The 54,461-nt window shown below is 44.1% G+C and carries 77 protein-coding genes (1 of these 77 running past the window's edge); 71 read left to right on the top strand and 6 right to left on the bottom strand.

Going from position 1 to position 54,461, the window contains the following annotated elements; translation table 11 throughout:
* The 47 genes from J2Z28_RS29105 to J2Z28_RS28875 all read left to right on the top strand — a co-directional run.
* On the top strand, positions 1-9 hold the final stretch of the coding sequence (locus J2Z28_RS29105; RefSeq protein WP_211085508.1) for a hypothetical protein. Its footprint begins 150 nt before the window's first position; 9 of the gene's 159 nt are visible here — the last part of the coding sequence; the start codon falls outside the window, past its left edge; its stop codon occupies positions 7-9.
* Positions 6-431: a RusA family crossover junction endodeoxyribonuclease gene (locus J2Z28_RS29100; RefSeq protein WP_211085507.1), complete on the top strand. Its 426-nt coding sequence runs from the start codon at positions 6-8 to the stop codon at positions 429-431. The genes J2Z28_RS29105 and J2Z28_RS29100 overlap by 4 nt, the downstream gene beginning before the upstream one ends.
* A gap of 20 nt (positions 432-451) precedes the next feature.
* Entirely contained in the window at positions 452-1,294 is an 843-nt protein-coding gene (locus J2Z28_RS29095) for a hypothetical protein (protein WP_211085506.1), read from the top strand.
* Positions 1,295-1,880: 586 nt separating this feature from the next.
* Positions 1,881-2,201 carry a hypothetical protein gene (locus J2Z28_RS29090; protein WP_211085505.1) on the top strand — a complete coding sequence of 107 codons (321 nt, stop codon included), beginning with the start codon at positions 1,881-1,883 and terminating at the stop codon, positions 2,199-2,201.
* Positions 2,143-2,517: a LexA family protein gene (locus tag J2Z28_RS29085; protein ID WP_211085504.1), complete on the top strand. Its 375-nt coding sequence runs from the start codon at positions 2,143-2,145 to the stop codon at positions 2,515-2,517. Before J2Z28_RS29090 ends, J2Z28_RS29085 begins: the two co-directional genes overlap by 59 nt.
* Positions 2,517-2,696 (top strand): hypothetical protein, encoded by a 180-nt coding sequence (locus tag J2Z28_RS29080; protein ID WP_211085503.1) that lies wholly within the window; start codon positions 2,517-2,519, stop codon positions 2,694-2,696. Before J2Z28_RS29085 ends, J2Z28_RS29080 begins: the two co-directional genes overlap by 1 nt.
* A gap of 214 nt (positions 2,697-2,910) precedes the next feature.
* Positions 2,911-3,387 carry an ArpU family phage packaging/lysis transcriptional regulator gene (locus J2Z28_RS29075; RefSeq protein WP_211085502.1) on the top strand — a complete coding sequence of 159 codons (477 nt, stop codon included), beginning with the start codon at positions 2,911-2,913 and terminating at the stop codon, positions 3,385-3,387.
* A gap of 65 nt (positions 3,388-3,452) precedes the next feature.
* Positions 3,453-4,889, top strand: a complete 1,437-nt coding sequence (locus J2Z28_RS29070) for a HEPN domain-containing protein (protein ID WP_211085501.1) — start codon at positions 3,453-3,455, stop codon at positions 4,887-4,889.
* Positions 4,890-5,615: 726 nt separating this feature from the next.
* On the top strand, positions 5,616-6,473 hold the full coding sequence (locus J2Z28_RS29065; protein WP_211085500.1) for a HEPN domain-containing protein: 858 nt from the start codon (positions 5,616-5,618) through the stop codon (positions 6,471-6,473).
* Between the two features lie 73 nt (positions 6,474-6,546).
* Positions 6,547-6,957 carry a hypothetical protein gene (locus tag J2Z28_RS29060; protein WP_211085499.1) on the top strand — a complete coding sequence of 137 codons (411 nt, stop codon included), beginning with the start codon at positions 6,547-6,549 and terminating at the stop codon, positions 6,955-6,957.
* A gap of 322 nt (positions 6,958-7,279) precedes the next feature.
* On the top strand, positions 7,280-7,747 hold the full coding sequence (locus J2Z28_RS29055; protein ID WP_211085498.1) for a hypothetical protein: 468 nt from the start codon (positions 7,280-7,282) through the stop codon (positions 7,745-7,747).
* A gap of 81 nt (positions 7,748-7,828) precedes the next feature.
* Positions 7,829-8,344 (top strand): ParB N-terminal domain-containing protein, encoded by a 516-nt coding sequence (locus J2Z28_RS29050; RefSeq protein WP_211085497.1) that lies wholly within the window; start codon positions 7,829-7,831, stop codon positions 8,342-8,344.
* Positions 8,337-8,945 carry a Mom family adenine methylcarbamoylation protein gene (locus tag J2Z28_RS29045; protein WP_211085496.1) on the top strand — a complete coding sequence of 203 codons (609 nt, stop codon included), beginning with the start codon at positions 8,337-8,339 and terminating at the stop codon, positions 8,943-8,945. The genes J2Z28_RS29050 and J2Z28_RS29045 overlap by 8 nt, the downstream gene beginning before the upstream one ends.
* Positions 8,946-9,077: 132 nt before the next feature.
* Positions 9,078-9,302 (top strand): hypothetical protein, encoded by a 225-nt coding sequence (locus J2Z28_RS29040; RefSeq protein WP_211085495.1) that lies wholly within the window; start codon positions 9,078-9,080, stop codon positions 9,300-9,302.
* A 238-nt stretch (positions 9,303-9,540) separates the two neighbouring features.
* Positions 9,541-10,434 carry a phage terminase small subunit gene (gene terS / locus J2Z28_RS29035; protein WP_211085494.1) on the top strand — a complete coding sequence of 298 codons (894 nt, stop codon included), beginning with the start codon at positions 9,541-9,543 and terminating at the stop codon, positions 10,432-10,434.
* Positions 10,428-12,119 carry a terminase large subunit gene (locus tag J2Z28_RS29030; protein WP_211085493.1) on the top strand — a complete coding sequence of 564 codons (1,692 nt, stop codon included), beginning with the start codon at positions 10,428-10,430 and terminating at the stop codon, positions 12,117-12,119. The genes terS and J2Z28_RS29030 overlap by 7 nt, the downstream gene beginning before the upstream one ends.
* Complete coding sequence (locus J2Z28_RS29025; RefSeq protein ID WP_211085492.1) at positions 12,120-13,601, top strand: phage portal protein; 1,482 nt, start codon at positions 12,120-12,122, stop codon at positions 13,599-13,601.
* Complete coding sequence (locus tag J2Z28_RS29020; RefSeq protein ID WP_211085491.1) at positions 13,594-14,424, top strand: phage minor head protein; 831 nt, start codon at positions 13,594-13,596, stop codon at positions 14,422-14,424. Before J2Z28_RS29025 ends, J2Z28_RS29020 begins: the two co-directional genes overlap by 8 nt.
* A 95-nt stretch (positions 14,425-14,519) precedes the next feature.
* Complete coding sequence (locus J2Z28_RS29015; protein WP_211085490.1) at positions 14,520-15,761, top strand: XkdF-like putative serine protease domain-containing protein; 1,242 nt, start codon at positions 14,520-14,522, stop codon at positions 15,759-15,761.
* 29 nt (positions 15,762-15,790) lie between these two features.
* Positions 15,791-16,723 (top strand): major capsid protein, encoded by a 933-nt coding sequence (locus J2Z28_RS29010; protein ID WP_211085489.1) that lies wholly within the window; start codon positions 15,791-15,793, stop codon positions 16,721-16,723.
* Complete coding sequence (locus tag J2Z28_RS29005; protein ID WP_211085488.1) at positions 16,723-17,052, top strand: Rho termination factor N-terminal domain-containing protein; 330 nt, start codon at positions 16,723-16,725, stop codon at positions 17,050-17,052. The genes J2Z28_RS29010 and J2Z28_RS29005 overlap by 1 nt, the downstream gene beginning before the upstream one ends.
* Entirely contained in the window at positions 17,030-17,416 is a 387-nt protein-coding gene (locus J2Z28_RS29000; RefSeq protein WP_127550619.1) for a head-tail connector protein, read from the top strand. Before J2Z28_RS29005 ends, J2Z28_RS29000 begins: the two co-directional genes overlap by 23 nt.
* Positions 17,413-17,736, top strand: a complete 324-nt coding sequence (locus J2Z28_RS28995; protein WP_211085487.1) for a hypothetical protein — start codon at positions 17,413-17,415, stop codon at positions 17,734-17,736. The genes J2Z28_RS29000 and J2Z28_RS28995 overlap by 4 nt, the downstream gene beginning before the upstream one ends.
* Positions 17,726-18,250, top strand: a complete 525-nt coding sequence (locus J2Z28_RS28990; RefSeq protein WP_145153117.1) for an HK97 gp10 family phage protein — start codon at positions 17,726-17,728, stop codon at positions 18,248-18,250. Before J2Z28_RS28995 ends, J2Z28_RS28990 begins: the two co-directional genes overlap by 11 nt.
* Entirely contained in the window at positions 18,250-18,720 is a 471-nt protein-coding gene (locus J2Z28_RS28985) for a hypothetical protein (protein ID WP_244988592.1), read from the top strand. Before J2Z28_RS28990 ends, J2Z28_RS28985 begins: the two co-directional genes overlap by 1 nt.
* Positions 18,717-18,968: a hypothetical protein gene (locus J2Z28_RS28980; protein WP_211085516.1), complete on the top strand. Its 252-nt coding sequence runs from the start codon at positions 18,717-18,719 to the stop codon at positions 18,966-18,968. Before J2Z28_RS28985 ends, J2Z28_RS28980 begins: the two co-directional genes overlap by 4 nt.
* Complete coding sequence (locus J2Z28_RS28975) at positions 18,949-20,301, top strand: phage tail sheath subtilisin-like domain-containing protein (RefSeq protein ID WP_211085486.1); 1,353 nt, start codon at positions 18,949-18,951, stop codon at positions 20,299-20,301. Before J2Z28_RS28980 ends, J2Z28_RS28975 begins: the two co-directional genes overlap by 20 nt.
* Positions 20,302-20,304: 3 nt before the next feature.
* Positions 20,305-20,748: a phage tail tube protein gene (locus J2Z28_RS28970; RefSeq protein ID WP_211085485.1), complete on the top strand. Its 444-nt coding sequence runs from the start codon at positions 20,305-20,307 to the stop codon at positions 20,746-20,748.
* Between the two features lie 101 nt (positions 20,749-20,849).
* The gene (locus J2Z28_RS28965; protein WP_211085484.1) at positions 20,850-21,089 is read left to right on the top strand and encodes a hypothetical protein; all 240 of its coding nucleotides are present in this window, start codon (positions 20,850-20,852) and stop codon (positions 21,087-21,089) included.
* A gap of 71 nt (positions 21,090-21,160) precedes the next feature.
* Positions 21,161-21,571, top strand: a complete 411-nt coding sequence (locus J2Z28_RS28960) for a hypothetical protein (RefSeq protein ID WP_211085483.1) — start codon at positions 21,161-21,163, stop codon at positions 21,569-21,571.
* Positions 21,572-21,717: 146 nt separating this feature from the next.
* Entirely contained in the window at positions 21,718-25,146 is a 3,429-nt protein-coding gene (locus J2Z28_RS28955) for a phage tail tape measure protein (RefSeq protein ID WP_342357562.1), read from the top strand.
* A gap of 3 nt (positions 25,147-25,149) precedes the next feature.
* On the top strand, positions 25,150-25,803 hold the full coding sequence (locus J2Z28_RS28950) for a hypothetical protein (RefSeq protein ID WP_211085482.1): 654 nt from the start codon (positions 25,150-25,152) through the stop codon (positions 25,801-25,803).
* 11 nt (positions 25,804-25,814) lie between these two features.
* Positions 25,815-26,795 carry an XkdQ/YqbQ family protein gene (locus J2Z28_RS28945; protein WP_211085481.1) on the top strand — a complete coding sequence of 327 codons (981 nt, stop codon included), beginning with the start codon at positions 25,815-25,817 and terminating at the stop codon, positions 26,793-26,795.
* Positions 26,795-27,118: a DUF2577 family protein gene (locus J2Z28_RS28940; protein WP_211085480.1), complete on the top strand. Its 324-nt coding sequence runs from the start codon at positions 26,795-26,797 to the stop codon at positions 27,116-27,118. Before J2Z28_RS28945 ends, J2Z28_RS28940 begins: the two co-directional genes overlap by 1 nt.
* 3 nt (positions 27,119-27,121) lie before the next feature.
* Positions 27,122-27,565 (top strand): DUF2634 domain-containing protein, encoded by a 444-nt coding sequence (locus J2Z28_RS28935; protein WP_211085479.1) that lies wholly within the window; start codon positions 27,122-27,124, stop codon positions 27,563-27,565.
* Positions 27,562-28,386 carry a baseplate J/gp47 family protein gene (locus tag J2Z28_RS28930; RefSeq protein WP_211085478.1) on the top strand — a complete coding sequence of 275 codons (825 nt, stop codon included), beginning with the start codon at positions 27,562-27,564 and terminating at the stop codon, positions 28,384-28,386. Before J2Z28_RS28935 ends, J2Z28_RS28930 begins: the two co-directional genes overlap by 4 nt.
* Positions 28,383-29,036 carry a hypothetical protein gene (locus J2Z28_RS28925; RefSeq protein ID WP_211085477.1) on the top strand — a complete coding sequence of 218 codons (654 nt, stop codon included), beginning with the start codon at positions 28,383-28,385 and terminating at the stop codon, positions 29,034-29,036. Before J2Z28_RS28930 ends, J2Z28_RS28925 begins: the two co-directional genes overlap by 4 nt.
* Entirely contained in the window at positions 29,036-29,356 is a 321-nt protein-coding gene (locus tag J2Z28_RS28920; protein WP_211085476.1) for a hypothetical protein, read from the top strand. The genes J2Z28_RS28925 and J2Z28_RS28920 overlap by 1 nt, the downstream gene beginning before the upstream one ends.
* Positions 29,349-32,216 (top strand): hypothetical protein, encoded by a 2,868-nt coding sequence (locus tag J2Z28_RS28915; RefSeq protein ID WP_211085475.1) that lies wholly within the window; start codon positions 29,349-29,351, stop codon positions 32,214-32,216. Before J2Z28_RS28920 ends, J2Z28_RS28915 begins: the two co-directional genes overlap by 8 nt.
* A complete protein-coding gene (locus tag J2Z28_RS28910) occupies positions 32,213-32,824 on the top strand; it encodes a hypothetical protein (protein ID WP_211085474.1) in 612 nt (203 codons plus the stop codon). Before J2Z28_RS28915 ends, J2Z28_RS28910 begins: the two co-directional genes overlap by 4 nt.
* Positions 32,825-33,274, top strand: coding sequence for a hypothetical protein (locus tag J2Z28_RS28905; protein WP_211085473.1), 450 nt, complete (start codon positions 32,825-32,827; stop codon positions 33,272-33,274).
* A 55-nt stretch (positions 33,275-33,329) separates the two neighbouring features.
* Positions 33,330-33,467, top strand: coding sequence for a hypothetical protein (locus tag J2Z28_RS28900; protein WP_211085472.1), 138 nt, complete (start codon positions 33,330-33,332; stop codon positions 33,465-33,467).
* A 63-nt stretch (positions 33,468-33,530) separates the two neighbouring features.
* Positions 33,531-34,076 carry a hypothetical protein gene (locus tag J2Z28_RS28895; protein WP_211085471.1) on the top strand — a complete coding sequence of 182 codons (546 nt, stop codon included), beginning with the start codon at positions 33,531-33,533 and terminating at the stop codon, positions 34,074-34,076.
* A gap of 192 nt (positions 34,077-34,268) precedes the next feature.
* Positions 34,269-34,745 (top strand): phage holin family protein, encoded by a 477-nt coding sequence (locus J2Z28_RS28890; protein ID WP_211085470.1) that lies wholly within the window; start codon positions 34,269-34,271, stop codon positions 34,743-34,745.
* 12 nt (positions 34,746-34,757) lie between these two features.
* Entirely contained in the window at positions 34,758-36,107 is a 1,350-nt protein-coding gene (locus J2Z28_RS28885; protein ID WP_211085469.1) for a GH25 family lysozyme, read from the top strand.
* Between the two features lie 563 nt (positions 36,108-36,670).
* Positions 36,671-36,844: a hypothetical protein gene (locus J2Z28_RS28880; RefSeq protein WP_211085468.1), complete on the top strand. Its 174-nt coding sequence runs from the start codon at positions 36,671-36,673 to the stop codon at positions 36,842-36,844.
* Complete coding sequence (locus J2Z28_RS28875; protein WP_211085467.1) at positions 36,841-37,452, top strand: GNAT family acetyltransferase; 612 nt, start codon at positions 36,841-36,843, stop codon at positions 37,450-37,452. The genes J2Z28_RS28880 and J2Z28_RS28875 overlap by 4 nt, the downstream gene beginning before the upstream one ends.
* 406 nt (positions 37,453-37,858) lie before the next feature.
* Here J2Z28_RS28875 and J2Z28_RS28870 read toward each other — a convergent pair whose 3' ends face one another.
* Positions 37,859-37,996 carry a hypothetical protein gene (locus tag J2Z28_RS28870; RefSeq protein ID WP_211085466.1) on the bottom strand — a complete coding sequence of 46 codons (138 nt, stop codon included), beginning with the start codon at positions 37,994-37,996 and terminating at the stop codon, positions 37,859-37,861.
* Positions 37,997-38,109: 113 nt separating this feature from the next.
* Between J2Z28_RS28870 and J2Z28_RS28865 the strand changes: the two genes are divergently transcribed.
* The 6 genes from J2Z28_RS28865 (at position 38,110) to J2Z28_RS28840 (ending at position 40,351) form a co-directional block, all read left to right on the top strand.
* Entirely contained in the window at positions 38,110-38,325 is a 216-nt protein-coding gene (locus J2Z28_RS28865) for a helix-turn-helix domain-containing protein (protein ID WP_211085465.1), read from the top strand.
* A 153-nt stretch (positions 38,326-38,478) separates the two neighbouring features.
* Positions 38,479-38,970 (top strand): hypothetical protein, encoded by a 492-nt coding sequence (locus J2Z28_RS28860; protein WP_211085464.1) that lies wholly within the window; start codon positions 38,479-38,481, stop codon positions 38,968-38,970.
* A 19-nt stretch (positions 38,971-38,989) separates the two neighbouring features.
* A complete protein-coding gene (locus J2Z28_RS28855; protein ID WP_211085463.1) occupies positions 38,990-39,343 on the top strand; it encodes a DUF1878 family protein in 354 nt (117 codons plus the stop codon).
* Between the two features lie 147 nt (positions 39,344-39,490).
* Positions 39,491-39,694: a hypothetical protein gene (locus J2Z28_RS28850; RefSeq protein WP_211085462.1), complete on the top strand. Its 204-nt coding sequence runs from the start codon at positions 39,491-39,493 to the stop codon at positions 39,692-39,694.
* 2 nt (positions 39,695-39,696) lie between these two features.
* Positions 39,697-40,002 (top strand): hypothetical protein, encoded by a 306-nt coding sequence (locus J2Z28_RS28845; RefSeq protein WP_211085461.1) that lies wholly within the window; start codon positions 39,697-39,699, stop codon positions 40,000-40,002.
* Between the two features lie 13 nt (positions 40,003-40,015).
* Positions 40,016-40,351 carry a YolD-like family protein gene (locus J2Z28_RS28840; RefSeq protein ID WP_211085460.1) on the top strand — a complete coding sequence of 112 codons (336 nt, stop codon included), beginning with the start codon at positions 40,016-40,018 and terminating at the stop codon, positions 40,349-40,351.
* Positions 40,352-40,394: 43 nt separating this feature from the next.
* Here J2Z28_RS28840 and J2Z28_RS28835 read toward each other — a convergent pair whose 3' ends face one another.
* From J2Z28_RS28835 to J2Z28_RS28825, 3 genes are all read right to left on the bottom strand, one after another.
* Positions 40,395-40,967 (bottom strand): hypothetical protein, encoded by a 573-nt coding sequence (locus J2Z28_RS28835; RefSeq protein ID WP_211085459.1) that lies wholly within the window; start codon positions 40,965-40,967, stop codon positions 40,395-40,397.
* 125 nt (positions 40,968-41,092) lie between these two features.
* A complete protein-coding gene (locus tag J2Z28_RS28830) occupies positions 41,093-42,709 on the bottom strand; it encodes a recombinase family protein (RefSeq protein WP_211085458.1) in 1,617 nt (538 codons plus the stop codon).
* A gap of 97 nt (positions 42,710-42,806) precedes the next feature.
* A complete protein-coding gene (locus tag J2Z28_RS28825; protein ID WP_211085457.1) occupies positions 42,807-43,589 on the bottom strand; it encodes a hypothetical protein in 783 nt (260 codons plus the stop codon).
* A gap of 83 nt (positions 43,590-43,672) precedes the next feature.
* Between J2Z28_RS28825 and J2Z28_RS28820 the strand changes: the two genes are divergently transcribed.
* Positions 43,673-43,921, top strand: coding sequence for a LytTR family transcriptional regulator DNA-binding domain-containing protein (locus J2Z28_RS28820; RefSeq protein WP_211085456.1), 249 nt, complete (start codon positions 43,673-43,675; stop codon positions 43,919-43,921).
* A gap of 266 nt (positions 43,922-44,187) precedes the next feature.
* Here J2Z28_RS28820 and J2Z28_RS28815 read toward each other — a convergent pair whose 3' ends face one another.
* Both J2Z28_RS28815 and J2Z28_RS28810 read right to left on the bottom strand, forming a co-directional pair.
* A complete protein-coding gene (locus J2Z28_RS28815) occupies positions 44,188-44,415 on the bottom strand; it encodes a helix-turn-helix domain-containing protein (protein WP_211085455.1) in 228 nt (75 codons plus the stop codon).
* A 245-nt stretch (positions 44,416-44,660) separates the two neighbouring features.
* A complete protein-coding gene (locus tag J2Z28_RS28810) occupies positions 44,661-45,020 on the bottom strand; it encodes a helix-turn-helix domain-containing protein (protein ID WP_211085454.1) in 360 nt (119 codons plus the stop codon).
* Positions 45,021-45,182: 162 nt separating this feature from the next.
* Between J2Z28_RS28810 and J2Z28_RS28805 the strand changes: the two genes are divergently transcribed.
* The 17 genes from J2Z28_RS28805 to dnaB all read left to right on the top strand — a co-directional run.
* Entirely contained in the window at positions 45,183-45,416 is a 234-nt protein-coding gene (locus J2Z28_RS28805; protein WP_211085453.1) for a helix-turn-helix transcriptional regulator, read from the top strand.
* A gap of 37 nt (positions 45,417-45,453) precedes the next feature.
* A complete protein-coding gene (locus J2Z28_RS28800) occupies positions 45,454-45,693 on the top strand; it encodes a hypothetical protein (protein ID WP_211085452.1) in 240 nt (79 codons plus the stop codon).
* Positions 45,694-45,715: 22 nt separating this feature from the next.
* Positions 45,716-45,958 carry a hypothetical protein gene (locus tag J2Z28_RS28795; RefSeq protein WP_211085451.1) on the top strand — a complete coding sequence of 81 codons (243 nt, stop codon included), beginning with the start codon at positions 45,716-45,718 and terminating at the stop codon, positions 45,956-45,958.
* A 105-nt stretch (positions 45,959-46,063) separates the two neighbouring features.
* Entirely contained in the window at positions 46,064-46,303 is a 240-nt protein-coding gene (locus J2Z28_RS28790) for a helix-turn-helix domain-containing protein (protein ID WP_211085512.1), read from the top strand.
* A 4-nt stretch (positions 46,304-46,307) separates the two neighbouring features.
* Positions 46,308-46,580: a hypothetical protein gene (locus tag J2Z28_RS28785; RefSeq protein WP_211085450.1), complete on the top strand. Its 273-nt coding sequence runs from the start codon at positions 46,308-46,310 to the stop codon at positions 46,578-46,580.
* Positions 46,577-46,813 carry a hypothetical protein gene (locus J2Z28_RS28780; protein ID WP_211085449.1) on the top strand — a complete coding sequence of 79 codons (237 nt, stop codon included), beginning with the start codon at positions 46,577-46,579 and terminating at the stop codon, positions 46,811-46,813. The genes J2Z28_RS28785 and J2Z28_RS28780 overlap by 4 nt, the downstream gene beginning before the upstream one ends.
* A 131-nt stretch (positions 46,814-46,944) precedes the next feature.
* Positions 46,945-47,193 (top strand): hypothetical protein, encoded by a 249-nt coding sequence (locus J2Z28_RS28775; RefSeq protein WP_211085448.1) that lies wholly within the window; start codon positions 46,945-46,947, stop codon positions 47,191-47,193.
* A gap of 93 nt (positions 47,194-47,286) precedes the next feature.
* Positions 47,287-47,490, top strand: coding sequence for a hypothetical protein (locus J2Z28_RS28770; protein WP_062319452.1), 204 nt, complete (start codon positions 47,287-47,289; stop codon positions 47,488-47,490).
* Complete coding sequence (locus J2Z28_RS28765; RefSeq protein ID WP_211085447.1) at positions 47,487-49,529, top strand: AAA family ATPase; 2,043 nt, start codon at positions 47,487-47,489, stop codon at positions 49,527-49,529. Before J2Z28_RS28770 ends, J2Z28_RS28765 begins: the two co-directional genes overlap by 4 nt.
* The gene (locus tag J2Z28_RS28760; protein ID WP_244988591.1) at positions 49,530-50,567 is read left to right on the top strand and encodes a recombinase RecT; all 1,038 of its coding nucleotides are present in this window, start codon (positions 49,530-49,532) and stop codon (positions 50,565-50,567) included.
* A complete protein-coding gene (locus J2Z28_RS28755; protein ID WP_211085446.1) occupies positions 50,567-51,274 on the top strand; it encodes an MBL fold metallo-hydrolase in 708 nt (235 codons plus the stop codon). Before J2Z28_RS28760 ends, J2Z28_RS28755 begins: the two co-directional genes overlap by 1 nt.
* Entirely contained in the window at positions 51,271-51,468 is a 198-nt protein-coding gene (locus tag J2Z28_RS28750) for a hypothetical protein (protein ID WP_211085515.1), read from the top strand. Before J2Z28_RS28755 ends, J2Z28_RS28750 begins: the two co-directional genes overlap by 4 nt.
* A gap of 3 nt (positions 51,469-51,471) precedes the next feature.
* Positions 51,472-51,672 (top strand): hypothetical protein, encoded by a 201-nt coding sequence (locus J2Z28_RS28745; RefSeq protein ID WP_211085445.1) that lies wholly within the window; start codon positions 51,472-51,474, stop codon positions 51,670-51,672.
* Entirely contained in the window at positions 51,662-51,946 is a 285-nt protein-coding gene (locus tag J2Z28_RS28740) for a hypothetical protein (protein ID WP_211085444.1), read from the top strand. Before J2Z28_RS28745 ends, J2Z28_RS28740 begins: the two co-directional genes overlap by 11 nt.
* A gap of 51 nt (positions 51,947-51,997) precedes the next feature.
* The gene (locus J2Z28_RS28735; RefSeq protein ID WP_211085443.1) at positions 51,998-52,936 is read left to right on the top strand and encodes a DnaD domain protein; all 939 of its coding nucleotides are present in this window, start codon (positions 51,998-52,000) and stop codon (positions 52,934-52,936) included.
* The gene (locus tag J2Z28_RS28730; protein WP_074092989.1) at positions 52,923-53,261 is read left to right on the top strand and encodes a replicative helicase loader/inhibitor; all 339 of its coding nucleotides are present in this window, start codon (positions 52,923-52,925) and stop codon (positions 53,259-53,261) included. Before J2Z28_RS28735 ends, J2Z28_RS28730 begins: the two co-directional genes overlap by 14 nt.
* On the top strand, positions 53,227-54,461 hold a 1,235-nt coding region (gene dnaB / locus J2Z28_RS28725; protein WP_244988590.1), incomplete at its 3' end, for a replicative DNA helicase. The genes J2Z28_RS28730 and dnaB, both read left to right, overlap by 35 nt.

Here is a 54,461-nt window from a genome sequence, read left to right as displayed (position 1 = left end):
CGCAGATGATCACTTTCACGGTATATGGTGAACCGGTGGCGCAGGGGCGTCCAAAAGCTTCGACCAAAACAGGTTTTGTGAAGATGTACGATCCGAAGAAATCCAAGGATTACAAAGATTACGTGAAGCTGGCAGCCAGTGAACACGCACCTGATGCTTTGTTACTCGGACCTATCGGCATGGTGTTGACGGTTTACCGATCTATACCAAAATCCATCAGCAAAAACCAAAAGAAGGCGGCGCTCGCTGAAGCTGGACAGATTGTACCGACGACCAAACCGGACGTGGACAATTACCTGAAGGGGGTCAAGGATGCCCTGAAAGGTGTTATTTGGAAGGATGATAGCCAAGTTGTTGAGGTGTTCGCCCGGAAGCGTTACAGTGCACGACCGCGCATTGAAGTGAAAATCAAGGAATATTCACAATTATAAAATTTGAGGAGATGACTGGAATGATTAAAAACTTTGCAAAATTCAGCGCAACTATGGGAAAAGGATTTAAAGTCGGCGAGTCTGATGTGGAGATTAAACTTACTTTGCCGTTGAAGGTTGTTCAGGATAATTTCATGTTCTTGTCCACTAACCAAGGTGAAAAAATCAATGTGTTCCTAGGAGATCCGCAAGCTGCATTTGAGTTTGAAGAGGATGAACGGGACGCTATGTACCGTACTTGGGACAGTGGTCGCCGTGTAACGACGGATGCGTCAGGTGTAGTAACACAGATCGAGAAGCCGGGTTCTGAACCAGAGCAGGACGAGAATCAAGCTCAGTTATTTGGACCAGCAGAGCCGCCAATTGATCAAGAGCAGCTAACGGGAGACGGTCAGGAAACGGGAGAAGGTGACGACCAGCCAACTGTTCCACCGACAGGCGCCGATGATCCTGGTACCGATCCAAATGATCCTTACGGTGATAATGACGACAATGATATTCCAGCCTGGATGAAGGATGGCGGCGATGATCAGTCCGGATCGAAGGAGATGGACTTCTCTTCCGAGGAATCGAAAGGTGAACAGCAGCCGCCAGCAGACGAGAATCAACCTACAGGTAATACAGAAGGAGGTTCTGGTGATGTTGATCCGGACGAACTGGAGCGCTACATCTTGGAGAACCGCCCGATTATTCCTGAAATCACATTAGACATCCCCGCTGCCATTGAACGTAAGCGCGGCAGTGATGTGACATGGCGTGAAATTGCAGCGGATTTGGGCATGTCTCAAGGAAAACTAAGTGGTATGCTTTCCCGCTACAAGAAGGCTGTTAAAGAACAAATGGTAGGTAGCGGGGTAGCTTAAGGCCCCCTCACATAGCAGCATCCCCGGTCGATTGTTGGCCGGGGTGATCAGCTGCATTCAATAAACAGAACATATGTACTGAATCTTTAATCTTCAGTGATCTTCAAGTCAATAGTATGTCTACAGTGGGGACATTTTTTTGTAGCAGTGTAAGTTTTCTTTTGATTGATTTCGAGAAGCGAGAGTAACTGAATTAACAAACTGGGTAGTGAGGCAAACGCAAGTAACAACGTAACGGTGCTCATAGCTGCCGTATCAATTAATGCTTTTTTGTCTTGGAGCATTCCAGTAATAAAGAAGCCTAGTACTATTACAAACACTACAACAAAAGCTATGTACGTTAGCCCCCAGGTAATCTTTAACCATTTCAATAGTTTATTTATTCTCATATTTTCACCTCATTATTTAATACGTATTTTTTTTATAAATAGATTCAATTCAAATATCGATTTCCTATTCGAGAGCTAGTTTGGTTTGCGCAATTTAAGGACGAGATTACAGCAATCATTCATTACGGTGGACCACCTGTACGGCTGGCAATAAGGGGACCGCCTTAAATTAATGACAGGATAAAGGAGCTGTTTACATGGTCATCTCACCAAAGGTAATTCAGTTAATCGATCATAAGCTTGCACCGTTGATTGAAGATGGCTGCCGCATCGATCAGATCAAAATGGTATGTGCTGCAGGTACGGAACTGGTACAGCAAGGATCAGTTGAAACGGGGTTTGGAAAGTTGCGGGTAGAGCCGAGTAATTTTGTGCCGCAGGGTAAGTCATATCTGATCGAAGATCGGTACCGAGGTTTCACATGGGTACGAAATTCAAAAGATAAGGAGAGGAAGCACAGTGACAACGGAAGCGACATTAGAGAAAACCCTCAGCCGACGACAGAAAGAAGTCTATGACTATATTCGACTATTCATTGAAGACAACGGTTATGCTCCTACGATCAGGGAGACTGCTGAAGCACTCATGTTGTCATCATCTTCTACTATTCATTCACACATTAACACACTCATTCGTAAGGGATACCTTACACAAACAGCAGGAGGAGTTCGTACCCTGGCATTGACAAAGAAGGGCAAACGGCCAAAGGTCGTAACTCAAGCGGGTATCATGAGATGGATTCAAGATCAAGGCATTGAGAAGACACATGATGCCAACGTCTATAACTTGCTTTCGGATCTACAGGAAGGCATTCAATCGGGGAGGATCTGCTGATGATCAATTATCGGGATTTTAAAAAAGAAACGTGGACCAAAGAAAGGATTGAACAGCATCTGAAGGCAATTGGGGCTGAGCATCCACCTAAACGGCCTGACAAGCTGCAAAAGGCTGTAACTGCCCCGCAACAGCATAATGGCAACAGTAAGTATTACAAACGTGGAGGTGAGTGGTAGGTTTGCGAAGAGATCATAGAGCATTGCTTTTAGAATACGGATATCCGGAAGACTTGGTAAGCGGCTGGAGCGCAGAGGATTGCGCAGCCGAATGGGATGAATTTTGCAGCAAAGTGATTCTTGAATAACAAATCTCCCCCGCGAGCTTGGCGGCCAGGCGGGGGACACATCAAATAAACCTCACCAAAAATTATAACACGGTGAGGGGATCAAAATGGGGAAACGCCGAAAAAACAACTTACAATTAACTTTTAACATACTGCCGATCGACGAGAAAGCTACCCGCCGCGCTGTGGAAGAATATTTAGAAACCGTTCGGCAGTACCGGCAGATCGGTTTCGTGAGACGCGAGGCAGCAGTCACGCAGGCTTATGTATATAGAGAACATCAATCTACTAATGCGATCAGCAAACAAACAGAGAGGATCGCTATATATAATGTGGACAAGGAAGCTGAGTTAAAGGAAAAGGATCGGTTGCTTAGTTTGGCCATGGAGGGGCTGTCTTCAGTGCAAAGCGAAGTCATTCAACGGAGCTATCTTGATAATGAAGGGGAATTTGATTACATTAGCTGTGGAGAAATGGGGCTTAGCGATAGCACATTTCGACGTATAAAAGTCGAAGCTTTAAATATCTTGGCTAACTCACTTAGATTAGAAATATTGATAAAAGCAGAATACTGTCTGAAATAACTGGATTCGTCCAGTTATTTTTGCTTTATAATGAAATTCATAATAATAGAGGTAGGAGTGAAAAGATGGTTGATAAGGATATGTTAAAATCTCACATTCAGAGGGTTGTTTTTTCTGGCATTTCAGCAGTGAAAGTTTTTCTGAAAGAAAATGAGGGGCGTTATATAACCCAACATTTTGATTTTCCTTATTTGAAAAAGAATGAAATTGGTTTTGATGAGATTTATAAGCACTACGTTATAGGAGGGCCTAAGAATTATTCAAGTTTGTTTGATGACAAAAAAATAGATATAAATTCAATCGATGGTTTTCAAGAATATTCAGAATTATTAGGTAGCGAAGATTATTTCAAAAAATTTTTCTCTTACAGAGGAGTTTTTAATAATGATATTTACCTGTTAGGTGTTCGCCTGTTGGTTACCAATTTGGTAGACGCGTATTTACATACTTATGATGTGGAATCTGAATGGAAAGTTGGGAATTTTATTGAATTGTATGAACCGATTGAAGAATTCATTTTTGCGGAAAAACTTTATTATGATATATATATTCCCATATTGTTCACTAAGTTTGAATTTGAAGATTGTGTTGGTAACGAAACTGGAGATATAGAGATTGTAAAGATTGATGATAATCTTCAACTTTCAAGATCATCAATACAACAACACGGATCTCCAATATCATCCTCTATTCTTAATGGAGCATCGCATGCTTTAAAAATTAAGGGTTTCTCAATTGCAGGAAAACTATCTTATTTCGATGTGAATCAACATTTTTCGGAAATTACCATGTATCCAATTGATAAAATCAATTCATTTTTTAATTCAATGAGGATTATTACCTTTAATAGTGACTTAGGTTATGCACAGGTACTTGCTGTTCCAGTGGGCTGGACAGAAAAGTATAATGCTTTTCTTAGTTCAATATATGGAACTACAATTAGATCATATCCTAAGGTGTTTGAAAATTACTATTGGTTAAAAACTGAATTTACAACGATTAATGAAGACTTAGCAAAAGATATACTAAATCTGTTTGAAAGGTTTGATTTAGTAAAACACCATAAATTGCAACTTGCTAATCGAAGACTAAATATGTGTGTTCTAAGGGAAGAAGAAGAAGATTCAATTTTGGATGCAACAATTGCTATGGAAGCATTACTCAGTGATGGAGGGACTGGAGAACTCACTCACAAACTTGCATTGAGGATGGCTACTATTTTCAAAATATCACCAATAACATCGTATACTCCAGATATGGTGTTTGACATTGTTAAAAAAATATATGCTTATCGTTCTTCGATTGTACACGGAGGAAAAGTGAAAAACCAGGAGATCACACTACAAGAGCTTGGGTTGACGTTACCAACTCCCCGGTTAGCTATTATTCTTCTGAAAATAGCTATGAAAGTTCTAATTGATAATCCTATTTACTTTAACCCAAAGCTTTTAGATCTTGAGTTGCTTAAAGTTACCGAAACATCTTCATTTAAACTTGACTGATATTTAAACCTTTTTTGGACGTATGATGGCAGTTCGTTAGACTTTTGAAGTGATATATTTGTATTGTGGAAATCGAGCGAGAATGAAACGCACAGCTGCAATAGCGGCATATGACTGGGGCGTTCCTCTTCTCGCTTTTTCTACTGCTTGGTTGTTAAATTATCGAAATTGATGCAATTTGGTTGTAATGATCATGTCGGGGTAATGTACGGTATGATCCAAATGCGAAATAGCAAGGATTAAGCAGGAAACGACGGGTTTGTTCCATATCATCGGGACTCACCCGTTTTCTGTTCCTTGACCCGCATTTGGTAGCTTCAGTAAAATGGTCTTGTTCTTCCTCTATAGTTACATAGTACGTATGCATTTAAAGCAAAGAGTGCAGCGTTTTTGCTGCGGACGGTACGGACGCCATTCTTTTAAAAGCGTCACACGAATCGCCAAAAGCGTCATTTTATAGCCAGAAAACGTAATTCGATTAGCCATTATTGTACATACAACAGCCAAAGTCGTTCCTTCACTGGATCGGCTTTTTTTATTGGAGGAATTGAAGTGATCAGCAGAAGACGGAAGAAGATACGCATTCGCCCCAACAAGCAGCCAGAGAAATGTAAAGGTTGTGTATGGGGAAGATGGGATGGAGTGAAACAGTTCTGTAGTAGACCTAGATGTGTTAAGGAAAGAAATATATTACAATAATCAATATAGTTAACAGGAGGTAGAAACATGGAGAACAATACCGAGCATGTTGTAATGGAAAACGTTAAACTCGATGAACCAGTAGTTAAACTGAATGAGTATTTTAATTTGATTAAAGATAGAGAAGAAACAATTATTGCTTGGAATCAGTCAGAACAAATATCATATGAAAGTAGTCCAACTATTTTTTATGATTGCTTAAGGTTGGCTTTACCTAAAGTAAATCTGAGATTAAGAAAAATATCCGGGTCTGAAGAGGGGCATTTCTATGCATTGAATAAAGGGAAAAACTCTCTGCTGATTAATTATTATGGTTCTAAAACCATCGACGTCTCAAGTGCACCAGAAGAAGATGCTTACCTTATAGGCGATCATGATGTAGAACACATAAAAAGAGTAATGGACATAATTTTTGAATACAGCCAGATTCAACATACAGCTATGTCTAATTCTGAATGGAAGACAACAGAATGGTCTTACGCCTACAATAATTATTTATCCTCTTGTTCCACTCCTTATTTAGAGCAAGCTATCCTCAGTGTTATCACTGCATTAGAAGCTCTTTTGGTTACCGGGAGTGATCAAGTCAGTTATCGTGTATCTTTAAATGCTAGTCTTTTGATTGAAGAGGATGAAACAAAAAGAAAACAAACATTTGACTTGATTAAAGATATGTATAATTTAAGAAGCAAAGTAGTTCACGGCGATATTTCGGGATTTTTAAAAAACATCGCTAGACCAGATATTTATGATAGATACTTCAAATTAAAAGAGGTACTATCAAAAATTTTGGTCAAAACATATAAGATTCCTATGAAAACTGTTCTCTCTCAGATAGAGAATACAATCTTCAAAGCGCCAGCAGTGACCTTTGAAGACAACTAGACAACTATCACAGTGCTTATTTTGAAGGAAAATACTCCCCGATGTCGAAAAATGATGTCGAGGAGGGATTAATATGGAAATGTACAAAGAGTTTAAAAGATACTTTGGAAACAGATCAATCTCTACGGATTTACTAATGCATATTCAAAAAAGTCAGCTAGAGGAAAGAGTAATGGCATTCTACCCGGAGGATTGGTTCGGTAAAGAAAAACCAGGGGTCACATTATTCACGCACAAAGATATTATTTCAATAAAGAAAGACACGAAAGTTTTGAGCGAAATCATTTATAAAAATTACAAGGTGACTAAACTAGACTATTTAGAACACCTTAATGATCGCTATGCCGGTTCGAAATTAACTATCACTCTGGATTCAGGAGAACAACTGATTTTTGATGCTTCCAAAGTTGATGACGAAGATTACATTCAAACATTTTCGAGTTATATCAAAATGGTATACGAATTTCTTAAGGAAGCATCCTAAATCGGGTGCTTTTTCTTTTGCTCTCATATGACGAGATGTGAGCCATTTAAAGCTTGAATAGGTGAGAATGTCCGTTTGCAGGGAACAGTCCGTTGAAGAGCGGAGAACAGCGTCTGAGTGAGCCTACGCATGCATATGATGATCAACCAAACGTTGAAACCAACTCAACACAAAAATATTAAGAAGTGCGATATCCTAATAAAGTAATAAATATTATGTTTATTGTATTAAATAGGTATTAAATGGGTGTATTTAAAAATCTAATTTGTGCACTATAAGGGACGGGGAAAACAAAATATAATTTTAAAGGAGAATGATTAGGATGACATTAACCACTGCCACAAAGGAAAGTTTGTATACCCGGGAAATGCTTGATATTGGCTTAAAACGTTTGCCAAATAACGCAAAGGTTTCGGCAGATTACGAATTAGGACCTCAGTTTTCAGCGCAAAAAGCCAAAGATAATCAAGTTGAAACTTACTGGACAAGCGGAACGCCTACTGCAACGGGAAATTTTAAAATTATATTTGAAAATGATCCCCAACAAATTTCACTACTAAGATTAAAAACGGGTTCTTTTTTTACTACAGAAGCTGTGTTTAATGTGACTGGCTATAGAAAATTAGGCGATCCACAATCAATAGATGCTGGTAGTACCAGCATTAGAATTAATTCGACTGTTACAACAAGACCACAGACAGTTGATATCTATATTAAAAGCGACAAATATGAAGTACTTGAAATACAATGTATAGGCGTACCAACAATTAATGATATTGAGTTTTTCTAAGATTGCTACTAAATAAGTGGGAGGACGAGTTGTACCAACTCGTCCTTTTTTTGATGCCATAATAATTTAGAGGTGATAGGTATGAACATCAGAATCGTGCCGATCTATCAGATTAATGCAGCAGCCTACAACCCCCGCGTTGATCTCCAGCCTGGCGATCTGGAATACGAGAAGCTTCGCCGCAGCATAGAGGAATTTGGTTATGTTGAGCCGATTGTCTGGAACGAACGCACCGGGAACATGGTGGGCGGTCATCAGCGATACAAGATTATGGTCGATGAGCTGGGCCACACTGAGCTGCAGGTATCCGTGGTGGATCTGGACGATCAGCAGGAACGGCTCCTGAATATTGCTTTGAACAAGGTATCAGGTGACTGGGATGAAGATGCCCTATCGCAGTTGCTTGTTGAGCTGCAACAGGAAGGTGTGGATATTGCTGTCTCCGGGTTCGACGATGTAGACCTGAAACAGATGCTTGGTGAGATTGAGATCCCGAACTTCGATGCGGGTACTTCCGAGGATCAAGGCGATTTGGGGGTATTGAGTTCAAAGCTGGTGACTTGTCCGCACTGCAAAGAGGAATTCGAACATGATTGATTTAAAAGTGGATTGGGCGACACATGAAGCAGCGAAGTTCTCCTGTGAGAATTTCCACTACAGCCGCAGCTTGCCCGCAGGAAAGTCGGTGAAGGTGGGAGCATGGGAAGATGGCCAGTTTATCGGTGTGGTTATATTCAGCCGTGGGGCGACTCAGAATATCGGTTCACCATATGGCCTGACTCAGCGTGAATGCTGTGAGTTGACACGGGTTGCTTTAACCAAGCATCAATCATTTGTATCGGAGATCCTTGCCAAAGCGATCCGATTCTTGAAGGAGCAATCCCCCAATGTGGAGTTGATCGTCAGTTATGCCGACGTTGAGCAAAAGCATCACGGTGGGATCTATCAGGCGACGAACTGGATCTATGAGGGAAAGACGGACGGGGAGCATTATTTCATCATTAAAGGGAAGAAGACACATCCCAAATCGATTCACAGCAAGTATGGTACCGGCAGTCAACGCATCGATTGGATCAGGAACAACTTGGATGCCAATGCCGAATTGTACCGGACAGAGGGCAAGCACAAGTACCTGATGCCGTTGAACAAGAAGATGCGGCGTAAGATTCTGCCTTTGCACAAACCGTATCCAAAATAAAAAGGAGGACGCGGTAACGTCCTCCCATTCCTCCAGGGTATCCCCCGGCTGAGATAGCGGCCCGCCACGCGTGGCATTTTGCAGACATCCGCTATCTCGCATTCCATCATAACGGAAAGCTGAGGGGTACGCATGAGAACACCAGATGAAGATTTATTGCAACATGAACTCGCTGTAATGGAAGGTATCCTTGAGAGTAAAGAGCAGTACCGTAAGATCGTTAAGGCATCAATTGCTCAGTGGGTGAAAGACCTACAGGCTGGAAATATAAAGATGCAGACCGTTCAGGATCTGGAACGTCTCATCGAATTGGATATCAAGCTTCAGAAGGATGAGACTTTTCTTCCAGATAACTGAATGCAAACATTCGTCGTCTGCATGTCTCGCATTCAAAGAGTATCAAAGGTTCATTTGGATCATCGATAGGATGATGAATCTGTCTGACAATCAAAGAGTTTTTAAGGCAGTAAGTACACTTACGTTTAGTCATTTTAACATCTCCTTTTGGTTGTATATATAATAATGTCCGATTTAAACCGACTTTCTCATATGGAAAACAAAATATTTTTTTTGTTGGGGGTGGTGATGAATGTAGATGGCCAGAGAGAGAAGTCCTGAACGGGACAAGGCTAAACTGATGTGGCTGGAGAGCGGCGGAACGATGAAGCTAAAAGACATCGCCGCCGCTCTTTCTGTTCCCGAGTCCAGGGTACGCAAATGGAAGTCCATGGATCGTTGGGAAGACGAATTGAATGGGAGCGTTTCGGGGGCTTCCAAAGGGAACGCTCCAAATGGAACGAATGGGAGCGTTCCGAAATCAAGGGGAGCGCCCAAAGGCAATAAGAATGCATCTGGCAATCGGGGCGGTGCTCCACCGGGTAACCAGAATGCTGTGGGTAACCGCGGTGGCGATGGTGGTCCATATCGCAACAAGCATGCGCTCAAGACAGGGATGTATGAAACGATCTTCCTTGATACATTGGAGCCTGACGAACAGGATATGATGGATCAGATCGATACTGACCCCCTTGCACAGCTCAATGAACAGTTGATCATGTTATCCCTGCAGGAGCGGCGACACATGAAACGGGTCAAGCTTCTTGAATCCGGTCTTACTGACGAAGAGCGTAAGACAAAGCAAGAGCTCATGCAGCGGCAGGACAAAGTTTCTATGTTGAGCCCTAAGACGGGAAAGGCAATCAAGGTACCACTTACCACCGAAGGGATGAAGGTCACCGAGATTACGACCGTAGTCACGTCTAAGTTGGACAAGATACTCAAACAAGAGGAAGCCTTGGTCAAAACACGGGATAAGAAGCTTCGGGTCATCAATTTGATCGCCAGCTTGCAGCAAGAAGAAGAGAAATTAAGAATCGCCCGTGAACGTCTTGAGCTGGATAAATACAAGGCGTTGGGCCATGGGGATGAAAGCGGGGGAGGGAATGATGTAGACGATGAAGATGACGATGGGGATGATTTAGATTGGTAATTGCATTGGCTAAGGAACACCGTCGTCGAATCAAGCGTAGGCTGCAACAACGACCGGACAAACTGGCCGAACTAAAAGCGATCTTGTTAGACTTCGAACAATTTTGTTACCGGATGCTCAAGATCAAGGACAAGTCCGGTGCTATGGTACGGTTGATCCTCAATGATGCCCAGCGGCGCTATGCTGCAAAGGTATTTGAAGATTTAGAAGCAGGGAAGCCCGTTCGGATTATCATTCTGAAAGCTCGGCAAATGGGCTTTTCAACGGTGACAGAGGCGTTAATCTATTATTTCACGTCATTGCAGGAAGCAAAGAATGCCTTTATCGTTGCTCAGTCTTCCGATGCTTCAAGTAACTTGTTCGATATGTTCCAGCTTTACTATGAACGAGTGCCATCGGTTATTCAGCCGATGACTCGCAAGAACAACGCCAAGAAGCTGACATTTGAGAATCCCGCGATCCGGACGGCAGACCGTCGAAGGAACCCGGGGCTGAAATCAAAGATCACCGTACAAACGGCAGAAAGCCGAGTGCTTGCCCGTTCGGATACGATTCATTATCTGCATGCTTCCGAAGTTGCGTTCTGGCCAGCCAAGAAGAAGAAGCGACATTTGCTTTCCCTTCTTGCTGCTTTGTCCAAAGAGCCAGGAAGCATCGGAATTATCGAATCTACAGCAAACGGCATGGAAGAGTTCAAGCAAATATGGGATGCAGCTGTGAAGGGCGAGAATGATTTTTCTCCGCTCTTTTTTGCATGGTTCGAAATGCCGGACTATCGCAAGCCCGTTCCTCCGGGGTTTGAACTGACGGAAGATGAACTGGAACTGAAGGCAAAATACGGGTTGGATGATGAGCAGTTACAATGGCGACGGTATACCATTCGAAACGATTGCGGCGGTGATTCACGACAGTTTGAGCAGGAATATCCTTCTGAACCTGACGAAGCGTTCTTGTTATCAGGTGAAAGTATCTTTGATAACAAATTCATTAAGCGCCTGAAGGAAGCAATTAAACTGAAAGGTGCTATTTATGAAATTGATTTTGTTAAAGAACAGGTTGTCCCGGCTCATGCGGGGGAACTGGTCATCTATCACCTTCCAGAACAGGGTAAGCGATATATTTTATCCGCAGATACAGCAAAGGGTACCGAAGATGGCGACTATGATGCTGCTTATGTGATCGATGCGCGTACAGGAGAAATGTGCGCCGCTCTGCATGGCAAGTGGGACACTGACTTGTTCGGGAAAAAGCTGAACACGTTGGGCCTGTATTACAACACAGCATTGCTGGCAGTGGAAAACAACAACACTGGGGAATCGGTGCTTAACACGTTGTTCAACACGTGTCATTACCCGCTGCTGTTCCTTCATAAAAAGGGCAAGCTTGGATGGGAAACCAATAAAGCAACTCGCCCTGTGATGATCTCAGACTTCAAAGAAGCCATTCGTGATGAGCTTTACGATATTTACTGTCCAGAGCTGTTCGGTGAGTGTATGACTTTCATCGACAATAAAGGCAAAGCAGAGGCAGACAGTGGTTGTCACGATGACCGAATCATGGCTTATTCCATTGCCTTGCAGGTGCGTCAGGTAGCCGATAAGTGGTTCGAATGGTTTAAGAAAAAACAACAGCAACGGGAGGAATCGAAGCATGAAGAAAACAATGGGGGAGCGGGGTGGATTTAATTGAGTGAAGGCAATGCAGCATGGGTTCCATTTGCGAAAGAAGAAGGTAAGCACATTCCATCCAGTGCCCAACTTCCCGATGTATTCGACAGCTTATACGATCATCATGGGCTGTTACCATTTGAATCAGGCAACGATCCTACATCCTGCAGGCTGCTTGTCAAAAACAGCAACATCATTCCTCAGTGTATTGAGGCATACAAGCGCAACATTGCTGGACATGGTATCGCACTGGAGTACTTGCCAGGCGAGAGTGACGAGACTGCAAAGGAAGAATGGAACCGTGCAGAACGCTTTTTGGAGACTTGTAACCTCGAAGATAATCCTGAAGAGATCATAGGCCAGCTTATTGAGGATTTGGAAAGCACGGGGATGGCGAATATGGAAGTTGCTTGGCCGAGCGGGAGCGAGTTCCCGACGATCTTCCGGATGGACCCGAAGTATGTACGATACACCAAGGAAAGCAAACTTTCGACAATTAAACGCAAACGACGGATCAGCTCTACCAAAGAGGTTGAGGAGTTCACTCAACAAATCTATGCACGTCGATATGCAATGAAGCGCGGGACATCGGTAGTTTGGTTTCGATTGTTCGGTACTGATGGTACCGAGAACCAGGTCATTCCGTTGAAGGTCGGCAATGACGGCGCCTATGGTGAACCCCGCTGGTTTGGGAACGCACCTGGTGTAGTCGGCTCTCGTGAAGCTGAGGAATTGAACGTATCCTATTTCAGTAATGGCCGTATGCTCTCAATGATCCTGACTGTGACGAATGGACGACTCACTCAACAATCCATGGAGCTATTGAGTAAGGTCAAAGGATCTCAATCCCAAGGGGGTATTCTTTACCTTGAAGCCAAAGGGCAAGAAACAGGCGGACCATTAGACGAGAAGGTCGAGAAAGTATCAATCCAGATGGACAAGCTCAATGACCTTCTGCAACAAGATGCGCTCTTCCTTGATTATGGAAAGGAAAAGAAAGCTGATATCTTGTCATCCTTCCGCTTACCGCCGATTCTTGTTGGTCAAAGTTCAGACTACAACCGGGCGACAGCTCAGGCAGCATTGCAGTTTGCAGAAGAACAAGTATTTGAGCCTTATCGCAAGTGGATCATGAATGAGATATTCAACAAGCGGTTGTTCCCAGCCATGGGAATCTTCCGAGTGAAGGCAGTGCTTCGAGCACCGAGCATCATTGATCCGGAAGATCGCAAGGCAATGCTGGACTTTATCGCTGAACGAGGCATTATGTTGGTCCGTGACCTGATCCCAATTGCTGAGGATGTTCTGGGTACGACGATTGATGAAAGTAAGTTCAGTCCGAAGTACCTTGATACTCCGATTGCACAATTAGCAGGAAGCCAACCGGCTATTCTTGATCACGAAGGAAACGGCGATGCTGACGACCTACAGGAGCGTGTTTCGATCATCGCTAAGCGATTACTGCGAAAAGGATCAGCTGAGGTGGGCGCTCATGTGTGAAGCTTGCTGGGAACTGATTGTCAAAGCGGATGACGATGAGTTTCTTGATAGTCTTGAGCTGACATATGTGGAACGCAAGTTGCTTGAAGAGTTATACAAGCAGGGTGAAGACCGGATCGTGGAGATCTTAGAGCTTCAGGGAGAAGCCCTTCAGGAAGCTATCGCTGAACTGAGCGAGGAATCTCTTGGTGATATTGGTGAGTTGGGCAAGGTCATGATTGCTTTACACACATCCGAAGTCTTCGGAGATCTGTTTGAACAGGCGGTACAGGATGCATTCGAACCTTTGTTCAATCTGGCGGGAGAGTCTGAGTTGCTTGAGCTTGATGATGAAAAGGTGTGGAGCACTAAGAATAAGGCGGCCAAGAAATTTGTTAAGGAGATCCGCAGCCTGGTACCCGATATGAACCAGTCTTCAACGGATACACTCTTACGAAGCTTCGAAAAGGCGATTGATGAAGGGAACACTCCTTCAGAACGGGCTTTGCTTGTTCAGGGGATCAGCGCGATTGCTGCTACGGGTGAAGATGGACCTTTCAGCATGGTACGAGCGCAGCGGGTGTCACGAACGATGAGCACGGCAGCGGCAAATGGCGGCAAGCTTGAAGGGTGGAAGCAGTCCGAGATTGCCAAGGGTAAGAAATGGCGTTCTGCAGCCGGATCGAGAACACGAAAGACTCATCGCAAGGCAAATGGTCAAGTGGTTGATCTGGACAAACCGTTTAAGGTCGGCAAAAGCAAGCTGATGTATCCTGGTGATCCTTCAGGTGAAGCAAAGGAAATCATTAATTGCCGTTGCACTATGCAGCTGGTACTTGATTAAGCGAGGTGAACTGAATATGAGAAGTGTTGGTATGGTGCTGTTGTGGTCATGCTTGTTTGCTATGGAGTTATACATGAAAGGGGGTGAGAGAAGAAATGACATACAAAATGAAGGACGCAAAGATTACGCACTTGTCGCTCGTGGATAAGGGCGCTAATGGTGTGCCATTCGCCATTATTAAAGCTGCTGGGAAAAACGCTATTCAAAAGCAAGTCCAAATCGCCAAGGTGGATGACACACAACACATCGTTATTGGTGTGGTATATCAGCCAGATGTTGAGGATGTCCATGGCGACATGATGGATGCTGTCGAGATTGAAAAGGCAGCTCATTTGTTCATGGAGAACCAACACACCTACAACATCGATAAGCAACATGATCTGGACGCTGACAAAGGATACGTTGTTGAATCTTATATTGCCCCATGTGATATGGAGATTGGCGACCAAGTGATTGCAAAAGGTTCATGGGTCGCTGGTGTGAAGGTGATTGATGATGATGCCTGGGAAGAAATCCAAAAGGGTGACATCACAGGGTTTTCAATGTTTGGCGTTGGTAAGCGTGAGGAAGTCGAGGATGAAGAAGTATCCAAAGGTCTCATGCATCACATCAAAAAAGCAATCAATGCAGCAATGTCACCGATTGTTAAAGGCGTTGTTGCCGATAAGTACAACAAAAATCGCAAGAAACGTGAGTTTTGGGCGGCTCAAGATGCCTTAAACGATGTTCTTTTCCGTTGGGACTCGTGGGATTCGGGAATGGAAACAGATCCCGAAGTTATACGCGAAGCCTTGCAAGATTTTGTTGAGATTGCCCAAGACGTATTGGTCCAAGAAGATATCGTGAAGGCCATAGGCAAGCCGCCTGAAGCCATTGTCAAAGCTGGCAAAAAGATTTCTGCCAGCAACCTGCAGCACATTGATGATGCGATTGCTACATTGACCGACCTTAAAAATAAAACGGCTCCCGAAGAAGAGCCCGAGGAGGAAGAAGATTTGAAACCAGAAGATATTGCAAAGGCTGTGCAAGCTGCTGTTGCACCTATTGTTAAGCAAGTGGGAGGATTGAATGCTGAAATCACAGAGTTGAAGAAACAGGATGGTGGTGCTGATCCTGACGCGGGAACAACGGATGCGGGCAATGGTTCTGATCCTGAATCCAACGCGGTTACTGATGCCATTGCCAAAGCATTGGCCCCGTTGACTGAGCAAATGAGCACGTTGGCAGCTGATGTACAGATCGTTAAAAATAGCCGTGGCGGATCTGCTCAAGGTGATATTCATGATGAAAATATTCACAAGTCAGATGGATCTGTAAGCTTCGGCGGCTTGTTGTAGTCAAAATTTGAAGGGAGACTATTAAACTTATGAAAACCAATGGACAAGTAATCAAATCGACCACCGTAACACCAATGGACCAACCAGCACTTAATTATCAACAAGTTGACGCCTTTTTGACAATGGCGTATGAATCCACCACTTTCTTAAAAGGCATTCGTACAATCACTCGTACAAGTGCAAAAGGCACGATTGATAAAATTGGGGTGACTGGACGGAACCTCCGCGGCAAAGTGGAAAACAACATGGCCAGCAATATCACAGGACCAACATTCCCACAAGTGCCATATGCAGTAGCGCCTGTTGTCTTGGCATTCGAGATTACGGAAGAGTTTATCCGTCAAACGCAACGTGTCCGCGGACAGGATGCTGAGAGTATCATCATGGCTGCTATGACGAAGAACTACGGTGATAATATGCAAGACTTGGGCTTTAACGGGGATACAGCAACACCAAGCACTGACCCGGACTATGATTTCTTGAAAATCAACAACGGCTGGTTGAAAAAGGCGAAAGAAGAGGGGAATCTTATCGACTGGGATACACTGCCGGTTGAGAAGAAAGTCGGTATCTTCTTTGAATTGGAACGAGCTGTGCCGACACGCTTACGCGCTGCAGGTAAATTCAAATATTTCATGCATCCCAACACGTTCTCTGAACGTCTGCAAAAACTGGCTGAAAAAGATACTAGCGCTTCTATCCAAATTCAAATCATGGGTGCTCAAAAGACAATTAACTCGTACGACGTTGAAGAAGTCGCGCATATGCCTGAAGGTGTCGTGATTTTCACGTATCACGATAACTTTGTTTTGGTAAACACATATGAGATGCAGATCCGTAAGACGACAGAGGGTAAAGAAGCCATCTATGCGGATAAACGATTCTACGCCATCCATTCCGACTACGACTCTATCTTTGAAGAACCAGGCGCAGTATCGATTGCAGAAGGGGTGACGTTCTAATGCAAAAAGTAACCTTCACAGGCAAAAACACGTCTGTATCCAAATATGGCCATCGTTTCGAACCGGGCAAGCCTCTCATGATCGCTGATGAGATTGCAGATAAACTGGCACAGGAGCAAGATTTCACGGTTGAAGACAATCATGATGAACCTGCTCCTGCGGTTGACGATAACGGGAAAGATGATGGTCCTTCCCTTCAGGAACTGAAGGAGCAAGCCAAGGCGGCAGGCATTAAAGGTTTTTCGACGATGAACAAACCCGATTTGATTGATGCTTTGGCAGCTCTACCGCAGAAGGATGATCCTTATGCTAACGCCCCAACTTCTTAAAACTCGTAGCCGCGTCTCTCCAATCCAAGAAGCTGAAACGGAACAGTTGGAACAGTACATCGATGACGCCCAGGTGCGTATTGAATTGTATTTACCTATTCCTTTTCCAGAAGAAGTGGATCGGCAGCTCATGCTCGCATGGGTGAAGCTGGCTGAAGGGCTTGCCCTACAGGACAGTGAGGAATATTTGGCTGCTGTCGCTCGGAACTATGCTTCAGAGAGCGATGGGGCTTGGACATACACCCGGCAAGCGATTGCAGGCATGACCACGGGTAACCCGGACGTGGACGCAATCTTGTTCCTTTGGGTGAAGAAACAACAGGAAGGGCCGGACGATGGCAACATCACGGCCTATTTGTTGTGAATCATCGGTTTAAAACGCCGCTTGCCGTGTACCGGGTTGGCAGCAAGCGAGATGGTGACGATCTGTTCAATGATCGGAAGACGGGCAAGATTGGCGATCTCAAGTGTCATGTCATCAAGACGGAGACATCCGACAAGGCTGATGCAAAACCCGTGATGTACATCGTGAAGAAAACGATCGGCGTGGCCAAAACGGCTGATGTGAGAATCAGCGATGAAATTGTATTGTTCGGTCGTCGTTATCTCGTCATCGATGCGAATCCTCGCCGCTATTGGATGGAGCTGCTGATGACATGTGAGGTGAAAGGCAATGATCGTTAATGACTTTGATGGGTTGGCACGTAGATTCAGAAAACTGGCTGATCAAGGGATGAAGCGGGTACTGACCAACATAGCCGAAGCCTTGGGCGAAACGTTGTTAAACCACATCATTGACGAGATCGACCGGCAAGGCCTTATTGATACGGGATTGATGTGGAACTCATTCACTCGCGGCGGTGACGGTAACGTATGGGAATGGGACGTGGATCGGAACTCTATCACATTGGAAGTTGGATCTGATCTTGGGTCCGGTTCAAACGACCAGGGAGCATGGGGATACCCACGTTTGATTAATGACGGTTACACGATTCACAAAGCCCATTGGGTACCAGGTTACTGGAACAGCGGTGGATCATTTGTGTATGACCGCAATGCCAAGACTGGATTCATGGCGAAACCGCGTAGCTTCATCGGTCGGAAGTATTTCGACATTGCCGTGACGCAGTTTGAAGGCGGAATGAATCAGCTCATCATAAGGCGGCTTGAAATTGAGTTGGAAAGGGTGCTGCGCTGATGGATAAAGGTTTGAAGTCATGGGCAGAAATCGTGCGGCTTGTTTACCCAGATCTGACGATTTTGCGGGATAAGACGCAATGGCTGGCCGGGAATTTTGATACACCTTCCGTTTTTATAGAAACGGATCTTGTTTCTGATAAGACCCATACCCCTTGTGCTGACCGGATCGTAGAGGATGTAGGACTTGTCTTCCATTTTGATAAGGAGCGAGTAACGGAAGAAGACGAGGGGGAACCCATCCCCTTTGATTTGGAGCCATTGTTCACATTCCTGCGACAGAAGCGATTTTGCTACGCTTCAAAACGCTTCGGTGTGGCATTGGTGATGGAACCACCGCGTAACCGACCTGAAAAGGATCGGATTGAAGTCACCTTCAGGTATTCGTATCTTTTGGCAGTGCCGAAGGTTCCGGTACCGAAGATCAATGAATTCCGTATCGGATATGAAGGAAAGGAGCTCACACCATGAGCACAACACGAAAGGACAGGCTTGCTGCCGGTGCATCGGTCCAGGAGGATCTGAACAAGCGTACCAAGCAAGAATGGATTGAGGGTGCAGCCGCATTGAAGCATGAACGCTTTGAGGTGGCGGGCGCCCTTTTTGATTGCAAAGCCGATACCATGCTATCCCAGCAGGAAGTACAAAACCGACTGGATGCATACTTGCGACCAGCGGTAACGAAGGAGGAAACGCAGAATGTCGATTCAGAGAGTTAGACCTGGCGGATATGTGGAATTGATCGCGTTGGCCAAAGCACGGGTAGTGCCAGTAACTGGCCGTGTGCTGATCCCCTATCAAGCCGAGTGGGGGGCGGCCAATAAAGCAATTGATATGGCCGACACGTCCGAACGCTTGAAGGAAAGCGGCCTGCAGGTCGATGAATTGGAGCTGGCATCGGAAACGGGGGCAACGGTGGTTGGTTACCGGGTCACCAGTGGCTTGGAAAAGGTTGCTTCCGTATCTGTTACGGACAGTTACATGATTGAGGCACGTTATCCAGGATTACGCGGTAATGATTTTGAATACATGATTCGTGCCAGCTTGGTCGATGCCACCAAAAAGGAAATCATCGTTCGCGATATCAAAGGGATTTATGACACAGAGACGTTCACAGTTTCCGATAAGGCTTCTGCAGAAGAAGCCTTGAAGAAGTCAAATATGGTCCGGTTCAAATCGACAGGTGTTGTTGCTTGGGCGGACGTGGCATACACGGCGCTCACGGGAGCCGTATCTGGTTCAGCGACAATCACGGCATCAGACTGGAGTCGGATCTTTAACCGGGTGGACGGTCTGACCTTCGATGTGTTCTATTTACCTTCAACGGAAGCGGCCGTCCAAGCTGCGGCAAAACAATGGCTGTTGGATCGTCGCATGAAGGCCCGCAGACTCGCTCAGTTGGTCGTTGCTGGCCTTCCACTCGATGATACTGACATTGATAAGCATAATGCCCGTAGCCGCGCTATGAACGCCCGATTCATCGTTAACAACTCTATTGCCGGAACACATATTAACGGCAAAACGTACAACTCTGTGCAATGGGCAGCGTGGCTGGCTGGCTTGATGGCGGGTACACCTGCGAATAAGTCCTTTACAGGGGCTAAGGTTCCAATGACACAGGCTGCAATCGATTGGAGCCATAGCGAAGTTATCAAAGGACTGGCTGAAGGAACTCTGATGGCTACACGAGACGGTTACGACTATATCATTGAGTCAGCGGTCAATACGCTGACAACGATGGGTGCAGGTGAACGTGAGGACTTTGGTAAGATTCGTGTTTCTATGACGATCGACCAAGTCCTGAACGACATCTATTCCACGGCGAAGAAGTGGAAGGCTAAACTGGACAATGACAAGGATGGTCGGGGTATGTTTATTGCGGCTGTGCTTGAATACCTGGCAATCCGCAGGAGCCAAAAAGCGATTGATGAAGGTTATACCTTCACGGAAGATCCGAACAATGTGAGTGACTTCGATTACGCGTATTTCAAGCTATTCGCCAAGCCGCTTGATGCCATCGAAGCATTCTATATTACTTGGGAGGTGGCTTAATACATGGAACGCGAACTTATTGGCCGTAATCTCTCTGTTGAAGACGATAACGGGGATGCGGTGCAGACTATCAAGGAAATTGAAGTCACACTGAATCCTGAAACATTGGATGTTGTCCGAGCTCGCCGAATGGCGAAGACAAAACAAATCGTGGGTTATGAAATCCCGGTTAAACTGGTCATGTCCAAACTGGAATCACGGCTCCGGTACCGCTTGTTGACAGACTTTAAAGCAGGTAAAACCATGTTCCTCGATCGCATCACTGGTTCCTTGGAGGACATGCAGACAGGCAATACGGAGCGAGTCCTTCTGACAGGGATTCATATTCACGGCAACATGGACATTTTGGTTGCCCAGATCGACAGTAACACGGGGATTGATATCACGTTGGAGGGAACGGCTACTGACTTTGAATTTGTGGAACAGTTCCCGGATTACATGGCTTAATATTAATTTTGTAGCGAATTATAATCCAAATAAAGGAATTTGATATAAGTTGAAGAATACCCTACTACAGACAGAATAAATGCCATAAGGAGAAAATCGCGATGAAAGAGTTTTTTCAGAAGTTTCCACTTTGGTTCTGGTTTGCCTGGGTAGTGGTAATGATTTTGCTTATTGTTAACACGGTTCAAGGGTATTCCACTGCATTAAATGCCATTGCAATGCTCATCCTTACTATTGCTAATGGGATTCGAATTTGGAAGAGCCAACGCTACACAGCGATTATTTTTTTAGCAGTTTCTATCTTTTGCATAATCACACTTGTCAAAACGTCATTATTATAAGACTTTTACCGTGACCGTCATTTATTTGGCGGTCTTTTTGTTTCCAAAATCAAATTACTGGAGGAATCACAATGAGCGACAAACTACAAAAATATCTTGCGGCCGGTACAGAGGCGGCCAAACCTGAACAGATTGAAGTTGAGGTAGACGGAGATAAATGGTCTGTACGTCGTCTGACCACCATAGACCTGCGCCGAGCGTATGAATCAGCATACAACGATGACGGCACTGCAAAAGGATCTTTCAATGACATTGATGCAATGATCGTAAAAGCCACAGAGCATGATTTTGATTGGAAGAACATCGAACTCCTGAAGGCATACAACTGCATCAATAAAAATGAATTGCCACCGCGGGTGTTGAATGATCCAGATCATTATGCCATCTTGGCCAAAGCGGTCCGGAACTTTCAGGAAACTAAGGATGCGTTGCTTAAAGAAGCAAAAAACTCATCCGGCGAGACGGAGAAGCAAGCTGGATAGCATCCTTTTGGATTAATCAGAAGAAGCTGCCTGCCGAAGTCTTGCCATATGAAGTAAATCGGAACAGACAATATCATTTCTGTCTTGCCGCATCGATGCTGGCTGAGGAAGAGATGAAGAAGCTTAACAAGTAGCATGGGAAGGGGGTGAACAATATCGCAGCCACAAGTCGGGTGACCGTCCCGTTTGAAGCTAAAGATTTAATATCTGGTGCTGTGCGAAACATGCGCAGTTTGATCCAAAGAGCCACAGATGACGTGAGAGAGTTTCGACGCATTGCCGGTAGCATGGGCGATGATATAGTTTCCAGTAGTCGCAGAGCTAGAGATGCAGCAGATGATTTAGGCAGACGAATACATGGTGCAGCAGATGAAGTACGGGATTTCAATCGTGTCCAACTGGATGATATTTTTCGTCGTTCGCGAGCTGGGGCCGATGATTTAAGGCGGTCTGCAAGTCGTGCCGATGCCGAGATCCGCGGGATAAGTGATGCTCATGTCCGACTCAGAGCAAATGACGAGATTAGCCCATTAGTAGACGGCATATCTGCCAAGATTGCAGCTTTGGCGACTGTAGCTGGGGGGCTTGTGCTTGGCGGTGGAATGTCAGATGCGCTGTTTGGTGGTGTAACAGACTATTACTCGGAAGCAGCGCGCAGCGCACCTTATATCCCTGCTCAGGAACGGCAAAAAGCACTCGCAATAAATGATGATCTCGTATCTCAAGGGATCATTCCAGACCGTGCAACTGGTGCGGGTAATCTGGCCGACATTGCACCGATGTTCCCTGATAAATCTATGATCGGGGAAGCAATCACGGCTTCATCAAAGATTCAATACATCCGTCCTGACGCTGGAGCTGAGGAAGTCAACCGTGCATTAGCCCAAGCTAGTAATGCATTTAAGGAAACGCCTACTCAGATCGCAGATAGCATGATGTATGCCTATCAAAGTGTGGGCGATCGTCAGCAAGATTTGTTCGATACATTCTGGGAATATAGTCCTTATTTTGCTAGTAGCGGTACGGATTCTGCTCAGATGAGTAATTTTTTATCAAAAACGGTCGAAGGTGGAGCCTTCAATTTCGACAAGCCTGGTGATTTCTTTAAAGAAACATTTGGAGTAAAAGCCCTAAATGCTGATGACATGGCTAATTATTTCGTTAGCAGGGGTTCAGGTAAAAAAGATGCAGCTAGTCAAGCTCAAGCATTCACAGAAGACATTAACTCTGGGGATAAGCAAAAAGCACAGGGTGCTATAGCCGCATTAGTTGCTGATTTAGCCAGTCAAAGTCGAAGTGATTTAAAGCAATCGCTTGTAACTCTTGGTTCAGCTGCTGCCGAGGATAATTCAGATTCGATTCTGAGTACGTATAGTCTACCTTTCGAAAAAGCACCGGATATGACCGGAACCACTGATCGATTGGTTGCAACTCAACAACAAGCTAACCCAATGACTGAATACAACCAGATCCAAGCTCAAATGCAAATGCAGATGCAAGACATCGGCGGAAATATCATGCAGGCTTCATTGCCGGCGCTTAAAGAATTTAACTCCTTGATCACTGAGAACAAAGACAGCATCGAAGCTTTTGGTGTAGGTGTTGTAAATGCAATTACGAAAGTGACCAATGTTTATAAGGAAAACGCTGGTTTAATTAATGCAGCATTGATTGGGTTGGCTAGTGTGCTTGTGATAAAAGGACTGGTTTCTTTTGGCCAGGGTGTGCGTCAACTCAATTCAGATCTTGCCGGAGCTGTTGGATGGGCAGGACAAAAAGGTAAGAATATCGTAACCGGGGCGGATCAAGGGCTTAAAAACGGCTGGGATCGCATTCGGGGCAGATCATCCGGACCACCTGAGCCGACGGTGGAAACACCTGCCGAACGTGCTAATCGTATTCGTAATCAAGTAGGTGACCGTCGAATCAGGGGTGACTTAGGTCGTAATCGAAACAACTCAGGTAACCCACTGGGTGGAGTTCGTAGCTCATCAACGATGACAATTAATGCAAATCGGGTGAATGTGTATGGATCTACATCAGGTGGTAGAGGTAATGGTCGAAACCGTGGAAATAGAAGAGGAGGCGGGAATAACCGAGGTTCAGGGGGAGATCGTAACCGCAATAGAAACAATTCTCCTGATACACGTGACCCGAACAGGCGCGGATCGCGTGAAAATCCATATCGGGTGCGTCGGCCAAATCCTCCAACCCCTCCACCAACTCCTGACGTGCCAAACGGGGGTAAGATAGGGAACTTCATTAAATCGAATGCGAAAATGTTGAAAGCTGGCGGAATTATTGGGGCTGCCACATCCTTGGGTTTCGGAGCATATGACTTATACCAGACAGCCAAGGAAACCGGGTGGAAGGAAGCCATATCTTCGTCAGGTGGTTCAGTTGCAGGTGGTACCATTGGAGGTACGTTGGGCGGTATTGTCGGATCATTAGCCGGTCCGCTCGGAACTGCTGCAGGTGCTTACTTTGGGAACTGGGCAGGAGAGAAGCTTGGTGCACTTGCTGATTCAAGCGGTATTACTCGTGACATCGTGGATGGTGTTTCATCTCTTACAGACTCTATCAAGGGTTGGATGGGTTTTGGTCCAAAAGAAGAGGCTAAGCCGGTTATGCCTCAGTTACCCAAAGAAGCATTTGTCACTACAACGGCTTCTACAACCAAGGAAGGCGAGCAAAAAATCAAGGAAACGATGGAAAGTGTCGTTTCTAATGTTCAGAAAAGTGGACTGAAGCAAGGCCTTACAGATGCAATGAACGAGAGCGGCATCACTCAAGCCGCAGATCATATTAAGGATAAGTTAGTGGGTATGTTCAAGGGTTCTGAGTCCAAAGAAGCTGAGAGTAATGTCAAGGCTGTTGGGACAGCAGCCAAGGAAACCGAACAGAAAGCCAAGGATCTGGGAGTTACTACGAAGAATAGCACCAGGGACATTATCAGTGGCAACGGCCAAGCTGCTTTGAGTTTTAGTGGTGTGAGCTCATCGGCCAAAAGTGCGATTGATCTTACTCGGCAACATCTTGAATCTCTCTCTACTGTCTCAAGTAAAGGAAGCACCTGGGGTAGCAATCTAATCAGTATGATGGCGGCGGGAATGCAAAGTAAATTCCCGACATTGACAAGTATCGTTTCCAAAGCTGCAGGTGTGATCAAGGATTACCTTGGTTTTAGTTCCCCGACCAAAGAAGGTCCTGCCAGTAAGTCAGATCGATGGGCAGGAAACTTCGTATCCATGTTTTCGGATGGATTACGGCCGGACTCTATTAAACAACGAATGAACTTGATCGCGGGGACGATGCGTGATGGTGTAGATGGCATTGAAGGTCCAGAACTATCCGGTAGTAACATTCCTGTTCGTACCACTTCATTGTCTGCCCAAGCATCCAGTGGGAGCAAGTCGGTAACAATCGGCAATGTTACAATCGATCTCAGAGGTATTGCGGATGGAATTATCGATTTCCCATCGTTTGAGAGAGCTTTAAAAAGCCCTGCAGGTCGTTCATTGATCCGTGATGTAGCAGGTGAAGAAATATACAAAGCATTGGAGACGGGGGGGTAACTCATGCTTGCAATGTCTCAAGGAGCGATTCGGTTGACCTTCCCGATCACTCCAGCAGAGGTACAAATCACAACCGGGAATGAAGTGGACACTTTTAACGTCATTACCGGACAAGAGCGGACAGGGAGACCCACTGCCAAGTTGCAGCGGGTTTCTTTTACGACCATTTTGCCCCGCGAGTGGCGTGAACTGTGGGAAACGGACAAGAAACAGACCGTTACTTACAAACGGCCAGAAACCACGTGGCAACTGCTGGAGAAGTGGAAGCCTAAGCCGGTCGTGATCAACTTTGAAGAATTATTTTCTCAGACTATGTTGATTGAGAACATGGAGATCGTTTATAAAGATGGCCAAGGTAATATTCACATCACAATAAGCTTGGTAGAGCATAAACCTGTCAAAATCATTTCATATAGTAACACGAAGCAACTCCTGAAGCCTGGCGTGATCATCACTAAATCTAGTAAGAGTAGGCCCAACACGACCAGCAAGAAAGACAAAAAGGATAAGACAAAGAAGTCTAAAGATAAGAAGAAGTCAGAGGATAAAAAGAAAAGTACTGCTGCTGCCAAAGATGCTGCCGATAATGTGACAGGTGCATTTGACTATACAGGGCAAAAAAACAAAATATCTGCAGCGGTAAACAAAGCGAAGTAAGGAGGGCAGTCATGGATAAATTTGCAGTCATATACGGTAAACAGGATGCCAGGTCTGCCTTGACTCCTGCTATAACCGACATTTCTTGGTCATCCCAAAGGGACGAAATCGCGCGAAGCATGACTGTGCGGCTGCGTGATATCCCTACGGTCAGTGTGGCCGGTATGCTGATGTGCTTTTCCCACCGGATCGGCAAGGCACTCCTTCATCACAAAAATCAGTTCTTTCATGGTCCAATCATTGACTATGAAAAAGACGAGTTTTCAGGTGTATGGGAGATCAAGGCCCGAGAAATTGGATGGTACCTTGCGAAGAATAAAGGTGTGCGACCATACCTGAAGGGCGAAGCAGGGTCTGAGTTGCAGAAATACATTCAGACGACTGGTGTTGACTTCCGTTGCCCGAAACTTGGCTTTACCCTGGATGAACGATATGGGACGATGGCGCATTCAGAAATCATCCTGGATGTGTTGCAAAAAGCATATGAGCGTAGCGGCTACAGGTATCATGTGGATGCTATCCGGACGGAAACAAATTTTTACCTGCAGGTCGTTCGTGAAGGGACAAACGAGCGGGTACCCATTTTTGTTCCTGAACAAATGGAAGCCAGCAGCGCAGGATACAACATGGAAGACACTTACACCGTTGTCACAGCCCAGAAGTACAAGGATGACAAACTATCAGCATCTGTCACTAAAACTGATGCTAGCGCATTAAAGACTTTTGGACGTATGGAAGAAATCATCGAAGTTGAAGAAGAAGAGAACCCGACGACAGTTGCAACTCAAAGGTTGAAGGCGATGGCCAAGCCCAAGCAGATTAAGAAGATAACTGTTCGTCATGAGGATCATACTTTGTCGGGACTACGGGCTGGGTGGCTCGTGCTGATCAAGACAACCGTCGTCACTAAATGGATCGTGGAGAGTGCCGACACAAGCTGGAGTAATGGGATATTCACGGTCAAGATGGTTTTGGAAAGGAGGGAAGCGTGATGATGGGTGATGCTATCAAGCTATTAAAAGAGAAAGTGGCGGGGCACATCGATGCACGGGATACCGAACGTGCTACCCTTCTAAGCTGGCCAACAGCCAAGATTGAGGTGGATGGAGATCCTCATCCCTATGAGTCGGCAAGTTTAGTTTTTGCGGATTACCTGCAGGAACAAGAAATTGAAGTCACCTTTGATGTCTTGGAACCAGAACCTTCGGTATTGAAAGGCAAAATAATCATTCCAAGTCCCCTGCAGGTGGGTGATCGACTCCTGGTATCGCGTATGACAGGACAACGTTATTACGTGTTGGGAAAGGAGCGTTGATCCATGGAAGAAGATGAAACGTTATTCCCTGAAATGGAGTTGGAAGAGGTCGATGTCACAGACCTGATGGATAACATCCCTTCAGCGACTAAATGGACATACAAAATAGATTATCGTAACCGCAGGGCTGTCCTGGATGAGTCGGGGCGTCCAGTCCGGACAACCAGTTATGAGGAATTTCTTGTTGAAACCGCTATGAAGATCCTTTGCACCGAGCGATTCCAATATGTTGTATACGGCGCTGACATGGGCGTTGAAAAATCTGAGTGGCCAGGTTGGGAAGACACTGAAATTATTCGAGATATTGAAGAAGCATTAACGGCTCACCCGGAGATTGAGCAAGCCGAGGTTACGTCAATGACACGTGTTGATCGGGGCATGGATTTGACCATCCAAATTACGGGTCTTGTAGGCGTGGCCGAACTCAATGAGGTGATCGATACATGAGCTTAACGATTAATGATTTGCCTAAATTCCCTGTTGTCCCTGTACTTGAAGAAACCCCGGATATGATTTATCAACGATGGGTTAACCGGGCTATTACGATGGCCAACGAAAGAGGGCTGCCACCGCCTCCTGTGGGCGAAGGGGAATATTTTTATGACCTTTGGTACCCCATCGCTCAGGAGATCGCTGAACAGCAAGAATTGTGGGGCTATGGTGTGCTGCAGTCCACACCGATCTGGGCAGATGATGAATTCTTGGATGCTCATGGATGGGCTGATGGGATGGTCCGGAAAGATGGAGAATCCAACGATGATTATCGGCTGCGTATCTTGGACAGGGCCTTCACAGAAGAAGGTAATGGCCGGCGTAAAGATTATGAAATCTGGGCTAAAGAGATCCAGGGCGTGGGTGGTGCTGTCGCAGTAGAAAAGGAACATCATGACAACTCTATCGATCTGTATCTGACAGACATGAACGGTCAACCTATTACGGCTGAGTTTGCGGAGACAGTCAAAACCTTAATGTGGGAGGATTACCGTATTGCTGGCCATGACTTGGCTGTGCATCCGGCTCCGATCTTCCTAGTGACTGTAAAAGCCACATTGGAAACAACGGAAGATCTGCAGCAGCTGGCCGAACTGATCCGTCAGCGTGTGACAGCGTACGCCAACGGTCGCAGCAAGTTGTTGTACAACTATATCGCGGCTCTCTTGCTTGTACCAGGCGTGGAGAATTACAGTGACTTTACCCTTAATGATGATGTTGAGGACATTGATGTGCCGCCTGTCTCGTTCCTGCAGGTTGAGGTGATGCTGTTATGATTCCCGTTCGGTACCGCGAGGTACTTGCGCCGTACTGGTATGAAAACGAGGTAGCAGGCTGGCACTTTGGCGTGATGGAAGAGGAGATTGATCTGCGAGCAGAGAAAATGAGCGAACTCGTGAATCAATTTTTATTGCAACGGTCAACCTGGGGCTTGGACCTTTGGGAATGGATCTACTTCCGAACGGAACAGGTAGGTCCATTGGCAAACCGTCGAGAAGCGATCCGAAGGAAGCGACTGGCCAAAAAGCCGTTCAAGCTTCCAATCCTTCGGCAGCTTGGCGCACAATACGGAAAACTCCTGCAGGTGAAAGAAGAGTTTTTGGCCAAAGAGATCCACTTCGAATATGAAGGTAGCTCCTCCATTAATATGGCGGGGCTATTTACTGATTTTGAATATATTCGGCCAGTTCATATCAATAGAGCTGTGCCGGTGGCCAAAACAACAGCACCAGCGATAACAATGACAGGGAAAGGGTACTCGCATTCAGTTGATTTCCCAATCTGCGGATTAGAAATGCCCCTAGAGTTGGGTACGAGTGGCGTATTGGCTACTCAGAACGTCACGGTGGGCGCAGTGACATCACACGCCCGGATTGACAGTCCGATTACAGGATTTGAAATACCCATGCAAGGAGGGACACCATAATGGCAGATGTTATTCAACCTTTAATGCTTGATTATGCGGTGACCGATGCGGATTCACATTTTGACCACGCCCTGGTAAATGTCAGTGGTGAGCTGGTGAAATATCCGATCCACAATACCATCATCTCCGGAAGATCGATCCGCAAGTACGTGTTTCTGAACGATACTGAAGTCATCGGGAAACAGATCCTTGGTGCTTCGCTTATGGATAATCAAGGCCGGACGCTTGCTAATCAGCCGTTGAATGTTGTTAAGAACGATCGGGGCTTTCTGATCGGATTCGAATTTACGATTAAGTTGGAGGTGAAGGCAATTGTATAACAAACAAACGTGGTTGGACGAGATTCCCGACATGACAAAGCCCATCTATGACGCATCAGGGAAACAGAAGACAGACCCACAAACGGGGCGACCGTTGTTTGAGCTGGTTCAAGTTGGTACCCGAATAACTTCAAGCCGCCTTAACACGATGGAAGGTGGCATTGAAGCAGCTCATACATTGGTCGAGCAATTAGCTAAGGAACTGGGCGGCAACTTTGTAGTGCCTATTGATGGGACTATGGGGTTGCTCTGTAACGCACAAGGTCTTAAAGCGACATGGACGACAGGGATAGCTTATGTGAGCGGTCGCCGTTATCAGGTAGCTGCAGGTGAAATGCCACTGAATCCAACTCAAGGACAATACTTGTACGTGGACATCGATGGAGTGGTCAAAAAAACGACTTCTCAAACAACAGCCAAAAAGGGATTAACGATATTCTATGTGGCGACTGATACGAGCGGGGTTATTTCAACTACGGATCACCGCGTGAATATTAGCATGGAAGAGATCCTGAAGAAAATAAAAGATATTAATATTGAAGATGCTGTAACAGGCGGCGCCAGCGGTCTCATGACGGGTGCTGATGCGAAGTTTGTTCGAGTGGACGGTGAAACTAAAACTGGATCTCAGGAAAAGGCTAATGCAGTAAAAGATTACGTAGAGAGTAGGTTAGACACTTCAGAACGAAGTGAGGTTACGTTGCAACCTGGACTTCAGGTCATTCAAGGTAAGAAGAACGCACCCTTTAACCTTTCAAGTATTAAAGGACGTACCTTGATTAACTTACTTGGAAGAATGGGCAACTTCGAAACATTAGGAACTTACACTTATTCGAATGGAATGACTGCAGTCATTGATACTACCTTTAGCGCAGGAGGAACATCAAGCTTAAGAGTTGTAATTCCTTCAAATCAATCATCTGGTACTGTTTCTATTCCGAACGTAAAGTTACTCGCTAACAAATGTTACGTATTAATTGGAATGATTAAGAACGGAAATACGGACAATGGAGGACAAATTTCATTTGCAGGATTTGCTGATTCAGCGCTTGTTACGAATACAACAAAGTTCAACGCAACGGCTGTTAAATACAAACCTTCCGCTGATACGACTGTAAGTATTTCGATGGGCGTAAACGGAGTTCCAATTACGACTCAATACGCTAACTTCGACGAACTTCGATTGTATGAACTGACGCAAACCGAATATGATGCACTCGACACCGTGACACCGGAACAAGCCGCAACTATGTACCCTTACGTTGACAGCTTGCAGCCTGTAAAGAATCCGTATGCGATTCGATATGGAGAGAACTTAGTACCTCCGTTTTATGAGTGGGAATACGGCAAGATTGGAACGGGGAAGGCAGAGTTGTTATCTCCTTATGAATTATATCAATATGGCAAAGACTTATCCTCTTACGCCACCAATGATGTACTAATCCCTGTTATTCCAGGGATAACTTACACGCTGAGTGCCGAAATCGACAAGAACCCAACTACTATAACTGACGCGTTATTCTTCTATTGGATTGGAGCAGACGGTAATAGACTCCCCGGAGAAGAACCAACAACTCGTAAGTACAAAGGAACTCACGTGGCACCTAATGACGCAAGGCAAATTCAATTATACGTAGATATGGACGTTACTCATACCACGGAGAACAAGACTCAGATTATAAAAAATCCAATGCTTAATATTGGGAGTACTGCTTTACCGTTTAAACCGCGTGAAGACCCTATGCTCGCGCTACAAACGGAATTATACGCTGATCCATTAACCGGAACTAACGCTGACGAAGTGTTCGAGAAGGACGGGCAGTATTACAAACTGGCGAAGTGGCGAGGCTTAGCGTTGGATGGGTCTTTGGTTTATCGATCTATACAAAACAAAACGGGTTACAAAATAGTTGGAAGTAAAATGAAAGAAGCAGCACCAGCATTTAATAAATTATTTGTATGTAAGTATAACGCGGATTTACTAACCAAAGCTTCGACTATGACAGGGCCTGATAATGCATATTTTTTGACTGCTGATTTAACGGACTTTAACGTCTCTATCGCAAACGTAGATAGTGGATGGGGAGACAGTTATACAAACCTATCTGCCGATGAGATTAAGGCGTATTTTTTGGGATGGAAGATGTTTAACTGGGATGGAGCTACAGGGGGAGATCATAACGGGGTAAGTCAATTCACTGGTGCCGCTGGATCTGTAAAAGCTTGGATCAAAATTAGCGAGGTTGGCACAGCTGGGGCAAGCCGAACGACGGTTTTACCAACGACACAAGCACCTAACTACACACCATACCAACTCCTTTACCAACTCGCAACGCCAGTCGTCGAACCGATCATGTCAGAGGGTCAATTGACGTTAATCGAAGGAAGTAATCAGATTGAAGTAGGTACAGGAGTGGTTGTGCACGAAGAAACAAAGCCTGTATTTTCAAACCTATGGAGCACCTATGACATAAACTCAATAAATTCTTCTGGTCTTGCAGCTAATCCGTTAAACTACAAAGCTAAAAAGATTAGGACTGTTTATAAAAACAATCGCCCAGATGCATGGTCAATAATTAAAGACAACCTTAGCTACGGTTATGAACGTGCATATTTTCCTGCTGAATTGTTCGATAGCTTATCAACTTACTACGTAACGTACTTCATGTTAGACAAAACACCAATTGCTCCATTTGTCGGATCGGTAGCTGAAAACGAAAAGACGTTGCTTAATGATCTGAACGAATCCGTACAGCAAAGTGTAGCGCGTGTATCCGAGACGGAGACGTCTTTAAACGACGTAGTACGTGAGCTGTTGCAGCAAAGAAATAAACGAAATATTTGGGGGCCGATAGAATGAAGAATGAACAAATTAAGCAGTTAGTTTATCCTCTTATTTCGACAACATCAAGTATTTCCTATACTGTGCCTTCTGGTAAATACACTGTCGTTAAGTCAATAATCATTTCTAACGGAAGTAGTGCTGACTTGACATATAGCCTTAATATTGGAGGGACATACATTGCTACTAATCGCACATTAAAAGGAAAAGGCACATTGATTATAGATGATTTATGTATTCCATTATTGCCTTCACAAACAATCGTAACACAAGCTAGTACAGGTTCATGTGTAATGTATATTTCTGGCGTAGAAAAAGATTATATCAAAAGCAACTATCCGTACACGACAATCAATGCTGTGACAACTACCAGTTTAACTGCTATCCCAGGTAGGACGTCAGATATGATGATAAAGTCTATTATCATTCACAACGTAAGTACCAATACTGTCGCTGAAGTGACAGTACTCATGCCATGGACTTTTATACCACAAAAATCTCTAAACCCTAAGGAAACAATAATCATTCCAAATATCAATGCTCTTCTTCCCTCAATCTACGATTTATCTTATCGAGCGACCAATAACGTTTACGTTACTATAATCTTAGAAAAGGTGGTGCAATAAATGTTAATCGGAATGAAAGTTTACTATGATGTAAATTCAGGAAACGTCATTGTCATTACTCCTGAATTTGCTGGTGTTGCCGTTGAAACGACAAAGGAACAAGACTTTAAATTGTACAAAGCATTGGCAGAGAAAGTGCCAGAAGAGGTTGACTTTATTCAACTTGAACACGGAGCGTATATGTTTGATCGGTTCGAAGGTGGAGAGATTGCTCGTGTTGATCTCGAAACATTGGAACCATTGTTCAACTATCCTGTCAAGGAAGATGAAGAGCCCAAGCCGCCAACGATCTCATTAGAAAGTGAAATTAATGCCTTGAAACAAAGTTTGGCAGAATCAGACGCTCGTAATGAAAAGCTGGCCGAGGAAAACACACTCAATCAAATCGCACTGATGGAGCTGCATGCGATGTTGTTGTCAACGCTCCCGGATGAAGGCAATGCGGAATAGGATTGGTTGGTTGCTGATCCGAATGGCCAGTAAGATCATGGAGGGGGGTGAGAATATGTTGGCTGTATACGTGGCTATGATTCATAAAGGTGTAATAAAAATTGAAGATGTACCTACTGCTGGCGGCAATCGTGACAAAGTGAAAGCGGCTCTCGAAGCTACTGGAATGGATCAAAACGGCAATATTGCGTAACAAAGCGTTCCGAAATCGGAGCGCTATTTTTATGCCCTCTGATCAACTGGAGGGCATATTCTAATGAAATGTGGTGAATGTATGCCTTTAATTGATAATTACTTGATAGACAATTACTTGATTGATGGGCCGAATGTATTTCCTGTTACGAGCAATGATCGAACAATTTATGTTCCGTATACTACAGTGTCTCCAAATTCAAGAAGAGATATCCTCCTATTCGATATCCCGATAGGTATTCGCATGTTGACAGCATTTTCGAAATTGGGTCCTATCATGAGTTTTGATAGTGTGTATGCTACGCCTCATTTAGTATTAAGAAATACAACAGGTTCCACAAATAGCGGGGTCGCGTTGGACTTGCTTGCTTTCCCTAATAGACTGACTATGTTCATGGTCGATTTTGTGAAAGGGAAACTGAATGGAATCACCATCAATTCTCAACAAAGTGATGGGTATCGTTTTTCTAATCAACCTTCGATAGATTTTGCAGCGAATGGTTTGGACTTGAACATGCCTTTTGGATTGTACATGAGAGGTGTATCCACCACGGCTACTGGTGGCGGTATATGGATTGATAGTGCTTTGTTAGAAACTTACTTCACTTAGCGATCAGGGGCTTTTTCATATAAAGAACGAAGAAGAGGTAATAAAAAATGAAGCCGGAATTTTATTCCGGAGTGTTGAGAGATATATGTGAGGTGAATATAGAAAGTTCAGCACGTCCGGATCCGGAACGTGTTTTTTGTTGTGTCTGGAGTGGTCAGTGGATTTCACATTATAAAGAGATGAGGAAACGACATGAACGAGGGGATGTCTGGTGTCATTAAAATGGTATCCGCAGTTGTGGGGGCTGGCGCGGGGTACCTCTATGGAGGTTGGGGAATTTTGATTAATATACTACTGATTTTTGTTGTTGTAGATTGGTTGACTGGATGGGCCGCAGCTTGGATCAAACATGAGCTGCGCAGCCGTGTAGGTTTTGAAGGGATTGCCCGGAAAGCGGCCATTTTTTTAGTGGTTACCATTTCGCATTTTGTAGATATTATCGTGACCGGAGGTACAGGAATCATTCAAGATGCTGTTATCTTCTTCTATTTAGCGAATGAGCTCTTATCTATCACAGAAAACTTGGGACGCATGGGTGTCCCTATGCCTGATATTTTGAGAAACGCTGTTAAGATCTTCGAATCCAAAAGCGAAGTGCCATCTAATCCAAACCTGCCAGATCCACCGAAAGAAGACTCAGATGCAACGACTCAAAAGCCTGCAGTTTAAGGAGTGATTACGATGCAACAAAGAAAAGACAGTAACGTTCAAGGGATCGATGTTTCCCGTTACCAGGGCAAGATTGATTGGCTTCAGGTGAAGGCAGACAAGCGGGAATTCGTATTTATCAAAGCTACGGAAGGTCAGACATACACTGATCCGAATTTCACGGCCAACGTTAAGGGGGCGTTGTCGGCTGGATTGATGGTTGGTACTTATCATTTCTTGCGGGCTACATCGGCAGCTGCAGCAAAGGCTGAAGCAGTTCATTACGCGAAATCCCTCGAGGAGATCGGCGGGGCCAAAGCATTGCAGTTACCGCCTGTGATGGACTACGAGAACAATCCTGAAGGGATCAGCAAGGCACAGATCAACATTGTAGCCGAAGCATTTCTTACTGAGCTGGAGCGGCTAACAGGCATCAAACCGATCATCTATACAGGCAACTCATTCGCAGGCAATTTTGATACTGGCCTATCCGGTTATGATCTATGGATTGCACGTTACAGTAATACTCGTGTTCCAGACGATCAGCCAGCTTGGAAGACCTGGACCATATGGCAATATAGCGACTCAGGTAAGGTACCGGGCATTGCCGGCAACGTGGATCTGAATGAGTTCAATGGATCGTTGGCGGATATCAAGAAACGATATGGAAGGGAGCCAGACATGAGTAATCCATTCGACGGTTATCGGCTCACAAGCCCATTTGGTATGCGGAAGCATCCAGTGAGTGGCATCAATAAGTTTCATAGGGGTGTGGATCTTGTTGTCACACCTGCGGATGGACCCATCTATGCTTTTGTAGCTGGTGAGGTCATTCACGCTAAAATGGGTGTGTCCGGATCCGGCTTCGGTAATTACGGTGTAACTGTTGCCATTAAGGATAGCAAAGGTTATTTGCACGTTTACGCCCATCTATCAGCTGCAGGCGTAAAAGTTGGCCAACAAGTCAAACGTGGGCAACTGATCGGCAAGCAAGGCAGTACAGGGATCAGCAGTGGGGCTCATTTGCATTATGAAGTTCGCGAAGCCTTCAGTCCGCAATATGGTTATACGGCCACAGAAGCGGGAGTTGTAGAGCCGACACAATACTTAATCAACTATTATGGGCAAGCGCCCGTTAAGGAGGACAAGCCAGTGTCACAAAGAGATATCAATGTGCCGAGTAAATGGGCAGAAGCGGCATGGGCAGAAGTTACAGCCAATGGATATTTTGACGGGACACGTCCAGGGGCGCATATCACGAGGGAAGAAACAGCAGTAGTCATTAATCGGCTCAGGAAAAATTTCCTTGCCTTGTTTGCAACGACTAATGGCAATGTCACCGACCTGGACAAGCGTTTGAAACAGATTGAAACAGAAGGATAATTGTGGTAATATAGGAACAAATCCGATAGCATCGGTAAAAAGGACTCCACTGGCATAACGCTGGTGGAGTCCTTTTTTTGTTTAACCCACCAATAATCATCCGAAAAAAACACAATTCCCCGTCGCCATAGTTCTAAATTTTATTTTACTATTAGCTTACCTATAAAAAAGAAAAACAATTCATGAAAAAGAAATAAGGGTAATTAGTTATTCGGTATGTTTTCAAGTTTATCTTCAGAAAGGAGGTGACCTATATGTTGATTGTATTTATATGATAAATCTACATGTTGTATTCCATTTTTTGAATTCATGAAATAGTCAATTATTTCGCCTAATGCAGTTTACTTTTGATGTACAAATATGATACAAATGAGGTACAAACGACATACAAATGCAGTACAAATGCAGTACAAATGAGGTACAAATGAGGTACAAATGAGGTACAAATGAGATACAAATGAGGTACAAATGAGGTACAAATGAGATACAAATGAGATACAAATGTGGCACATAAAGCAAAGGAATTTACATATAATATCAAAGGCAGAAAGGAGGTCAACAACATGGCAACGAGTAGTATTATGAAAAGTATTACAATCGACAGTAAGAAAAACAGCCAGAAGTTGATTTCTGCACTTGAAAATGCAGATAAAAAGGGAAGTGTAGAGGTCTCTTTTTCGAAGCAACATAGAGAAATTAGAGGTAAAATGATTAGGGAGATATTTAAAGACCTTTGATCAAAGGTTACGTTGAAATTCCTTTGCTTGATTTGATCAAAGAACTTGGCGATAGCTCTGCAAACAAGATTATATCTGGTTTTTCATGTCCAATGAACAAGGATGTCGAGTATTTTCTTAAGTCTCGTGCGTTGGAGTTTGCTAAACAAGGAATAACTCAAACTCATCTGGTTTTCATGCAATATAAAGGAGAACTAAGATTGATTGGTTATTATTCACTCACAAACAAGTTTATATCAGTAAAAGACAATAATTTATCTAACAGTTTAAGGAAAAGAATTGCAAAGTTTGGAACGCGCGATTCGTATAACAAGGGTTACGTTATGCCGGCTCCATTGATTGCACAGTTAGGAAAAAATTTTACTGATGGTTTGAATAAACACTTATCTGGCGATGAGTTATTGAAGATGGCACTTGATAATATAGCCAAAATTCAACAAATTGCTGGAGGGAGAATTGTTTATCTCGAATGTGAAGACATCGAAAGTTTGAAAAACTTTTATTCTCGAAACGGATTTGTTGAATTTTCGAAACGGGAAAAGGATTCAGAAGATGCAGATAGAATCAAAGGACAGTATTTGTTGCAATTATTAAAAGTAGTAAAATAAGATAAAAGCCTTCCTTTGGAAGGCTTTTTTTGTTTACATATATATTTTTATCAGGCAGCGTGTCCGGTTCTTGTTTGTCTGAAGCTCAGCAGTAGCCTTGCGACCAAGTAAACGTTTGACGATCCGGGCCGCTTGATAATATTTATTTGCTCCAGATATATAGATATACGTTATATCCCCTGCGCTATTATACTTCCAAGGCATTGTCATCCCCAATCCAACCCTTCTGTTACTTTCTGGAATTTAAGACCGACAGTATTAAAGCAATGACTGAGATGATGAGCCCACCTAATGCGATGGTCCAAATTGCGATGTTCATCCTAAGCCCTCCTAGTGGAAATTTAATTGCCGTTTATGATAAGATTGGGGTGAGCAGGCGCTGTGTTAGCCGCCTACTCGGGAACTTTTAACGTTTGCGTGGTGCGCGTCGTTTGGTTCCTTTTTTCTTTTTCTTGCTCTTAGCGGTGGTACTTAGCATATTGACGATGGCCGTCGTCATGTTTGCTATAGCTGTTAGGAGCAAGACCCAATCCAATGTTTTCATTGCTGTTGTTCACCTCCTTACATTTATAATTATACAACGAAATTCGTTGAATGTCAACGATAATCGTTGAAATGTTTCGTGTTATGGTGTATGATCTTTTTGAGGTGATAACGATGATTAGGTTGAGATTAAATGAACTTATGAATGAACGAGGGCTGAATCCTCGACAGATAAGCAGCATGACAGGAATCAGATGGAATACTGTATCTGATATGGCCGAAAACAAGTCCAAAGCTTGGTCACCTGAGAACTTGAATAAAATCATGGTGGCATTAGAACTTACCGATATAACGCAATTGATTGAATATAAAAAGGAACAGCAGGAGTAATCCAGTTGTTCCTTTTTTTTGCGTGATATAGAAAAGAATACATTTCCATTTTAACAAAATATACACAATTATTTACAATATGTGGTTGATAGAGTGTGTGAATTGATATATTATAAAAAAATGTAACATAATCCCAATTAAGGAGTGATATTTTTGTTGAACAAAGCGTGGAAAGTTGGAGTTGCTTTCGCATTATCTAGTGTTATGATGGTAGGAACATCGGTCGGTGCCTTTGCTTCTAGTTTGCCACAAGAAAAAATCATTACTGATATTGAAACTACTATTTCAACGCCTTCAGTAAATCCTATTGTAAATGAAACTATTAATGCAGCCCCTGGTAACGATAATGTTGAAATTCAAGGTAAGGCAAAGGTTGCAGCCGCTACAATTAAGGCATTGTCCAAATTCGTAAAGAATAACTCGGATACAATTCGTGATCTCTTACCTGGCGATAAACTGAAAGATGCCTGGGATGAAGCAAGTTGGAATATTACTAATGAATTGGATTTCTTAGCTTCTTTAGGTGATGCGGTTGAAGAACAAGTTCAAAATGCCATTGTACAAGCTATTATGGGCGTAGCTCAAGGATCTATTAGCAGTTCAGTGGCTAATAGAATTGCTAATGTAGTAATGTTGTTCTTATAAAAAGGAGTAATATAATACTATGCCAAACGAATCACTAGAAGAGAAAGTGGAAAGATTGGAACTATACATTACGCTCCTACGGCAAATTGCTGTAGATCCCGAGGAATATCGATTGTGGGATTGGGTGATTGCAAATGAACTAAACGTTGATCAGTATAATTCAATTAAGAATGTATTAAAATTATGTGTTCGAGCAAATCTTGCGGCCGAGAAAGATCCATCTGTGAAAATTCCTACATTGGAAGAACTGGTTGATGACTTAGTCCCAATTCTATCTCCAAATCCGAGAATAGCACATACTAAGGGTGTTATCGAACTGTTAAGAAATGCTGTGAAAATGACACCTTACCTATCTTTACAAAAATACTTATAAGCGTATCGAAGCAACGAATTTTGACTTTGAAGGGTTTTGGAAAAGCTTCATCTTGCAGTAAATCTGCGGATGGAGCTTTTTTCATGTTGAATAACGAACGTACATTCGCATATAATACAAACAAACGTTCTTATTGGAGGGATGTACATGCCAGTGAAATACTTGGGTTGGTTAGTTGAAATCATTTATGAGGATCAAAGCGGAAAGATCACGAAACGTCGTATCCAGGTCAAAAGCATACGATCCGGGATGATCAAAGCTGATGATCTATTGTCAGGGCAACCGCGGACATTTAAGGAATCCGGTTTACTGGCATGCCATCCGATCATGACGACAGCACAGGGGGCATAAACATGTTGACTGATTACGAACGGAAAGTACTAAGGATCTTGTTTAATTACAGTAGCGGCCGCAGACGATTACCAACGATCCATGAACTTACGGTTAAGACTGGTAAGGGGAAGCCGGATGTTATGGCTGCTCTGGACGCTCTTGTGGCTGCGGCATACATACATTGGGAGGACAGGTCTGACTCTGCCCACATAGTGATATTGGAAGGCTGGGAACGAGAATCGGAGAAACCTAAGATGGACCCTAAACCTGCGCCCGCTTACAACAATAACAATAACAATAATACGGACTATTGGACTCAATACTGAGGAGGAATGCAACGTGGCAAGCAAATTGACGGCGAACGGCGTTTACGAAGGTTCCAGAATGATTTTGCCCGAACACCGAGAGGCGTATTTGGCTGAGATGGAACTGCAAAAAAGACGAGGAAAGCCGGTGTTGGATGAACAAGAAATGCAGCTCATTGAAGAAGCTATCTTTGAATCGTACCAGAAATGCAGATCAGTAACGTTAACTGTGTTCAGCCCATTTGATGACGAGGAGCTGCGGGGTGTCATTACATCAATTGACAAACCAAACAGGAGAGTCAAAATTGAACGTGGTGACGAGGATTATAGTTGGATTAAGATAGAAGAGATCATAAAAGCAAGCATATAAATAGGAAGAAACCGGTTCAATTGTCCGGTCTCTTTTCTTATGATTATTCTTCTGTAGGATTATAGACATAAACACCAGGAAGATCGGGTCGATGTCCTTTGGTGATCGCAAGATATCTGTTCACGACATCCTCACCAAGAATCGAATGATTATACTCTCTTGAATCGGTGTTGTACCAGAAAGTATATAGCGCTCCGCGAACTTTAACATCGATTACTATTACAGGAGCATCAGGCTCGTCGGCATCTGGATCGTTCGGATCGCAGTCAAAGTCATCTACCGATATAAAGCAGTGTTCCAGTACTCGCCAAGCTAATGCGGCCTTTATTTTGTCTCTGACATACTCAGTAAATGGCACATTCGTCAGTTCACGGATGCGACCATAATCGATTCCATCCTCGGTTTCATATACATCTTCGAAAAAGACACTGTTAAAACTCTGATTGATTCCTTCAAGAAAAACTTCAGAAGAAGATTGATAAACATTAATCCTTCTGACCGTATAAACCTTTCCATGATCTAAAACTTCAGTAGCTCGTTCGTACTCACCATCCCATCCACCTCTATTCACAAAACGAACTTTAGATCCTTTTGGTGCGAAAATATTCATACTCATCAATAATGCTCCCTTCGGCGGCAAGGTCATAAAATAGATATGCTTGGCAGTGGATTTTATTCTTCTATGATAGATAACTACGATGTGCAGAAGAATCAGTACATCCTAGTTATCAATTATAAACCCTAAACTCGGGGGAGTTTAGGGAATAATTTTAAATCAAAATTGCTAATAGCTTCTGGTCTAGACCAGTGGCCTTTTATTGTTTTGGTGTAGACAGCAAATTCGAGTACGGACTTGAGCAAATTGTTTTGTTGCTCTGCATCTGTGGTTTGTGAGTATGCGTCCAGCACATGTTCCACATTTGGGATAATGTCCACTTTGGCTGCTTGTCTTCGTTTCTCCAGCTCCAGTTCCTCAGAAGCAACCCGTTTGCTTTCCTCTGCTTCATTAATCCGCTGAGCAAGTGTTTGAGACCTTTCAAGATAAACTTCTACAGTATATATTTTCTTTTCTAGTAGGTCATGTAAATTGTTGTTTTGTTCGTGTAGTTCATGCAGTTTTTTTTCAAGATCCTGTACGATAGTTTCCTTTATCTGCAACGCTGACTCCTTCTTTGAAGGAATCTTTTGTGGCATATTTGATTCCCACTGTGCCTTATATTTTTCTAACCAGATCTTTAAACCTTCTAATACTTTTTCTTCAACAATTTCCAAAGGGGAACTAACATTATTGCACGTAGGGGCTTGACAAATTAGTCCTGGAGGTCGTTCCGGACTATTGTATGGTCTACGCACCATTAAACGGCCGCACATCCCGCATCTTATCAAACCAACTAACGGGTTGACAATAACACCTTTGGGCGCAGGAGGATGAGTTCTTCCTTGTAATATTTCTATAGCTTTTTCCCAAGTTTCCTTTGTGATTATACCTTCATGTTTACCTTCAGCAAGTGTCCATTCACTCCGATCGACGCGAGGGCGGGTTCTGCGAACAATTCCGTCTTTGCGTACTTTCTTTTCCGGTCTCCGTTGAAAAGCGATGGCGCCATAATAGACAGGATTTCGTATAATGCTGTTCAATGTAGCCACAGACCATTGGCTATTTCGCATAGTGGGAATGGACATTTGATTTAGCTTTCTAGCGATTAGACCCATACCCACACCTTGGTTTACATACATATCAAATATTAAATTGATAATAGGCGCTTGTTCCGGATGATGCTCAAGAGTCCATCCTTTCTGTTTTTCAAGCTTGATTCGTTGGAAACCATACGGGGGAGTACTACCTATAAAATTTCCTTCTTTGGCCGAATCTTTTCGTCCTGACTGTTGCCGGCGATTAATAGTTTTATATTCACGGCGAGACATGAACAAGCCAAATTCAAAATATTCTTCGTCATATTCATTGTTTGGATCAAATGTCTTAACAGGCGTTATGATTTTAGCTTCGCCGTACTTGAATGTTTGAGCAATAATACCTTGGTCGATGGTATCTCCACGCGCTAACCTTTCAATTTCCATGACAAGAACGCCGTCCCATAAACCTTCTTCAACTTCACGTAGCATGTTCTGAATTACTGGGCGCTGCATAATGGTTTCACCTGAGACGATTTCTCTATAAACCTCTGATATATTTATCTTTAATCTTTTTGCAAGATCAAATAGATGTCTTTCATGCCTTGCTAACGTTTCGCCTTCCCCGCGGGTTTCAGCTTCCATGTCTGCCCTAGACTTCCTTAGGTACATACAAAAACGCCCTTGAAGTTTTGATGTTAGTTTTGCGTATTGTTCGTCTAACATGGCCAAGCCTCCTTAATTATTATATATGCTGATTATGGCTAAATATGAATCAGTACATGTGTTCGGTTATTGATGTGAAAGAAAAGCCCCGGAGGGCTCAGTTTATTTCTTTTGAAATTCTAAAGATTCTTGCAAAGGCAGTATTGCTTGTACTAAAGATGTAATCCCCATCAAGGATTTCTATTCCTTTAGTATCACTAAAAAGATTATCTATCGCTTTCATTAAAATCTCTTCTACTTTACTGTCAGAAACACTTGGAACTGTTGAAGAAATCAATAATGGAATAGTATGTGTAAAAATATCCTTATCACGATCATTTCCTTCATGTTTTAAAGCCACTTGAATATAAGCGATGGTATCATCAGATTTGTTGACTAAAGCAAAAACATCAACATTGTAGGATAGAGGCTCTTGAAAACTATTAGAAGCATCAGCTGCTGTATCGAGTGTAATAGATTCAATTGTGGTATTTTCAAATCCTTCTGTTCTTGGTAAGGAATTAAACTTCATTTGAAACTGTTCAGGTGTAATATCCAATGAATATATTATTTTTCTATTTTCAGTTGTAATGTTCGAATCCTGTTCGTTGTCACTTTTGTTTTTGGCTTGTTCAATGAGAGTCGGTTCTTTACTCTGAGGTAAACCCACTTCTTCAGTATAAGTTTTTGTTACCTCGGCTGATGACTCTGGCTGTTGTTCGGGAAGTCCCGCTGCGGTTCCGAGTATCCCTACAATAAAGACCAATCCGAATACCCCTGAAACGATAAATCGCATTTTAGCTTTTCCAGTTTGTTTTACATAGGCAGACATAGCTAAGCATAAGTATGTAATTGTAATAGCTAATCCTACTATGACGAACAAAGCATACATTTCTTTCAATTTATTCACCTCAGTTATGTATTGGTATATATGAACATCACTCTGTACATGATAGACACGAGGTGATGGTGTTGCTACCAATAATGAGCCCAAAGGGCAATATTATAGTTGTAAGTTTGGATGAGATTGTGGCCATGGTTGTACAAGATGATGAGATTGAAATAAGAACAAAAACTAGACGAGGCAGACCTTTAAGAAACTTAGCTGAATATGAACGCTTATTTGCCCCATTTGGCTTTGAAAAAGCTTCAAAATCGGTTATTGTAAACACCGATAGAATATGGACATTTTGTGAAGAAAATAAAACGCTATATTTCGACAAAAAAGCATAAATCAGAGGGTGTAAAAGTAACACGCCGAAATGTATATAAATTCAAAGGACTTTGACCGTTCACTGGGGGTGAACGGTCAATTTTTATTCGACAGTATTTGCGATTGCTCCATGATAATATCAGGACTATAAGTCTATAACATAAGATGTTACAGGTTAGGGGTGATCTATATTAAAGGTAGCAAAGATGAGTCCCTAAAACTTTACTACCTAATAAAGTTTTATCCGGATCGGGAGGAAAGATTCCTCCGCTGCAGCTTAAAAGAATTAATCACTTTCTACGATTTTACGCCACGTATACAATGCTTGAGGGCCATGCAATTTCATTGCTTTGGCAATAGTATGTGCTGTACCCAATGTCATTGTTTGATTGTTGTTCGCATATTGGCTTAATTGGCTTTCAGCAATACCAGTGATAATATGCAAATCACGTTGCGAAATTCGTTTCCTTTTATACCATTCTTTTAAGCGGCAACGATCCGGTTCATACCGCATCGCGCTACTCCTTAAATAATTGACCTAATTTGTTCTGTGGAAAGCATTTACCAAACATACGAACACATGTTAGTATTATGCTAAAGAGAAACACATGTTCGCATTTTAGAGAAAATAAGAACGGAAGTGACACCTATGAATGATGAATTTAAAAAACAAACTTCCTTGGTTATTGAACTCAAAAAGGAAAAATCAGTTGAAATTTATCTCTTCATTAAAGAGCAATTAATAAAATCAATAAATAATCAAAGATCCTCATAAACCAATTTAATCATTTTCTCCAAGGTATCCCTTTTGTTTGAATCGGTTAAATCAATTTTGTATTTCTCAACTAATTCCTTAAGTACATACTCAGTCGTCTCTTCAGCAAGGTCAGGCTTTGAAGATAATAACTCTTCTCTCGGAGATTCAGTTCTTCCTAATAGATAGTCAGTATCAACATCAAGGGCATCAGCTATTGCAACTAATGTTTCATTGGATGGGGTACTATGACCATTTTCATAGTTACTGACCGCAGCCTTAGTAAGATTGATTTTGACGGCTAACTCTTCTTGAGTTAGTCGTTTGCTTTTTCTTTGAGACGCCAGACGATCTCCATGGAACACATGCTTACCTCCTAACGTTAAGGTACAAGTTTATTGTACCTTTATTATTGATTTAAATAAATTATGTACACCAATATTGTATTTTTGTGTTGACATACACCAATCTTGTACTTTATAATCAAGACAACAAGTACAAGATTGGTGTACAAAAGAGGTGAAAACATGAAGAACGAAGCCTTAATGACTGCCAGGCGGAAAAAGGGTTTAACACAGGAAGAATTAGCTTCTCAGCTTGGATATTCTAAAGCAAGCGTTAGTAACTGGGAGAATGGTTATTCAAATCCAACCCTTTCTGATGCTTTCAGAATATCTGAAATTCTGGGTGAAGATATTAACACTCTTTTTTTCGGTCTAAGAGTACAAGCTGAGTGTACAAAGAGAAAAGGTGCTAGCTGATTAAACTCAATATATCCAGTAAGGAGGCAAAAATACAATGGCTGTCCCACAACTCGATCTGCATAAACATAATCCTGGGAGGGATATGCCGATGTCGATCCAAATTAAAGAGTTGCCAGCAGGAAACGTTGTTGAGACCTACAAATTTGGAGAAACCACTGTTCATATCTGTGATGACTTCATTGTACAAACACCTAGTCAAATCGCTAAAGTGATCAGGCAAATGCACGAGGTAGGCTGGGACATTCTGCAAAACCAGAAAAGCGAAGCCGATTAGGCTTCCAACGGAGGACAAGCATATGAGATTTTACTGGATCAAAAGCACATCCCGAGCATGTTTCATATCTGCCGTCGCCATCCGGTCCGAACTGAAGAAAATGACGGTAGATCAAGCAATTGATTACACGTTGTCACTCGAAATTCAATGTAAGAATCCTCATCTAATATCGCAACGAGAACTTAAGCGACTCAAGAAGGACGCTGAAGCAATGATCCGCAAGATACAAGAAACCCGCCGAGCTGTACCGGCTGGCGGGCAATGAAGGGATCACGAGCGGGGAAGCTCATGAGACAATCATAATCCGTTGTTAACAGCATTCCCATTCCAAATTGGAATAATCCGAGAGGGGAGGTGAACACGGTTGGAAATGAAGTTTGGGTCAATCATGAGAGCTTGTCGCGAACGAGCTGGGCTTACCCAAGAGCAATTGGCGGACAAGCTCCATCGTACACAGGCTTGTGTTTCGAAATACGAAAAGGATCATAAGATTCCGGACATGAACACGATGATGCACTGGGCTGAAATAACCGGAGCAAGGGAAGTTGTTGTCTCATTTCTATACGGCATGGACGGGATCAGCATGATTCAAAGATTGATAGGGGGATAAACGAATGTCGCGTGAACAATTGGCAGCCGAAGCGTTGCAAGCTGGGAAAAATTCTTTACATAACTTGAAACTGATTCGGAAGCAGCCTGAAAGAATGTTGCCTGGAAAGATGAATAATGCAGAGGAATATCTTAACCGGATGATCCGGTTCGCAGAAGCAGAAATAGAAAATGCCCGCCTGGCAGGGCGGACACTCGGTAAGAGAACACGTTTAAAGTCTCTTGTGCTGCTTATTTTATCGTCTCCCGAGTCAAAGCGCAAGGGGGAATCGGTATGAAAGATATATTATACATCCAAATCATTGTTAATTACGTTGAATCCGCTAAAGCCTTCAGAGAGAACACAGCTGCTGTTTCATCTTATGAAGGATCACCATTGGAACCTGAGTTTGAAGCACTTTGGCAGGCGAGAGAAGATATTTTTAATCGCTGGCACAACGCTGCTGAAACCTTGCGTGAGTTGCCGCCAGAATACATGGCGCAGGCTGTAGCGGAGATTGAGAAGATTTAACGATACAAGTTATGGACAGGCCATTGTCGGCCTTGTCTCACTGCTTGCGGGACGGGTTTCATAACCAACTCCCGTTCCGTTGGCGGTGAGATGCGGCTGACGCATCAATACATATGAAGGGAGGATAACACGTGCAAATTATTCATCGGCTGACCGTAGTCAGTAACCCGACTCGTGTGTTTGAGGTCGGTACCGAGATTGAAGGTCGCGAGGTTATTGAGGTTAAGAACATGAGTTTGGAATACGAGGATCATGTTCATTCGGAATATCACGTTTTGGATGAAGATGGGGAACTGATTTCTAATGTTGAGAACGCTCCAGTCATCGTTGAATGGAAGACGATTGCAGAAGACGGACCTGTTCCGGAAAACGAAAAATAGCCCGTTGCAGCGGGCTATCTCAGAACATTGAAAATTAAATATGGATACACGGTCATCTTACCATGGGTGACCGTTCCAAACAAGGAGGACGTTATGAGTAAAACGACTGCTATTACTGTCGACTTATCCGCTCAAACCATTGACGCTGCTGTTAAACCAGCGATGCACTACACGCCAGCAATACTTTCCGTCTCGGGTACATTTGGTTCCGTTGAACTGATGGCCGATGACGATCAACTTGCGGCTGTAGCGGATGCAATCAGCCAGCACTTCAAATCAAAGGAGAAGAGCGCATGAGACAAATTACTTTGACTTCCCTGACTCTTCGCAATTTCAAAGGTTTAAGGGATTTCGTACTGGAAGCTGACGGTCGCAGTGTTTCTGCTTACGGTGACAATGCCACAGGCAAAACAACGTTGTTCGATGCATTCGTATGGACGCTGTTCGGTAAAGACAGCCAAAATCGCACGGACTTTGAAATCAAAGGTCTGGATGAAGCCGGAAAAGTTGCTGAGCACGGCCTGCAACATGAGGTTGAAGCAATCCTGATGGTTGACCGTCGTCGCCGTTCTTTCAAAAAGGTCTTTGCCGAGAAATGGACGCGTAAGCGGGGGCAAGCGGCGGCAGAATTTGGTGGTCATACAACAGATTATTATGTGGACGGTGTTCCAATTAAGCAAGGACAGTACAAGGCCGAAGTCGATGGACTTATAAGTGAAGACATCTTCAAGTTGCTGACAAGTCCTTCTTACTTTAACGAGATTCTTAAACCGGATGCGCGTCGCAAAGTGCTTCTGGAAGTGTGTGGGGAAATGACGGATGCCGAAATCATTGCAAGCAGCAAGCAACTCGCGCCATTGGCTGACATTCTTGGAGATCGAAGCCTTGAGGATCACCGCAAGGTCATCGCAGCTCGTCGGACTGAGATCAACAAGGAACTGGAGAAGATCCCGGTTCGCATCGATGAAGCCCACCGAAGCATGCCAGACGTATCCGACCTGGATGCTGAACTTCTGCAGGAGGACATTGAAACGATGCGCGGTAGAGTTGATGCCAAGACCGCTGAGCTTCAACGGATTCAATCCGGTGGTGAATTGTCGGCCAAGGAGATCCGCTTGCGTGAGATCAACGCAGAATTGACTGAAATTAAGCAAGTGATTCAGGCAGATGGATTACAAGCAGTAAGCGGGCAACAAGCAAGGCTTTCGCAATTACGTGGTGAGGCTTCTGAACTACAGTCCCGATTAACTGCAGGGCAACGTGAGGAAGAACGCTATAAAGGACAGATCACTCGTGCTGATAGCCAGGTTACAAGGCTGCGGGCAGAATGGACTTCCCTTGATAGTCTCCAATATCCGGTACACGAACACGAGCATGATGCAAACTGCCCTACATGCGGACAAGCACTTCCTGAGGATCAAGTCCAGTCGGCAAAGGACAAAGCGCTTGAAGCATTTAATCTGGACAAGTCCAAACGTCTGGAAGCAATAAGTGCTGACGGTAAACTTGCAGCAGCAGAGAAGAAAGACCTTGAAAAAGCATTAAAGACACTTGAAAGCGAGTTGGCCAAGCTGCAGGAGGAAATTGTATCGAAGGCGGTAGAAGTTACGGCGGCAGAAGCAACCCTGCAGAGCTTGCGAACGAATGTTGCTGATCCGGCTGACAATACCAAGTACCAGTCCAAGCAACGCGAAGGAGAACAAGTCCGCGCTGAGATTGAACAGCTTCGTTCTTCTTCCGCGGATGCTATCGGCAAAGTGCAAGCTGAGATCCGGTTGATCCGCTCACAGGTGGAAGACTTGGAAACGGACAAAGCGAAGCTGGCGACAGTAAAGGCAACTGAGGAACGAATCGCTGAGCTGGCTGAACAGGAGCGTAAGCTTGCAGGCGAGTTTGAGAAGCTGGAACACGAGCTCTACCTCACAGAAGAGTTCACACGAACGAAAGTGTCGCTTCTTGAATCCAAGATCAATAGCAAATTCAAATATGCCCGGTTCAGACTCTTTGAGGAACAGATCAATGGTGGTCTGAAGGATGTCTGCAAGACGTTGTTCAACGGCGTTCCGTATGAGGGCGGTTTGAACAACGCTGCTCGGATCAACGTAGGTTTGGACATCATCAATACGCTTGGACAGCATTACGGATTCTCAGCACCGATCTTCGTAGACAATGCCGAAGCCGTGACGCAGCTCATCGATACAGATGCACAAGTGATCCGTTTGGTGGTATCTGAAGACGATAAAATACTGCGAATTCAAAAACCTGATGATGTGATTTTTGCAGAAGGACTTGATGCAGCAATTCAAACAGTTAAACAAGCAAAAGGAGCGATTTAATTGAGTACAGAAAAACAACAAGCTCCCCAACCAGGGGAGCAAGCCATTGCTAAAACAGAGCCGACACAGTCTGAGCGCTTTATGACCAAAGTCATTTCTGAATTTGGTTCAAGCGTTGGCGAGGTTGCTCTTACCAACTTCCAGAAGCGCCTTGCTCAGAATTACTTCATTGCTTTGGATGCAGTGTTGAAGACTGCAGAAGAAAAGCGTCTGAAAAAATCTGACCAGTATCGTGATCCTGTTCCTATGACTTGGGCGAACGTGAACATGGATAAGTTGTCACGCGATGTAGTTGCTTATGCTCGTATTGGTTTCGATCCAGCGCAGCCGAATCATATTAGCTTGATCCCTTTTAAAAACAACAATACAGGTAAATACGATATCGGTTTTATCGAAGGGTACCGGGGCCTTGAACTCAAATCAGTGAAATACGGATTGGAAGTTCCTGACCATGTAACTGTTGAACTGGTTTACTCCAATGATTACTTTGCACCTATTAAGAAAGATGCAAACCACCCACATGAAAGTTATGAATTTGAGATCAAAAACCCTTTTGACCGTGGGACTATCCTTGGCGGATTTTATTTTCACTCTTTTATCAAAACCCCTCAAAAAAATAAATTAGTCATGATGACCCTCAAGGAGATTGAAAAACGTAAACCAGAAAAAGCGAGTGTTGAGTTCTGGGGCGGAGAGAAAGACGTTTGGGAGAATAAGAAGAAGGTGGGCAAGGAAACGGTGGAAGGATGGCACGAAAAAATGTGCTGGAAGACCGTTTATCGTGCGGCACACAACGATATCACCATTGACTCACAGAAGATAGACGATGATTATCTGCGCCTGAAACAGATAGAGAGCGACTTGTCAGATGCTGAGGTTTCAGAAGAGATTAGAGCGAATGCAAATCGTGACGTAATCGATGTTACCCCGCCACACCTGGATGATGTTCCTAACGACGATCAACCTTCAGGTGATGGACAGCCTGAAATGACTTTCGGTGATGAAGATACTTCCGGTGGAACTGGACCTGGATTCTGATGGTCGAGATTACTTCCCTCGGCTCCAGTAGCGCGGGTAACGCCTACCGAATCACGGACGGCCACACGTCCCTGCTGCTGGATGCAGGGTTGCGCTATAAGGACATTCAGCGTGGTCTTGCATTTCAGGTGTCATCATTGTCCGGATGTCTCGTAACTCATGAACATGGTGACCATAGCATCGCTGTCAAAGATCTGATCAAGGCAGGAGTGGACATATACACCAGTTCCGGCACTGCTGATGCTTTAGGGATAGACAGTCATCGTGTGCGGCGTGTATCGGCACTTGAGCCATTCACCATTGGTACCTGGTCAATTCTACCCTTTGATGTTCAGCATGACGCAGCGGAGCCCTTGGGGTTCCTCTTGGCTAATACAGCAGGGGACAAGCTTCTGTTTGCAACAGATACCTATTACATCAAGCATCGTTTTACCGCACTTACTCACATCATGATTGAGTGCAATTATTCCATCCAGATCCTTAATCAAAATATCGCCGCTGGCCATGTGCCGGCGGTCATGAAACATAGATTGTTGCGTTCGCACTTCTCGCTCGAGAACGTGAAGGAATTCATCCGAGCGAACGACATGCGGCATGTGCAAGAGATTCACTTGCTTCACCTGTCAGACAACAATTCAGATGAAGCGATGTTCAAACGGGAAATAGCAGCCCTCACAGGCAAACAGGTATATGTAGCGGGTAGGTGATCGATATCAACGATCTGTCAGGCAAGCCGCTCCTGAAGAGCATGATGGGGGATCGGATTTGGAAGTTGTTCGATACAGACAAGGCAGCCTTTCAACGTGAAACCATTGCGTATTTTGAACGCGGGTACCCTGATTGGGAAGTAAAGCGGGCCAAGTATCCGCATGTATTCTTACAAAATAGAAAGGGTCGATGATACATGGCAACTGTTAAGCAAGTCTCTGTTGGGGCTTCATATACGAAGAACCTGGGCAATTTCCAAAGTCTGAAAGTGGAAGCCAGCATTGTTGTTGACTTACATGACGATGATGATCCAGAAGCTGTATACGTTGATGCATGGGAAAGGGTCCAAAAACAAGTTCGAATTGGATTAGGAAGGAGCAATCAGAATGAACAATAGCACACAGACCAGCAGAAAAGCGACATTTAACCAGCTCCAGAAGATGTTTGAGGAAGCTGTAATTGAAGGGCCAGAAGCTATCGAATCCCATTTAAGAGACGTTGCTTTTTCATTGGGAGCACAGGCAGCTATTACCACTGAACCGAACCAAATGCCAGATGCAATCAACGATCTAATTGCACAATTCGGACATGGAATACAAACGGTTATTCAAGAAATTACAGGTAAAGAAAGCAAGTTCGATGTCGCTGTTTACGCTGTTCAACAGAAATAACATTGGTGTATGGAACTGAAATCACGGCTGCTACGGGAGGGGGAGACGCAAGTGACCGAGACAGCCAGACCGACCCTTTCCGGGCTTCTGGAACAATTTGAAGCCATTGGCGGGCCGGAAGAGTTTGGTCCTGAAGGGATAGCAATAATGATTGCCTTATGGCGACGCAGTGCAAAGCTTGGGTGGCGTAAGGCGTGGAAAATGACCAATAAGGATCTCATGGTTCAAACAGGGATTACGAACAAAGGTACGCTAAATGCTCATCGAAAAAAGCTCGTTGATGCAGGATTGATTGCTTACATTCAACCACCAAGAGGGCAATCAAAAGGAGATTACAGCGTCGAATTTGACCTGCTGGGTGTCGGAGTGGAACAAAATTTGAACCACTTGGATAGCTACTCTAGCGAAGCAGGACAGGAAGTAGAACAAAAACTAGACCACTTTGACGGGGTAGGTGACAAAGCGGAACAAAAATTAAACCACATTCCGCAAGTAGAACGAAAAGTGGAACAAATTTTAGACCCTGTATTAAAAGATCTTCTTCTTTCTTCTTCTGCTTCATCATCTGCTACTGCAGACGAGAATCAAATTGATCGACCACCTGATCCGGAGTATGAATCATTTTACTCGGCTCACAAGCGAGTGTTTGGATTTGAATGCAATCCATTCCAAGCACAGCAACTTATCGTTTACATCGATGAGGACAACATGGACGAGGCTGTGGTTATACGTGCAATGGAACGTGCAGCATTGGCTGCTTCAGGGTACAGGTTCACCCTTATTACCAAGATCCTTGGAGATTATCTGAGGTCTGGGGCCAAAACATTTGAAGCAGCCAAAGCGTTGGACGATGCTTTCGAAGCAAGGAAAGGTTCTTCAGTTACAACAGGTTCTGTACCGAGTGGTCGGAGACAGCAACCGTTAAGGCAACAAAAGAGGGACAGTTTAGAACAAAGGCTGAGGGAGGAGGAAGCCCGTGGAAAAGGCTGATGTTATTCGATTGTTCATGGCGATCACCGACGAATACCCGACTTTCGATGACAGTGAGGAGAATGTGGATCGCCACTACAAGCATCTTCAAGATTTTCCGTATGAAGCAGCTATTCAAAACTTGGATCAGCATATCAAGACTATAAAGTGGCCGCCGACCATCTCGGAGATCCGCGGAAGACTTGGCGAACAGATTGAACGTGAACGAATGCGAGATTTAACAGAAACATATTTTGCGGAGAGAGAAGCAGCGGCTCTTAAAGCTTGCCCGCCGCCGCCGGGATGGAAGGATGAGTTACTTGCAAAGCTTCGACATAGAAAATAACCTGCCCCACAGTATGCAGTTTGAACAGGCTGCCCTGGGTGCATTGATACTTAAGTCAGTGGAAGCTTTGGAACATGCAGAGATCCTCACTGCAGATGCGTTTTACGATAAGGCCCATAGCCTAATTTACAAAACGATTGCAGGATTGGCTGAAGGGCAAAATCCGATCGATCTGGTTACAGTAACGGAAAGCTTGAAGGAAAAAGGTGAACTGGATGATATCGGTGGAGTGAGTTACCTTGCTAAGTTGGCGGGGGGAGTACCTACTGCCGCAAATGCCGGTTATTACTTCGAACAGCTTCAGGATATGGCAGTTCGCAGGGAGCTGATCCGGACGAATATGCTTCTGATACAACAAGCAGCTGCTGGAACCGAACTGTCGCAGTTAATGTCTAGCGTTCAACAAGCACAGAACAAATTAACTGATCGAGCAGCACCAAAACAGGATTTTAAACGCATTGAAAATGTGTTGATTGAAGTTGTGGAATCTGCTGAGGTTCGTTTTGACAACTTTAAGAACGGTACAGTCACAGGTATTCAAACAGGCTTCACCGATTTGGACAGTATTACAGCCGGATTGCAAAAGAGTGATTTGATTATTGTTGCTGCTCGACCATCAGTAGGTAAAACGGCTTTCGCTCTGAACATTGCCCAGAACGTGGCCATTCGGAATACCGAACCTGTAGCTATATTCAGCTTAGAAATGTCGGCAGCTCAACTTGTTCAGCGGATGGTATGTGCTGAGGGGAACATCGACGCAAGTAACATGAGGATGGGCGATTTTGCTTCAGGCGATTGGACAAAATTTGCTGAAGCAGTCGGAATCCTGGGTGCAACAAATATCCGTATCGACGATTCGCCGGGTATTACTGTTCACGAGATCCGCGCGAAGTGTCGTCGCCTGAAAAAGCAAGAAGGACTGGGGATGATCGTCATCGACTACCTTCAGCTCATCGCAGGTCGTCAGGGAAAAGGTTCTGAGAATCGACAGCAAGAGGTTTCCGAGATTTCAAGGACTTTGAAGCAATTGGCTCGTGAATTGGATGTTCCGGTTGTTGCATTGTCCCAACTCAGTCGGGCAGTCGAGCAACGCCAGGACAAACGCCCGATGATGAGTGACTTGCGGGAATCGGGTTCGATCGAGCAAGATGCCGACATCGTAGCGTTCCTGTACCGGGATGACTACTATAACCAGGAGAC

It is taken from the genome of Paenibacillus xylanexedens (assembly GCF_017874615.1).
Classification (GTDB): domain Bacteria; phylum Bacillota; class Bacilli; order Paenibacillales; family Paenibacillaceae; genus Paenibacillus; species Paenibacillus xylanexedens.
This window is presented reverse-complemented; position numbering and strand designations above follow the sequence as displayed.

Bases quoted from the DNA above. Each gene is read 5' to 3' on its own strand.
- J2Z28_RS29100 (WP_211085507.1), top strand. From the start codon at position 6: ATGATCACTTTCACGGTATATGGTGAACCGGTGGCGCAGGGGCGTCCA.
- J2Z28_RS29095 (WP_211085506.1), top strand. From the start codon at position 452: ATGATTAAAAACTTTGCAAAATTCAGCGCAACTATGGGAAAAGGATTT.
- J2Z28_RS29090 (WP_211085505.1), top strand. From the start codon at position 1,881: ATGGTCATCTCACCAAAGGTAATTCAGTTAATCGATCATAAGCTTGCA.
- J2Z28_RS29080 (WP_211085503.1), top strand. From the start codon at position 2,517: ATGATCAATTATCGGGATTTTAAAAAAGAAACGTGGACCAAAGAAAGG.
- J2Z28_RS29075 (WP_211085502.1), top strand. From the start codon at position 2,911: ATGGGGAAACGCCGAAAAAACAACTTACAATTAACTTTTAACATACTG.
- J2Z28_RS29070 (WP_211085501.1), top strand. From the start codon at position 3,453: ATGGTTGATAAGGATATGTTAAAATCTCACATTCAGAGGGTTGTTTTT.
- J2Z28_RS29065 (WP_211085500.1), top strand. From the start codon at position 5,616: ATGGAGAACAATACCGAGCATGTTGTAATGGAAAACGTTAAACTCGAT.
- J2Z28_RS29060 (WP_211085499.1), top strand. From the start codon at position 6,547: ATGGAAATGTACAAAGAGTTTAAAAGATACTTTGGAAACAGATCAATC.
- J2Z28_RS29055 (WP_211085498.1), top strand. From the start codon at position 7,280: ATGACATTAACCACTGCCACAAAGGAAAGTTTGTATACCCGGGAAATG.
- J2Z28_RS29050 (WP_211085497.1), top strand. From the start codon at position 7,829: ATGAACATCAGAATCGTGCCGATCTATCAGATTAATGCAGCAGCCTAC.
- J2Z28_RS29045 (WP_211085496.1), top strand. From the start codon at position 8,337: ATGATTGATTTAAAAGTGGATTGGGCGACACATGAAGCAGCGAAGTTC.
- J2Z28_RS29040 (WP_211085495.1), top strand. From the start codon at position 9,078: ATGAGAACACCAGATGAAGATTTATTGCAACATGAACTCGCTGTAATG.
- terS (WP_211085494.1), top strand. From the start codon at position 9,541: ATGGCCAGAGAGAGAAGTCCTGAACGGGACAAGGCTAAACTGATGTGG.
- J2Z28_RS29020 (WP_211085491.1), top strand. From the start codon at position 13,594: ATGTGTGAAGCTTGCTGGGAACTGATTGTCAAAGCGGATGACGATGAG.
- J2Z28_RS29015 (WP_211085490.1), top strand. From the start codon at position 14,520: ATGACATACAAAATGAAGGACGCAAAGATTACGCACTTGTCGCTCGTG.
- J2Z28_RS29010 (WP_211085489.1), top strand. From the start codon at position 15,791: ATGAAAACCAATGGACAAGTAATCAAATCGACCACCGTAACACCAATG.
- J2Z28_RS29005 (WP_211085488.1), top strand. From the start codon at position 16,723: ATGCAAAAAGTAACCTTCACAGGCAAAAACACGTCTGTATCCAAATAT.
- J2Z28_RS29000 (WP_127550619.1), top strand. From the start codon at position 17,030: ATGCTAACGCCCCAACTTCTTAAAACTCGTAGCCGCGTCTCTCCAATC.
- J2Z28_RS28990 (WP_145153117.1), top strand. From the start codon at position 17,726: ATGATCGTTAATGACTTTGATGGGTTGGCACGTAGATTCAGAAAACTG.
- J2Z28_RS28985 (WP_244988592.1), top strand. From the start codon at position 18,250: ATGGATAAAGGTTTGAAGTCATGGGCAGAAATCGTGCGGCTTGTTTAC.
- J2Z28_RS28980 (WP_211085516.1), top strand. From the start codon at position 18,717: ATGAGCACAACACGAAAGGACAGGCTTGCTGCCGGTGCATCGGTCCAG.
- J2Z28_RS28975 (WP_211085486.1), top strand. From the start codon at position 18,949: ATGTCGATTCAGAGAGTTAGACCTGGCGGATATGTGGAATTGATCGCG.
- J2Z28_RS28970 (WP_211085485.1), top strand. From the start codon at position 20,305: ATGGAACGCGAACTTATTGGCCGTAATCTCTCTGTTGAAGACGATAAC.
- J2Z28_RS28965 (WP_211085484.1), top strand. From the start codon at position 20,850: ATGAAAGAGTTTTTTCAGAAGTTTCCACTTTGGTTCTGGTTTGCCTGG.
- J2Z28_RS28960 (WP_211085483.1), top strand. From the start codon at position 21,161: ATGAGCGACAAACTACAAAAATATCTTGCGGCCGGTACAGAGGCGGCC.
- J2Z28_RS28950 (WP_211085482.1), top strand. From the start codon at position 25,150: ATGCTTGCAATGTCTCAAGGAGCGATTCGGTTGACCTTCCCGATCACT.
- J2Z28_RS28945 (WP_211085481.1), top strand. From the start codon at position 25,815: ATGGATAAATTTGCAGTCATATACGGTAAACAGGATGCCAGGTCTGCC.
- J2Z28_RS28940 (WP_211085480.1), top strand. From the start codon at position 26,795: ATGATGGGTGATGCTATCAAGCTATTAAAAGAGAAAGTGGCGGGGCAC.
- J2Z28_RS28935 (WP_211085479.1), top strand. From the start codon at position 27,122: ATGGAAGAAGATGAAACGTTATTCCCTGAAATGGAGTTGGAAGAGGTC.
- J2Z28_RS28930 (WP_211085478.1), top strand. From the start codon at position 27,562: ATGAGCTTAACGATTAATGATTTGCCTAAATTCCCTGTTGTCCCTGTA.
- J2Z28_RS28925 (WP_211085477.1), top strand. From the start codon at position 28,383: ATGATTCCCGTTCGGTACCGCGAGGTACTTGCGCCGTACTGGTATGAA.
- J2Z28_RS28920 (WP_211085476.1), top strand. From the start codon at position 29,036: ATGGCAGATGTTATTCAACCTTTAATGCTTGATTATGCGGTGACCGAT.
- J2Z28_RS28910 (WP_211085474.1), top strand. From the start codon at position 32,213: ATGAAGAATGAACAAATTAAGCAGTTAGTTTATCCTCTTATTTCGACA.
- J2Z28_RS28905 (WP_211085473.1), top strand. From the start codon at position 32,825: ATGTTAATCGGAATGAAAGTTTACTATGATGTAAATTCAGGAAACGTC.
- J2Z28_RS28900 (WP_211085472.1), top strand. From the start codon at position 33,330: ATGTTGGCTGTATACGTGGCTATGATTCATAAAGGTGTAATAAAAATT.
- J2Z28_RS28895 (WP_211085471.1), top strand. From the start codon at position 33,531: ATGAAATGTGGTGAATGTATGCCTTTAATTGATAATTACTTGATAGAC.
- J2Z28_RS28890 (WP_211085470.1), top strand. From the start codon at position 34,269: ATGAACGAGGGGATGTCTGGTGTCATTAAAATGGTATCCGCAGTTGTG.
- J2Z28_RS28885 (WP_211085469.1), top strand. From the start codon at position 34,758: ATGCAACAAAGAAAAGACAGTAACGTTCAAGGGATCGATGTTTCCCGT.
- J2Z28_RS28880 (WP_211085468.1), top strand. From the start codon at position 36,671: ATGGCAACGAGTAGTATTATGAAAAGTATTACAATCGACAGTAAGAAA.
- J2Z28_RS28870 (WP_211085466.1), bottom strand. From the start codon at position 37,996: ATGAAAACATTGGATTGGGTCTTGCTCCTAACAGCTATAGCAAACATG.
- J2Z28_RS28865 (WP_211085465.1), top strand. From the start codon at position 38,110: ATGATTAGGTTGAGATTAAATGAACTTATGAATGAACGAGGGCTGAAT.
- J2Z28_RS28855 (WP_211085463.1), top strand. From the start codon at position 38,990: ATGCCAAACGAATCACTAGAAGAGAAAGTGGAAAGATTGGAACTATAC.
- J2Z28_RS28850 (WP_211085462.1), top strand. From the start codon at position 39,491: ATGCCAGTGAAATACTTGGGTTGGTTAGTTGAAATCATTTATGAGGAT.
- J2Z28_RS28845 (WP_211085461.1), top strand. From the start codon at position 39,697: ATGTTGACTGATTACGAACGGAAAGTACTAAGGATCTTGTTTAATTAC.
- J2Z28_RS28835 (WP_211085459.1), bottom strand. From the start codon at position 40,967: ATGAGTATGAATATTTTCGCACCAAAAGGATCTAAAGTTCGTTTTGTG.
- J2Z28_RS28830 (WP_211085458.1), bottom strand. From the start codon at position 42,709: ATGTTAGACGAACAATACGCAAAACTAACATCAAAACTTCAAGGGCGT.
- J2Z28_RS28820 (WP_211085456.1), top strand. From the start codon at position 43,673: ATGAGCCCAAAGGGCAATATTATAGTTGTAAGTTTGGATGAGATTGTG.
- J2Z28_RS28815 (WP_211085455.1), bottom strand. From the start codon at position 44,415: ATGCGGTATGAACCGGATCGTTGCCGCTTAAAAGAATGGTATAAAAGG.
- J2Z28_RS28805 (WP_211085453.1), top strand. From the start codon at position 45,183: ATGAAGAACGAAGCCTTAATGACTGCCAGGCGGAAAAAGGGTTTAACA.
- J2Z28_RS28800 (WP_211085452.1), top strand. From the start codon at position 45,454: ATGGCTGTCCCACAACTCGATCTGCATAAACATAATCCTGGGAGGGAT.
- J2Z28_RS28795 (WP_211085451.1), top strand. From the start codon at position 45,716: ATGAGATTTTACTGGATCAAAAGCACATCCCGAGCATGTTTCATATCT.
- J2Z28_RS28790 (WP_211085512.1), top strand. From the start codon at position 46,064: ATGAAGTTTGGGTCAATCATGAGAGCTTGTCGCGAACGAGCTGGGCTT.
- J2Z28_RS28785 (WP_211085450.1), top strand. From the start codon at position 46,308: ATGTCGCGTGAACAATTGGCAGCCGAAGCGTTGCAAGCTGGGAAAAAT.
- J2Z28_RS28780 (WP_211085449.1), top strand. From the start codon at position 46,577: ATGAAAGATATATTATACATCCAAATCATTGTTAATTACGTTGAATCC.
- J2Z28_RS28770 (WP_062319452.1), top strand. From the start codon at position 47,287: ATGAGTAAAACGACTGCTATTACTGTCGACTTATCCGCTCAAACCATT.
- J2Z28_RS28765 (WP_211085447.1), top strand. From the start codon at position 47,487: ATGAGACAAATTACTTTGACTTCCCTGACTCTTCGCAATTTCAAAGGT.
- J2Z28_RS28755 (WP_211085446.1), top strand. From the start codon at position 50,567: ATGGTCGAGATTACTTCCCTCGGCTCCAGTAGCGCGGGTAACGCCTAC.
- J2Z28_RS28745 (WP_211085445.1), top strand. From the start codon at position 51,472: ATGGCAACTGTTAAGCAAGTCTCTGTTGGGGCTTCATATACGAAGAAC.
- J2Z28_RS28740 (WP_211085444.1), top strand. From the start codon at position 51,662: ATGAACAATAGCACACAGACCAGCAGAAAAGCGACATTTAACCAGCTC.